The sequence below is a fragment of the Cellvibrio sp. OA-2007 genome (assembly GCF_000953825.1).
Lineage (GTDB): Bacteria > Pseudomonadota > Gammaproteobacteria > Pseudomonadales > Cellvibrionaceae > Cellvibrio.
In genome coordinates this window covers 229,916-287,586 of the sequence record NZ_BBUL01000096.1, presented here as the reverse complement: position 1 = coordinate 287,586, position 57,671 = coordinate 229,916, and the positions used below count along the sequence as shown (strand labels likewise).

General features: G+C 48.7%; 50 protein-coding genes and 1 pseudogene (2 of these 51 running past the window's edge). 34 read left to right on the top strand and 17 right to left on the bottom strand.

Going from position 1 to position 57,671, the window contains the following annotated elements; translation table 11 throughout:
- Window positions 1-264: the 5' end (the start) of a KpsF/GutQ family sugar-phosphate isomerase gene (locus AWU77_RS18070; RefSeq protein ID WP_062066706.1), read on the bottom strand. 705 nt of this gene lie to the left of the window's left edge; the window shows 264 of its 969 coding nt (coding positions 1-264); it begins with the start codon at window positions 262-264; its stop codon lies off the left edge, out of view.
- Window positions 265-632: 368 nt separating this feature from the next.
- On the opposite strand from AWU77_RS18070, the gene AWU77_RS18065 reads away from it, so the two are divergent.
- The 5 genes from AWU77_RS18065 to hisD all read left to right on the top strand — a co-directional run bounded on the left by AWU77_RS18065 (window position 633) and on the right by hisD (window position 5,122).
- Window positions 633-1,250 carry a phospholipid-binding protein MlaC gene (locus tag AWU77_RS18065; protein WP_238582521.1) on the top strand — a complete coding sequence of 206 codons (618 nt, stop codon included), beginning with the start codon at window positions 633-635 and terminating at the stop codon, window positions 1,248-1,250.
- Between the two features lie 212 nt (window positions 1,251-1,462).
- Window positions 1,463-1,717 carry a BolA family protein gene (locus tag AWU77_RS18060; RefSeq protein WP_062066700.1) on the top strand — a complete coding sequence of 85 codons (255 nt, stop codon included), beginning with the start codon at window positions 1,463-1,465 and terminating at the stop codon, window positions 1,715-1,717.
- Window positions 1,718-1,785: 68 nt separating this feature from the next.
- Window positions 1,786-3,051, top strand: a complete 1,266-nt coding sequence (gene murA / locus AWU77_RS18055; RefSeq protein ID WP_062066697.1) for a UDP-N-acetylglucosamine 1-carboxyvinyltransferase — start codon at window positions 1,786-1,788, stop codon at window positions 3,049-3,051.
- A 13-nt stretch (window positions 3,052-3,064) separates the two neighbouring features.
- Window positions 3,065-3,700, top strand: coding sequence for an ATP phosphoribosyltransferase (hisG, locus tag AWU77_RS18050; RefSeq protein ID WP_062066693.1), 636 nt, complete (start codon window positions 3,065-3,067; stop codon window positions 3,698-3,700).
- A 114-nt stretch (window positions 3,701-3,814) separates the two neighbouring features.
- Window positions 3,815-5,122 carry a histidinol dehydrogenase gene (gene hisD, locus AWU77_RS18045; RefSeq protein WP_062066690.1) on the top strand — a complete coding sequence of 436 codons (1,308 nt, stop codon included), beginning with the start codon at window positions 3,815-3,817 and terminating at the stop codon, window positions 5,120-5,122.
- Window positions 5,123-5,192: 70 nt separating this feature from the next.
- Here hisD and AWU77_RS18040 read toward each other — a convergent pair whose 3' ends face one another.
- The gene (locus AWU77_RS18040; protein ID WP_062066687.1) at window positions 5,193-6,323 is read right to left on the bottom strand and encodes a trypsin-like peptidase domain-containing protein; all 1,131 of its coding nucleotides are present in this window, start codon (window positions 6,321-6,323) and stop codon (window positions 5,193-5,195) included.
- A gap of 116 nt (window positions 6,324-6,439) precedes the next feature.
- On the bottom strand, window positions 6,440-6,946 hold the full coding sequence (locus AWU77_RS18035) for a YhcB family protein (protein ID WP_062066684.1): 507 nt from the start codon (window positions 6,944-6,946) through the stop codon (window positions 6,440-6,442).
- Window positions 6,947-7,091: 145 nt separating this feature from the next.
- Here AWU77_RS18035 and AWU77_RS18030 point away from each other — a divergent pair, with 145 nt between their 5' ends.
- The 16 genes from AWU77_RS18030 (at window position 7,092) to AWU77_RS17955 (ending at window position 24,909) form a co-directional block, all read left to right on the top strand.
- Window positions 7,092-7,754 (top strand): alpha/beta hydrolase, encoded by a 663-nt coding sequence (locus tag AWU77_RS18030; protein WP_062066680.1) that lies wholly within the window; start codon window positions 7,092-7,094, stop codon window positions 7,752-7,754.
- Between the two features lie 85 nt (window positions 7,755-7,839).
- A complete protein-coding gene (zapE, locus tag AWU77_RS18025; RefSeq protein WP_062066677.1) occupies window positions 7,840-8,973 on the top strand; it encodes a cell division protein ZapE in 1,134 nt (377 codons plus the stop codon).
- 122 nt (window positions 8,974-9,095) lie between these two features.
- Window positions 9,096-9,524 carry a 50S ribosomal protein L13 gene (gene rplM / locus AWU77_RS18020; RefSeq protein ID WP_062066674.1) on the top strand — a complete coding sequence of 143 codons (429 nt, stop codon included), beginning with the start codon at window positions 9,096-9,098 and terminating at the stop codon, window positions 9,522-9,524.
- A gap of 11 nt (window positions 9,525-9,535) precedes the next feature.
- A complete protein-coding gene (rpsI, locus tag AWU77_RS18015) occupies window positions 9,536-9,928 on the top strand; it encodes a 30S ribosomal protein S9 (protein ID WP_062066671.1) in 393 nt (130 codons plus the stop codon).
- Window positions 9,929-10,219: 291 nt separating this feature from the next.
- Window positions 10,220-10,819 carry a ubiquinol-cytochrome c reductase iron-sulfur subunit gene (gene petA, locus AWU77_RS18010; RefSeq protein ID WP_062066667.1) on the top strand — a complete coding sequence of 200 codons (600 nt, stop codon included), beginning with the start codon at window positions 10,220-10,222 and terminating at the stop codon, window positions 10,817-10,819.
- Window position 10,820: 1 nt separating this feature from the next.
- The gene (locus AWU77_RS18005) at window positions 10,821-13,055 is read left to right on the top strand and encodes a ubiquinol-cytochrome c reductase (RefSeq protein ID WP_062066664.1); all 2,235 of its coding nucleotides are present in this window, start codon (window positions 10,821-10,823) and stop codon (window positions 13,053-13,055) included.
- Window positions 13,056-13,170: 115 nt separating this feature from the next.
- Window positions 13,171-13,596: a ClpXP protease specificity-enhancing factor gene (locus AWU77_RS18000; protein ID WP_062066660.1), complete on the top strand. Its 426-nt coding sequence runs from the start codon at window positions 13,171-13,173 to the stop codon at window positions 13,594-13,596.
- Window positions 13,597-13,800: 204 nt separating this feature from the next.
- Complete coding sequence (locus tag AWU77_RS17995) at window positions 13,801-14,769, top strand: phosphate ABC transporter substrate-binding protein (protein WP_062066657.1); 969 nt, start codon at window positions 13,801-13,803, stop codon at window positions 14,767-14,769.
- Window positions 14,770-14,927: 158 nt separating this feature from the next.
- The gene (locus tag AWU77_RS17990; protein ID WP_062066654.1) at window positions 14,928-17,219 is read left to right on the top strand and encodes an ABC transporter permease subunit; all 2,292 of its coding nucleotides are present in this window, start codon (window positions 14,928-14,930) and stop codon (window positions 17,217-17,219) included.
- Between the two features lie 13 nt (window positions 17,220-17,232).
- Window positions 17,233-18,921 carry a phosphate ABC transporter permease PstA gene (pstA, locus tag AWU77_RS17985; protein ID WP_062066651.1) on the top strand — a complete coding sequence of 563 codons (1,689 nt, stop codon included), beginning with the start codon at window positions 17,233-17,235 and terminating at the stop codon, window positions 18,919-18,921.
- Between the two features lie 77 nt (window positions 18,922-18,998).
- Window positions 18,999-19,775, top strand: a complete 777-nt coding sequence (pstB, locus tag AWU77_RS17980; protein WP_062066648.1) for a phosphate ABC transporter ATP-binding protein PstB — start codon at window positions 18,999-19,001, stop codon at window positions 19,773-19,775.
- A gap of 20 nt (window positions 19,776-19,795) precedes the next feature.
- Entirely contained in the window at window positions 19,796-20,515 is a 720-nt protein-coding gene (gene phoU / locus AWU77_RS17975) for a phosphate signaling complex protein PhoU (RefSeq protein ID WP_152625398.1), read from the top strand.
- Window positions 20,516-20,731: 216 nt separating this feature from the next.
- Window positions 20,732-21,442 (top strand): FadR/GntR family transcriptional regulator, encoded by a 711-nt coding sequence (locus tag AWU77_RS17970; protein ID WP_062066642.1) that lies wholly within the window; start codon window positions 20,732-20,734, stop codon window positions 21,440-21,442.
- Between the two features lie 84 nt (window positions 21,443-21,526).
- On the top strand, window positions 21,527-22,312 hold the full coding sequence (locus tag AWU77_RS17965; RefSeq protein ID WP_062066639.1) for an SDR family NAD(P)-dependent oxidoreductase: 786 nt from the start codon (window positions 21,527-21,529) through the stop codon (window positions 22,310-22,312).
- Window positions 22,313-22,357: 45 nt separating this feature from the next.
- Window positions 22,358-23,923 (top strand): sodium/sugar symporter, encoded by a 1,566-nt coding sequence (locus tag AWU77_RS17960; RefSeq protein ID WP_062066635.1) that lies wholly within the window; start codon window positions 22,358-22,360, stop codon window positions 23,921-23,923.
- Window positions 23,924-24,027: 104 nt separating this feature from the next.
- A complete protein-coding gene (locus tag AWU77_RS17955; protein ID WP_062066632.1) occupies window positions 24,028-24,909 on the top strand; it encodes an SMP-30/gluconolactonase/LRE family protein in 882 nt (293 codons plus the stop codon).
- On the opposite strand, the gene AWU77_RS17950 is transcribed toward AWU77_RS17955, so the two are convergent.
- Complete coding sequence (locus AWU77_RS17950) at window positions 24,906-25,862, bottom strand: AEC family transporter (RefSeq protein ID WP_062066629.1); 957 nt, start codon at window positions 25,860-25,862, stop codon at window positions 24,906-24,908. The two genes, AWU77_RS17955 and AWU77_RS17950, sit on opposite strands and share 4 nt — an antisense overlap.
- An 84-nt stretch (window positions 25,863-25,946) precedes the next feature.
- Window positions 25,947-27,362 carry a glucuronate isomerase gene (uxaC, locus tag AWU77_RS17945; RefSeq protein WP_062066626.1) on the bottom strand — a complete coding sequence of 472 codons (1,416 nt, stop codon included), beginning with the start codon at window positions 27,360-27,362 and terminating at the stop codon, window positions 25,947-25,949.
- A gap of 486 nt (window positions 27,363-27,848) precedes the next feature.
- Between uxaC and AWU77_RS17940 the strand changes: the two genes are divergently transcribed.
- From AWU77_RS17940 to AWU77_RS17925, 4 genes are all read left to right on the top strand, one after another.
- Entirely contained in the window at window positions 27,849-28,199 is a 351-nt protein-coding gene (locus AWU77_RS17940) for a pentapeptide repeat-containing protein (RefSeq protein WP_062066623.1), read from the top strand.
- Window positions 28,200-28,219: 20 nt separating this feature from the next.
- Complete coding sequence (locus AWU77_RS17935) at window positions 28,220-29,545, top strand: glycosyl hydrolase (RefSeq protein ID WP_062066620.1); 1,326 nt, start codon at window positions 28,220-28,222, stop codon at window positions 29,543-29,545.
- Window positions 29,546-29,765: 220 nt separating this feature from the next.
- On the top strand, window positions 29,766-32,009 hold the full coding sequence (locus AWU77_RS17930) for a glycoside hydrolase family 3 C-terminal domain-containing protein (protein WP_062066617.1): 2,244 nt from the start codon (window positions 29,766-29,768) through the stop codon (window positions 32,007-32,009).
- Between the two features lie 166 nt (window positions 32,010-32,175).
- Entirely contained in the window at window positions 32,176-33,315 is a 1,140-nt protein-coding gene (locus tag AWU77_RS17925) for a serine hydrolase (protein WP_062066613.1), read from the top strand.
- Window positions 33,316-33,321: 6 nt separating this feature from the next.
- On the opposite strand, the gene dinB is transcribed toward AWU77_RS17925, so the two are convergent.
- Window positions 33,322-34,452: a DNA polymerase IV gene (dinB, locus tag AWU77_RS17920; RefSeq protein ID WP_062066944.1), complete on the bottom strand. Its 1,131-nt coding sequence runs from the start codon at window positions 34,450-34,452 to the stop codon at window positions 33,322-33,324.
- A 211-nt stretch (window positions 34,453-34,663) separates the two neighbouring features.
- Here dinB and AWU77_RS17915 point away from each other — a divergent pair, with 211 nt between their 5' ends.
- Window positions 34,664-36,217, top strand: coding sequence for an alpha-N-arabinofuranosidase (locus tag AWU77_RS17915; protein ID WP_062066610.1), 1,554 nt, complete (start codon window positions 34,664-34,666; stop codon window positions 36,215-36,217).
- A gap of 102 nt (window positions 36,218-36,319) precedes the next feature.
- Here the strand turns inward: AWU77_RS17915 and AWU77_RS17910 are convergent, their stop codons facing one another.
- The 8 genes and pseudogenes from AWU77_RS17910 to AWU77_RS17880 all read right to left on the bottom strand — a co-directional run bounded on the left by AWU77_RS17910 (window position 36,320) and on the right by AWU77_RS17880 (window position 44,700).
- Window positions 36,320-37,015 (bottom strand): mobilization protein, encoded by a 696-nt coding sequence (locus AWU77_RS17910; RefSeq protein ID WP_062066607.1) that lies wholly within the window; start codon window positions 37,013-37,015, stop codon window positions 36,320-36,322.
- A gap of 138 nt (window positions 37,016-37,153) precedes the next feature.
- Window positions 37,154-39,181, bottom strand: coding sequence for a TonB-dependent siderophore receptor (locus AWU77_RS17905; RefSeq protein WP_193747558.1), 2,028 nt, complete (start codon window positions 39,179-39,181; stop codon window positions 37,154-37,156).
- 213 nt (window positions 39,182-39,394) lie between these two features.
- Entirely contained in the window at window positions 39,395-40,306 is a 912-nt protein-coding gene (gene cysK / locus AWU77_RS17900; protein ID WP_062066601.1) for a cysteine synthase A, read from the bottom strand.
- Window positions 40,307-40,438: 132 nt separating this feature from the next.
- Window positions 40,439-41,443 (bottom strand): choice-of-anchor A family protein, encoded by a 1,005-nt coding sequence (locus AWU77_RS17895; RefSeq protein ID WP_062066598.1) that lies wholly within the window; start codon window positions 41,441-41,443, stop codon window positions 40,439-40,441.
- A 192-nt stretch (window positions 41,444-41,635) separates the two neighbouring features.
- Entirely contained in the window at window positions 41,636-42,745 is a 1,110-nt protein-coding gene (locus AWU77_RS17890) for an ABC transporter permease (protein WP_062066596.1), read from the bottom strand.
- A 28-nt stretch (window positions 42,746-42,773) separates the two neighbouring features.
- On the bottom strand, window positions 42,774-43,055 hold the full coding sequence (locus tag AWU77_RS21045) for a DUF4162 domain-containing protein (protein WP_375600843.1): 282 nt from the start codon (window positions 43,053-43,055) through the stop codon (window positions 42,774-42,776).
- Between the two features lie 144 nt (window positions 43,056-43,199).
- Window positions 43,200-43,691: pseudogene (locus tag AWU77_RS21040) on the bottom strand (ABC transporter ATP-binding protein); the annotation flags it as partial.
- A gap of 49 nt (window positions 43,692-43,740) precedes the next feature.
- A complete protein-coding gene (locus tag AWU77_RS17880) occupies window positions 43,741-44,700 on the bottom strand; it encodes an HlyD family secretion protein (RefSeq protein WP_062066590.1) in 960 nt (319 codons plus the stop codon).
- A 208-nt stretch (window positions 44,701-44,908) separates the two neighbouring features.
- Between AWU77_RS17880 and AWU77_RS17875 the strand changes: the two genes are divergently transcribed.
- The 8 genes from AWU77_RS17875 to AWU77_RS17840 all read left to right on the top strand — a co-directional run bounded on the left by AWU77_RS17875 (window position 44,909) and on the right by AWU77_RS17840 (window position 54,276).
- Window positions 44,909-45,322, top strand: a complete 414-nt coding sequence (locus AWU77_RS17875) for a DUF350 domain-containing protein (protein WP_062066587.1) — start codon at window positions 44,909-44,911, stop codon at window positions 45,320-45,322.
- Between the two features lie 22 nt (window positions 45,323-45,344).
- On the top strand, window positions 45,345-45,929 hold the full coding sequence (locus AWU77_RS17870) for a DUF1190 domain-containing protein (protein WP_062066584.1): 585 nt from the start codon (window positions 45,345-45,347) through the stop codon (window positions 45,927-45,929).
- A 3-nt stretch (window positions 45,930-45,932) separates the two neighbouring features.
- Window positions 45,933-47,120, top strand: coding sequence for a glutathionylspermidine synthase family protein (locus AWU77_RS17865; RefSeq protein WP_062066583.1), 1,188 nt, complete (start codon window positions 45,933-45,935; stop codon window positions 47,118-47,120).
- A 76-nt stretch (window positions 47,121-47,196) separates the two neighbouring features.
- Window positions 47,197-48,783, top strand: a complete 1,587-nt coding sequence (locus tag AWU77_RS17860) for a type I restriction-modification system subunit M (protein ID WP_062066941.1) — start codon at window positions 47,197-47,199, stop codon at window positions 48,781-48,783.
- Window positions 48,780-49,982 (top strand): restriction endonuclease subunit S, encoded by a 1,203-nt coding sequence (locus AWU77_RS17855; protein WP_062066582.1) that lies wholly within the window; start codon window positions 48,780-48,782, stop codon window positions 49,980-49,982. Before AWU77_RS17860 ends, AWU77_RS17855 begins: the two co-directional genes overlap by 4 nt.
- A 100-nt stretch (window positions 49,983-50,082) precedes the next feature.
- Window positions 50,083-50,361: a hypothetical protein gene (locus tag AWU77_RS17850; RefSeq protein ID WP_062066581.1), complete on the top strand. Its 279-nt coding sequence runs from the start codon at window positions 50,083-50,085 to the stop codon at window positions 50,359-50,361.
- Entirely contained in the window at window positions 50,345-51,178 is an 834-nt protein-coding gene (locus AWU77_RS17845) for a Bro-N domain-containing protein (RefSeq protein ID WP_062066580.1), read from the top strand. The genes AWU77_RS17850 and AWU77_RS17845 overlap by 17 nt, the downstream gene beginning before the upstream one ends.
- Window positions 51,178-54,276 (top strand): HsdR family type I site-specific deoxyribonuclease, encoded by a 3,099-nt coding sequence (locus AWU77_RS17840; protein WP_062066578.1) that lies wholly within the window; start codon window positions 51,178-51,180, stop codon window positions 54,274-54,276. The genes AWU77_RS17845 and AWU77_RS17840 overlap by 1 nt, the downstream gene beginning before the upstream one ends.
- Before the next feature lie 66 nt (window positions 54,277-54,342).
- On the opposite strand, the gene AWU77_RS17835 is transcribed toward AWU77_RS17840, so the two are convergent.
- The 3 genes in view from AWU77_RS17835 to AWU77_RS17825 are tightly spaced (at most 27 nt apart) and all read right to left on the bottom strand, a layout consistent with a single transcriptional unit that may run on beyond the window.
- Window positions 54,343-55,656, bottom strand: a complete 1,314-nt coding sequence (locus AWU77_RS17835; protein ID WP_062066576.1) for a sodium ion-translocating decarboxylase subunit beta — start codon at window positions 55,654-55,656, stop codon at window positions 54,343-54,345.
- 3 nt (window positions 55,657-55,659) lie between these two features.
- Complete coding sequence (gene oadA, locus AWU77_RS17830) at window positions 55,660-57,459, bottom strand: sodium-extruding oxaloacetate decarboxylase subunit alpha (protein ID WP_062066575.1); 1,800 nt, start codon at window positions 57,457-57,459, stop codon at window positions 55,660-55,662.
- Window positions 57,460-57,486: 27 nt separating this feature from the next.
- On the bottom strand, window positions 57,487-57,671 hold the 3' portion of the coding sequence (locus tag AWU77_RS17825) for an OadG family protein (RefSeq protein WP_062066572.1). The gene runs 73 nt beyond the window's last position; 185 of the gene's 258 nt are visible here — the last part of the coding sequence; its start codon lies beyond the right edge, outside the window; it ends in the stop codon at window positions 57,487-57,489.

Below are 57,671 nucleotides of genomic sequence, written 5' to 3'. Positions count from 1 at the left end.
GATCATGCCCAAGTCGCCATGGCTAGCTTCGCCCGGGTGAACAAAAAATGCCGGAGTGCCGGTGCTGGCGAGAGTAGCGGCGATTTTTTTGCCTATATGGCCGGATTTGCCCATGCCTGTGACAATCACGCGGCCGCTGCAATTGAGGATAAGTTCGCAGGCGGCGGTGAATTGGCCGTCTATACGTTCAGCTAACGCAGTCACCGCTTCCGCTTCGAGGCGGATGGTGCGCAGCGCAGAGCCAACATAATCGAAAGCGGTCATAGTATTGCGTTCCAAAGTGGTGGAGCCGGGATTTTAACGCCATCAGTCATAGCGCTGGTCATCTCCGGTTAATCATGGTCGGGCATTATAGCTTTCAGGGTTTGCATGGCGAGGGAAGTTTGCGTCTTTTTTCTGGCAAGTTTCTTATACCGGCAAAACGGGGGTGTTATAGTGCGCGCCGCAAGCCTGATCGCAGCGCCTTCGGTTTAATAAGCCGCCACATCCAATAAGTAACGCATAAAGAATGGCACCATAAGGAAGTCGCGCTGTCTGAGTTTTGGTTTTGCTGGCTGTTTTCAGCCAGCAAGCCCGGGCATAAGGCCATCTCTGACTTAATGACCACACATCAATTAATGGAAGGTTTTACGATGAAATATTTACTCACCAAAGTCTCTGGTGTTGTTTTTGGTTTAACGATGCTGTTTAGCTTGTCTGCTATGGCGCAAGCGCCTGCGGCAACGCAATCCCCCAAAGTGATTGTAGAGTCTGTTGCGCAACAATTGTTTGACTTGGTCAAGGCTAAAAATGCGGCTAAAACTGCCGATGATGTCTATTTCAAACAAGTAGAAGGTGCGCTTAATGATGTAGTGAATTTCCCCTTTATCGCCGCCTCGGTGATGGGTAAAGCCTACAAACAAGCGTCGCCTGCCCAGCGCCAAGAATTCCAGAAAGTATTTAAAGATGGCATGGTAAAGTCGCTCGCCAAAGGCGTGTTGGGTTATGCCGATAGCAAGGTGACTATTGCGGGTGTGAACGAGGTGAACCCGGCTCGGCATGTGGTGAAACAAGAAGTGGCAATTGAAGGTGCTACGCACAAGTTGGATTACACCATGCGCAAAGAAAAATCGGGCGAATGGAAACTGATTAACGTGGTGCTCAATGGCGTGAATCTGGGGCAATCGTTCAGTGGTCAGTTCAAGGCCAGCCTGAAGAAATACAACGGCGATATCGACAAGGTAATCGCCAACTGGCTTGCAGATGCCTAAAACGATCTAAGATCGGTTAGTTTGCAAAACCCCGGCCCAGCGCCGGGGTTTTGCGTTTTGGGGGGTGGCGTTTAGCGATTGTGTATTGCATCGGGGTTGTGGGTGCGATATGGGCGACATTCCGGTAAACTGCGCGCCTTATTTACTTATCGCTATATTATGTCCCGCTTTCCGCGCGGGCATAGCTGGCCTGACTCCCTATCGAGAAATCTATGCAATCTGAACAAATCAAAGCGCTGATTGAAAGCCAAATTCCCGAGTGCGATGTGAAATCTGTCGAAGTGATGGGCGATCACATTGGTCTGGTTGTGGTCAGCCCGGCATTTGCCGGTTTGACTCCCGTGAAAAAACAGCAGTTGGTGCTGTCTACCCTGAGCGCGCAATTTGCCGACCGCAGTATTCACGCGGTGGATTACATCAAGTCGTTTACGCCAGAGCAGTGGCAGCAAGCGCAACAGCAACAGTAATTCTTCTATCGCCAGTGCTTCTGTAAGGGGTGCTGGCATCTATTTTTCTTTTTGCTTTCAGGGTTGTGATGGATAAGTTTTTGATTGCGAGCGGCGGCCCGCTCACCGGTGAATTACGTATTTCCGGCTCTAAAAATGCGGGCTTGCCCTTGTTGGCGGCGACGATTTTGGCCGATAGCGAAGTGCGTTTAAGCAATGTTCCCCATTTAAAAGATATGACCACCATGGTGCAGTTGTTGCGCACCTTGGGCTTGACCATTGAGATTCAGGGCGAGCATGTGGTGGTAGTTGATCCAAACACCATCAGCTCTTATACCGCGTCCTACGAGCTGGTTAAAACCATGCGTGCATCGATTCTGGTGCTCGGCCCCTTGCTGGCACGTTACGGCGAAGCGAATGTATCCTTCCCCGGCGGTTGTGCAATCGGTTCGCGCCCGGTGGATATTCATTTGCGCGGCCTGGAAGCTATGGGTGCAACCATTGAAATCGACGGTGGTTATATTCGCGCGCGCTCCAATGGCCGTTTGAAAGGCTGTCACTTTTTGATGGATATGGTCACCGTCGGCGGCACTGAAAACTTGCTGATGGCGGCGGTCTTGGCCGAAGGCAAAACCGTACTGGAAAACGCCGCGCGCGAGCCGGAGATTGTTGACCTCGCCAATATGCTGGTTGCTATGGGCGCAAAAATTGAAGGCATAGGTACTTCCAGCCTGACGATTTATGGTGTCGATAAGCTCAATGGTTGCGAATACAGTGTGATGCCGGATCGCATCGAAACCGGCACCTACTTGGTGGCCGCGGCAGCCACACGCGGCAAGATCAAATTAACTAATACTCGCGCCGACATTCTCGAAGCAGTGTTGTTGAAGCTGCAAGAAGCAGGCGCGGATATTACCACCGGCGAAGATTGGATCGCACTGGATATGCACGGCAAACGCCCCAAAGCGGTGAGCCTGCGCACTGCGCCTTACCCGGCATTCCCAACCGATATGCAATCGCAATTTATGGCGATGAATGCAGTCGCCGAAGGCGTTAGCCATATTACCGAAACCATTTTTGAAAACCGTTTGGTGCAGGTTGCGGAATTGAACCGCATGGGCGCGCACATCGAATTGGAGCACAACACCGCCATTGTCACCGGGGTTGAGCGTTTGAAAGCCGCGCCGGTAATGGCATCGGATTTGCGCGCTTCAGCGAGTTTAGTGATCGCCGGTTTGGTGGCCGATGGCGAAACCCTAATCGACCGCATCTACCATATCGATCGCGGTTATGAAGCAATCGAACAAAAATTCCAAAGCCTGGGTGCCAGTGTGCGCCGTGTAAAAGGCGCGTAAGAAGGTAAATTCCATGAGTCACACGCTAACCATCGCACTCACCAAAGGGCGCATTCTGGAAGAGACTTTGCCATTGCTGGCGGCGGCCGGAATTGCGCCGCTGGAAGATATGGAAAAAAGCCGCAAGCTGGTATTTGATACCACCCAAGCCCATGTGCGTTTGTTGTTATTGCGCGGCGCCGATGTTCCCACTTACGTGCAGTTTGGCGCAGCGGACATGGGCATTTCCGGCAAAGATACGCTGATGGAAAACGGCGCGGAAGGTTTATATGAGCCGCTCGATTTAAATATCGCCCGCTGCCGTTTAATGACCGCCGGTGTCAAAGGTGAATCATTGCCGTCAGGTCGCATTCGTGTGGCGACCAAGTATGTGAATATCGCTAAACAATATTACGCATCACAAGGGCGCCAGACCGACATCATCAAACTCTACGGTGCGATGGAGCTTGCGCCCATCATGAATTTGGCTGATGAAATTGTGGATATTGTTGATACCGGCAATACCCTGCGCGCTAATGGTTTGGAAGAACGCGATTTTATCGCCGACATCAGTTCGCGTTTGATCGTGAATAAAGCCTCGATGAAAATGAAGCACGTGCAAATTCAAACCATTATCGACCATATCGCCAAGGCAGTTGCGGCGGAGTAATTCTTTATAGCGTCGCTTGCAAATGACCATTGATACAGACAATGTGCACTTGCAATCGGCAGCCTGCATGATCAACACCACGTCTTAATTTGTTTTTCGTTAAAAGAGAATTCCATGTCTGAATCAATCATCACCCGTTTGGATGCCAGCCAAAGCGATTTTAATCAGCAGTTGGATCAATTGCTTGCATGGGAATCGGTCAGCGATACCCGTGTTGCCGCCGTGGTTGATGATATTTTGCATCAAGTAAAAACACGCGGTGATGCAGCGGTAGTGGAATTCACTAATAAATTTGATCGCCGTTCTGCCAGCACAATTCATGACTTTGTAGTGACGCCAGCGGAATTGCAGCACGCGTTAACGCAAATCAGTGCCGAACAGCGCACCGCGTTGGAAATTGCGGCGGAGCGCATTCGCACTTATCACCAACATCAATTGCAAAGCTCATGGCGCTACACCGAAGCCGACGGCACTGTGCTCGGCCAACAAATTTCGGCAATGGAGCGCGTGGGTTTGTACGTACCAGGTGGTAAAGCGTCATATCCATCATCGGTATTGATGAATGCAATTCCGGCAAAAGTGGCCGGTGTTGATCAGCTGACAATGGTAGTGCCTGCACCGGATGGTGAAATCAGCCCGATGGTATTAGCTGCAGCGGCTATCGCCGGTGTGGATCGGGTGATTACTATTGGTGGTGCGCAGGCCGTTGCTGCACTTGCTTACGGTACTGAAACCATTACCAAGGTCGATAAAATTGTTGGACCCGGCAATATTTATGTGGCGACTGCCAAACGTGCGGTGTTTGGTCAGGTGGCGATTGATATGATCGCGGGGCCATCGGAAATTTTAGTGATTTGCGACGGTTTAACCGATCCGGATTGGATCGCCATGGATTTGTTTAGCCAAGCGGAACATGACGAGCAAGCCCAATCGATTTTATTGTGCCCCGATGCCGATTATTTAAATAAAGTGGAAGAGTCTATTGAGCGTTTGTTGCCGACACTTGCGCGTGAAGCTATCGCCAGTGTGTCGTTAAAAAATCGCGGAGCCTTAATTAAGGTGGCCGATATGGAGCAGGCAATTGCATTGAGCAACCGTATCGCTCCTGAGCATTTGGAATTATCGGTTGCCGACCCTGAAGCCTGGTTGCCAAAAGTGCGTCACGCCGGTGCCATTTTTATGGGGCGTTTTACACCTGAAGCATTAGGGGATTACTGCGCTGGCCCTAACCACGTATTGCCAACCTCGGGTACTGCGCGTTTTTCATCGCCGCTCGGGGTGTATGATTTCCAAAAACGCAGTTCGATCATTATGTGCTCGGCGGCAGGTGCGTCGACCTTATCAAAAACTGCTTCGGTATTGGCGCGTAGTGAATATCTTGAGGCCCATGCACGCTCGGCGGAATATCGCATTATCGATTAGCTTTTTCTGCCAAGAAAATAAAAACGGGCGCAGCAGGCGCCCGTTTTTTTGTCTGGAGTATTTGGTTTGATCAAGTTTTGGTGCGGCTGTTGGGCGGGAAATCGGCTATGGCTTTCAACTCTATTACGTTGCCGTCGCGAATAATGCGGAAGGTGATTTCCGCATTGGGTTGAATATTGCCGAGTGAGTTTCTGAGCGATTGTTCGGTGACCAGTGCGATGTTGTCGATATGGGTAATTACATCGTTCAGTTTGAACCCGGCTTTTTCGGCGGGGCTGTTCGGCTCAATTTCACTGACCAATAAACCGTTGGTTCCGAGTATTCGAATTTGTTCTGCGGACAAATAATTAATTCCCACACCTAACCAGCCGCGCCTTACTCCGCCAAATTCAACAATTTGTTTGAGTGAGTTCATCGCTTTATCGACTGGCACAGCAAAGCTAATACCAAACGATGCGCCGGTTTCATCCAGCATGGCGGTGTTGATGCCGATCAGGTTTCCATAAGCATCAATCAATGCCCCGCCAGAATTGCCCGGGTTGATCGCGGCATCGGTTTGAATAAAATTTTCGGTGCTATTAATGCCGAGATTCCAGCGCCCGGTTGCACTGACGATACCTTGGCTAACACTCTGCCCAACACCAAACGGATTGCCAATCGCCAATACCACATCACCAACACGAACATTGTCTGACACACCGAGGGTGATGGCAGAAATATTGTCCAGTTGGATTTTTAAAACCGCCAGATCATTTGCTTTATCAATTCCAATCAGTTCTGCGGCTGTCACGCGGCCATCGTAAAGCAATACCGCAATGCGGTCGGCACCATTGATAACGTGATTGTTGGTGAGAATTAAGCCAGCGCTATCAACAATCACACCCGACCCCAGCGTTTTTTGCATGCGCTCTTGTTGCGGTGTATTGGAGTTGTTGTAAAGGTGGCGAAAGAACGGGTTATTAGAGAGATTTTGGTTGCGTTGTACTACGCGCTTTTCGGTGTACACATTTACTACGGCGGGCGCAGCACGGCTTACTGCATCGGCATAAGAGACTGCGCCATAGCGCGCATTGTTTGCAGGGCTGCTAGTTTGCGGTTGTTGGCCACGTAACTGGGGGAACAATACTAGTGCGAGCAACCCAATGATAACGCCTGCGGTAATGGGCCAGCCAACAAACTGCAGCAAGCGTTGTAGGAACATGCGAAAGGTCTCCGTCGTTATTGTTATTAGCCAATAAAAACCCCGCAGTGCGGGGCTGTGCATTTATTTCGACGTCCTGTGCGCGATCTAACTGATAGAACGATATTGCGTATTAATTAATAGCGATTGGCTTTGCCATCAAAATCATAGTCATCGGCAGACTCGGTTGGCATGCGGGCGCTGTTGTGTGAGTCGTCGCGTAAATCGTAATCTTCACTTAGCGATCCTTTAGCACCCGGGGCTTTGGGCGCCCAATCGCGCGGTGGTTCAATGCGCTGTTCGGCGACGTAGGCTTTAGTGCCGCTGCCGAGATTGGTGTTGGCTGAATCCAGAATCTGGCGGCTAATTGCCGGTGTCGCCAATTTCAGTGCTCCATTTGCCAAATGCTCATGTACTTCGCGGTAGGCGTGGGTAAGGTTGTTGACCAGTTGTGAGGTTTGCGCAAAATGCTCGGCAACATCGCGCTGATAGCCCTGCAGCGAGCCTTCAGCTTCGTGCAAGCGCTGCTCAAGGTCGTGACCAAGAATTTTGGCGCGGAAGATAAAGGCGATTAAAACACCAAGACCTGCTCCTGCGAGCAAACAGATCAAACCGGTAATAACTACTGCACTGAATGAATACACAAAAAATCTCCTGCTGGGCATCGCTGTTACGCGAGCGATATACGACCAAGGTCATTGATAGTTCTATTATAAGTCCATTTTCTCATTAAAATGAGCAAAAATTCTCGGGCTTGTGCGTGTTTGCATTTTATTACAGAGGTAATTCATGAATTTTCCATTTGATAAAGAGCAGGCGCTTTTTATTTCTGGCCCTTGCGGTCAGTTACAGGTAGTGATTCATCAGGGCGATGACGCAGGGCACTTTGCTGCGCGCGACTTGTTGGTGGTTATTGCGCATCCGCATCCGGTGCATGGCGGCACCATGGATAATAAAGTGGTAACGACTTTGATGCGCACCTATCGCGACTTGGGCATTCATGTGGTGCGCTTTAATTTTCGCGGGGTGGGCAAGAGTGACGGAGTTTTTGATGATGCGATTGGCGAGCTGGATGACTTGCTCGCGATCATCACCTGGGCGAAGCAATCCTTGCCACATGCCTCTATATTACTGGCGGGCTTTTCGTTTGGCTCTGCTATAGCCGCACAGGCGAGTTATCAAGTGGGTGCGCTGCAGCATCTCACCTTGGTGGCGCCACCAGTGGAGCGTTATGCCTATGATCGCGAGGGTCAATTTCCCTGCGCGCTGGCGGTTATTCAGGGAGATAAAGACGAGCGTGTTGTTGCTGAAGGTGTGTATCAGTGGGTTTCCACCTTACACGGCGCCACTGAGCTTTTGCGTTACCCCGATGCAGGGCATTTTTTCCATGGTTACTTAACCCAGATGAAAAATGATTTGACTCAAACATTGCTTCGCCAGATCCCACTCTAAGCCCTGTTTTGTATGTGAATTTGATGGCGTCGCTACCGGCTTATCGCTAAAGTGGCGCCCATTGTTAGTGAGCCTTCCGGTATTTATGACGTCTTCTATTTCTCTCTCTCCCTTGGCGCGCTATGAGCGCGATCTCCTGCGCCCGGATTTTCGCCGCGATGCTGCGCAGGCTGCGGCAGTGGATCATCTGCAGCATCTTTATCAAGAATTGGTTCGCGTTTGGCAGGATGAGCAAGCGCAAAGTGGGTTAAGTGGTTTTTTCAGGCGCTTAACTGGCGCCAAGCCGCGTCAACTAGTGCGCGGTTTGTATTTTTGGGGTGGGGTAGGACGCGGTAAAACCTATCTGATGGATAATTTTTTTGAAAGCCTGCCCTTTGAGCAAAAACTGCGCGCGCACTTTCATCGGTTTATGCGGCGTGTGCACGCGGAGCTTAAAAAGCTGGATGGTCAGAAAAATCCGCTAAAAAAAGTGGCTGATATCATCGCCAATGAGGCGCGCGTCATTTGTTTCGATGAGTTTTTTGTGTCGGATATTACCGATGCGATGATTCTCGGCACCTTGATGGAGGAGTTGTTCGCTCGCGGCGTCACGCTGGTGGCTACCTCGAACATCGTGCCCGACGGTCTATATAAAGATGGTTTGCAGCGTGCGCGCTTTTTGCCTGCCATCGCCTTGCTGAATCAGCACACCTTGGTGGTGAATGTGGATGGTGGGGTAGATTATCGCCTGCGCGCCCTTGAGCAGGCTGAACTCTATCATTCCCCCTTGGATGCGGCAGCTGATCAGAGCCTAATGTGCAGTTTTAAAAGTCTGTTATCCGTCGCTGCCGAAGTCGATGAAAATCCTGAGCTTGAGGTGGAGGGGCGTTTGATTCGCGCCCGCTACTTGAGTGAAGGCATTGTCTGGTTTGATTTTGTTGAGTTGTGCGACGGTCCTCGCTCACAAAATGACTACATCGAGCTGGCGCGCGAGTATCACTCGGTGATTTTGAGCAATGTGCCGGGTTTGGGGCGCGCTAATGACGATCAGGCGCGGCGCTTTGTGAATCTGGTGGATGAATTTTATGATCGGCAGGTCAAGCTGGTCATTTCAGCCGAGCGCCCTTTGGCCGAGATCTATTCTACCGGCAAGTTGGATTTTGAGTTTCAGCGCACCGTGAGCCGACTGTTGGAAATGCAAAGTCATGAGTATCTGGCGCGTCCACATCGACCTGAATAGCAATTCAACCGCAAATTATGATTGAAAATCAAACATTGGCTGTGTAGTATGCCGCCTCCCTATTTTAGGGGTTGTTTTATTCATTTAGATATTAGTTCCACATCCAATTAGGCAGGAATAACATGAAGACCTATATTGCCAAAGCTGAATCTGTCGTTAATGACTGGTTCGTCGTGGATGCGGCGGGAAAAACACTCGGCCGTTTATCTGCGGAAATCGCCTCGCGTTTGCGTGGCAAGCACAAGCCAGAATTCACTCCACACGTTGATACCGGCGATTACATTGTTGTAATCAATGCCGCTCAAGTGCGCGTGACTGGCCGTAAAGCAACTGACAAGATTTATTACTCTCACACCGGTTTCGTGGGCGGCATTAAATCTATCAGCTTCCAGAAGTTGATTGAAAAAGCTCCAGAGCGCACCATCGAAACTGCCGTTAAAGGTATGTTGCCGAAGGGTCCGCTGGGTCGCGCTATGTTCAAAAAACTGAAAGTTTATGCAGGTAATGAGCATCCACATGCTGCTCAGCAACCTAAAGAACTGAACATCTAAGGGGAGCTGACATGTCTGCTACACAATTTTACGGCACTGGCCGTCGCAAAACCTCTACCGCGCGTGTGTTCATCACTGCAGGTACTGGTACTATCACCGTAAATGACCGTCCGTTGGACCAGTATTTCGGTCGTCCAGTTGCGCGCATGGTTGTTCGTCAACCATTGGAACTGGTTGGTTTGGTAGAAAAATTTGACGTTAATGTTACTGTCGCCGGTGGCGGTAGTTTCGGTCAGGCGGGCGCTATTCGCCATGGTTTGACCCGTGCGCTGATGGAATATGATGAGTCTCTGCGTAGCGATTTACGCAAAGCCGGTTACGTTACTCGCGATTCACGCGAAGTTGAGCGTAAGAAGGTTGGTCTGCGTAAAGCACGTAAGAAGCCGCAATTCTCCAAGCGTTAATGGTTTTCTCCAGCTGGTTTTATGCTGGCTGGTTGATGATCATCAAAAAAACGCCCAAGTCTTTACTGGCTTGGGCGTTTTTTTACGTCTAAAATTACCGGCTTATAACCCACTGTTTATGTGTGGTTATTCTTGTAAGCAGTGCGTTAATTCATTAACATTGCCCGCCTTTTCTTGAGTCACCCAATATTCCTTTTTTCGCCGGACTTCGTATCAGTAATCTGTAACAAGTCTTGCGGCGATTTTAGGCAATTTGCTAGCCGTTAAAGCTGTTTAGGGGAGAAAATCGTCATGAGTAATGACGCAGTAAATCAAACGCGCCGCCGCGTATTAATCGGAGCCACTTGTGCAGTGGGTGCGGTTGGTGTTGTGGGTGCCGCAGTTCCATTCGTGGGTTCATGGAATCCTAGCGCCAAAGCGAAAGCTGCTGGCGCGCCAGTGAAGTACAACATCAGCAAAATCGAACCGGGTGCTATGGTTACGGTTGAGTGGCGCGGCAAGCCAGTCTTTATCGTGCGTCGTACCCAAGCCGCTTTGGATAGCTTGAAGAAAGTGGAGGAGCAAGGGGTGTTATTGGACGCCAACTCCGATGAGCCTCAACAGCCTGACTATGCCAAAAATGCCGAGCGTGCAATTAACAAAGAGTTCGCCATTTTGTTAGGGGTTTGTACGCACTTGGGTTGTGCCCCTGCATTTCGCCCGGACGTAGGCGCGGCAGATTTGGGTGGTGCAAAGTGGCAGGGTGGATTCTTTTGTCCATGCCATGGTTCCAAATACGATCTTGCCGGTCGTGTATATGTCGCTGTACCCGCACCGTTGAATCTGGAAGTTCCTCCTCATCGTTATGAGAGCGAGTCCATAGTTGTGATTGGCGAAGATCAAGGGGCTTGATATGAATTGGTTAGTTGATTTGTGGCAGTGGGTTGATAAGCGTCTTCCGGTGCAGCGCGCATGGGATACGCACATGGCCAAGTACTATGCGCCCAAGAATTTTAACTTCTGGTATTTTTTTGGCGTACTTTCGCTGCTGGTATTGGTAAACCAATTGGTTACCGGTATCTGGTTGACTATGAGTTATAACCCGTCCGCTGAAGGTGCGTTTGCTTCGGTTGAATACATTATGCGCGATGTGGATTACGGTTGGCTGTTGCGCTACATGCACTCCACCGGCGCCTCTGCTTTCTTTATTGTGGTGTATCTCCACATGTTCCGCGGCATGATGTACGGCTCTTATAAAGCCCCGCGCGAGCTGGTGTGGATTTTCGGCATGACTATTTATTTGGTGCTGATGGCCGAAGCCTTTATGGGCTACGTATTGCCTTGGGGTCAGATGTCATACTGGGGCGCACAGGTAATCGTATCCTTGTTTGGCGCTATTCCTGGTATAGGCGATGACTTGGTGCAGTGGATTCGCGGTGATTATCTTATCTCTGGCATTACCCTTAACCGCTTTTTCGCCCTGCACGTGGTTGCTTTGCCAATTGTATTATTGGCGTTGGTGGTGATGCACATTCTGGCATTGCACGAAGTGGGTTCTAACAACCCAGATGGTGTGGAGATCAAAAAGAACAAAGATGAAAATGGCATTCCGCGCGATGGTGTTCCTTTCCATCCGTTCTACACAGTGCACGATCTGGTTGGTATCACAGTGTTCCTGTTTGCCTTCTGCTTCATTATGTTCTTTATGCCGGAGATGGGTGGTTTCTTCCTTGAGTACGCTAACTTTGAAGAAGCTAACAACCTGAAAACCCCGCTGCATATTGCTCCAGTTTGGTATTTCACCCCGTTCTATGCGGTGCTGCGTGCAGTGACCATGCCAATCGAAATTGGCCCGCTGGTATTGACTGCAAAATTGCTCGGCTTTGCGGCTATGGGCGCAGCAATTGCGCTGCTGTTTGTATTGCCTTGGCTGGATCGCAGTAAGGTGAAGTCCATGCGTTATCGCGGCCATATTCCGCGCATTATGCTAATCGCTTTTGCGGCGATGTTTGTGGTGTTGGGTTACTTGGGTGTTAAAGCGCCGACAGAGGGCAGAACCCTGTTGTCGCAAATTGCTACCGCGTTTTACTTCGCCTATTTCCTGACTATGCCGGTGTGGACAACCACTAGCCCGGAAAAAGCGAAATCCAAAATTTCCTGGGTTCTGTGTGGTGTGTTTGTTGTGGTCTTTACCTGGATGGGCTTCGAATACATTGGTGGCGATGTTCCGGTATTGTTATTGATCCTCTGCTTCCTGTTGGCGGCGATTTTTGCGGTGCTGCCAATTCTGGCTGCGCGCGATAAGGATCTGGTTGAGCCAACCCGTACCCAGTCGAAAGGTTTGCCAGCATTGGTTGTGCTTGCCGGTTTGGCGTTATTTATCATTCTTGCCGTGGTGCCTATCAAAGCGGTTGCTAGCGAAGGTGCGTTCAACTGCGGCGCGATTCCCTGTGATCACATGGAGCCAGACCTGAATGACAAAGAGTCTTTACAGCGCGGTGCAAAATATTTCGCCAACTACTGCATGGGTTGTCACTCGGCCAAGTATTCACGCTATGAGCGTGTTGCTGATGACTTGGGTATCCCACACAACTTGATGGAGCAAAACCTGATTTTTGGCGATCAGCGTATCGGCCAATTGATGGAAATTGCGATGAAACCACAGCAAGCAAAAGTATGGTTTGGTGTGGTTCCACCCGATCTGACACTGGTGGCGCGCGCGCGTTCACCTGAGTGGTTGTATACCTATCTGCGAAACTTCTACAAGGATGAAACTCGTCCTTGGGGGGTTAACAATCGCGTATTCCCCAATGTGGGCATGCCCCATGTATTGATTGGCCCACAAGGTTTGCTTGAGTGCGGAGCTGGCCCAAAACTTAATCACCATGGTGGCGCTTTGCGCAATGATGTTGGTCAAATTGAAATGGATGAACATTGCGGTGCGCTGAAGGAAGGCAAAATCAAAGGGAGCATGTCTGCTGCTGAATTTGATGAGGCGGTTTACGATGTAGTTAACTTCCTTGAGTATGTGGCTGAGCCTGTCGCAGTGAAGCGTCAATCGATGGGTTATTACGTCCTGGGCTTCTTGTTGATACTGTTTGTCTTTGTGTACTTCCTGAATCGCGAATTCTGGAGAGATATTCACTGATAACAAAACGGGCGACTTAGGTCGCCCGTTTTGTTTGCGGTACAGCTTATTGAGCCTCGGAGAAAAAACCTGTAGTTTGTTGCCGTTTTTCACTCGATCTGTAAAGGAAACTTTTATGTCCATGACATCCAGCCGTCCATATTTTTTGCGCGCTATCTATGAATGGATACTGGATAATAATTGCACTCCGCACATTTTGGTTGATGCGCATGTGCAAGGTACTCAGGTGCCGCAGCAGCATGTCAACAAAGATGGGCAAATTATTTTGAATATATCCCCCACGGCGATCAAAGATTTTTTTATGGATAATACCGCCGTCTCGTTCAATGCGCGTTTTAGTGGTGTAGTGAACAACATTTATGTTCCCTGTGGTGCGATTCTGGGTATTTACGCCCGTGAAAACGGCCAAGGTATGATGTTTGAGCCAGAACAAAACCCACAGCCGCCGGCGCCGACATCTCCGCCAAACTCTCCTGCGCCAGAGCCCATATCGCCCTCAGGTGCTGCACCTAAACGGCCCGGTTTACGAGTTGTAAAATAGCTTTATCAGCACCCGCTTCGGCGGGTGTTTTTATTTTGATGGAATAAAAAAGATATGACGATTTTGCGACATATTTGTGACAAAAATTCCCGTTGGTCATATTACTGTCATATTTGCTGGATAAAGTGGTCGCCAATGAAGAGGCAAACCTCTTCATCAACAAGCATGAATTCATTATTCACGAATGACTAAACGGAGCGCTCTATGAACGCTATGAAAATTATTAAAGGGTTGGCATTGGCCGGCTCTATGGTATGTGCAGCAGCGCTGCAAGCGGCAGTTGACCCTAAGTTACCTGAGTACAAGGTGGTGACTGGTGTATCAGGCAATGTGAACTCAATTGGTTCAGATACACTCAACAACCTGATGACACTCTGGGCTGAAGATTTCAAAAAATCCTATCCTAACGTCAATATTCAAATTCAAGGCGCTGGTTCTTCAACTGCACCACCAGCCTTGACTGAAGGTACCGCTAATTTCGGCCCTATGAGCCGGATGATGAAAACCGAAGAGATTCAGGCGTTTGAAGCTAAGCACGGCTACAAGCCAACAGCTGTTCCTGTAGCTATTGATGTGTTGGCGGTTTATGTCAACAAAGATAATCCGATCAAGGGTTTAAGTATCCCTCAAGTTGATGCCATTTTCTCTGCTACCCGTAAATGTGGTGGCGCTAAGGACATCACTAGTTGGGGTGAGGTTGGTTTGACTGATGCGTGGGCAAAGCGTGATTTTGCGATCTACAGCCGCAATGCAGTGTCAGGTACCTATGGTTACTTTAAAGATGAAGCTCTGTGTAAAGGTGACTATAAGGCTAATATTCTTGAGCAACCAGGTTCTGCTTCAGTAGTGCAGGGTGTTTCTGAATCAATTAACGGTATTGGTTACTCAGGTATTGGTTACATCACCTCGGGTGTTAAAGCAGTTCCTTTGTCCAAGAAAGACGGTCAGCCGTTTGTAACTGCTGAGGCATCGCATGCATTGGATGGTTCTTACCCGCTGTCACGTGTACTTTACATGTACATCAACAAGCACCCGAACCGCCCGTTAGATTCGATCCAGTTGGAGTTCATCAAAATGATTCTCTCCAAGCAAGGTCAAGAAACTGTAGTGCGCGATGGCTACATCCCGCTGCCTGCAACCATGGTGACCAAGGCTCTTGCTGAGTTGAAGTAATTATCCAGGTTGTGTGAAAAACGCCGACTAGTTCGGCGTTTTTTTATGGGTGCAAATAAAAAGATGACACTTATGTGACAGTGCCTGGGTGATTGTAACAAAAGTGTCATTTTTGCCTGTTAGCATTTACACGCCAGACAATTCCAGGTGAGTAGACCATGTCCGAACCAGTCCTAGTGGCCAAACCAATGCCAAGCCTGATGCCAACAACCGAGCAGCGCAGTCGTTTGCGTCGTATCCGTCAATTCAAAGACAATCTATCGCGCTATGGCGTAATGTCAGCCGGTCTGGCGGTAGTATTTTCCTTGGGTTTAATTTTCTTTTACCTGTTTTCTGAAATTGCGCCGCTGTTTCGCGGTGCATCTGTGGATATCACCCATCGTTTTACGCCTGTGCAGTTGCAGCAGGTCGAGTCAGATCCAACTGAGTATTTGTTGCTAGAGCGCTATGAAGAGATAGGCGCCAATTTTAAACGAAGTGGAGCAGTAAACTTTTTCGCGGTTAATGATGGCAGCCCAGTGTTAAATGCACAGGTGCCGCGCGCAGAAGGTGCCGTTTTTACCCGCTTGGCGACCAGTACGCCAGATCAAGGTTTGATTGCTTATGGCTACGACAATGGTCAAGTTGCGTTGACCAAAGTGAACTATGCACTGAGCTACCCGCAGGACAAGCGTCAGATAGTGCCAAGCTTGGTATACCCCTTGGGCGATGCGCCATTGCAGTTAGATGAACAGGGCGCGGCGATTACCCAGCTAGCGGTACAGGAGACCTCCAGCGGCATTTTGATGGGGGCGCTTACGGCAGATAAGCGGTTGTTATTGGGTATCTTCAGCAGTAATACCAACATGATTACCGGCGAAGAAACACTGAGTCAGGAAGTGTTTCCCCTGCCTGCTTTGCCGGAGGGCGTAACACCTATAGCAATCCAGGTGGATGAAAGTGCGCAGCATCTGATTATTGCTGACGATAATGCCCAGTTGTGGTTGTACAACATCATCAATCCCAGCACACCTGTACGTCAGGCGCCAGTTGCGGTTCCCGGCGGCAAGATTACCGCAATGGAGTTTTTGGTGGGTACCGCATCGCTCGTGATAGGTACTGACCAAGGGCAAGTGAGCCAGTGGTTTTTGGTGCGCAATAGCGACAATGTCTACGAGGTTAAATTTGTTCGCGCATTTGATTCACTTGCCGGTGCCGTTATTCGGGTAGTGCCTGAACATGCGCGGCGCGGTTTTTGGGCGAGCGACGATAAAGGCAATATCGGCATCTATTACGGCACCTCAGAGCGCACGCTATTCCTCGACTCGCTGGCGGATAAACCTATCACCCAGATTGCGGTGTCGCCTATCCATCATCGCGCACTCTTACTCGATGTGAGCAATGAGCTAGCGGTGGCCGATGTCTGGAATAAACACCCGGAAGTATCGTTCAGTTCTCTATGGCAAAAAGTGTGGTACGAGGGGCGTGAGTCGCCGGAGTACATTTGGCAGGCATCCTCCGGTAGCGATAATTTTGAAGCCAAAATGAGTTTTGTGCCGCTTTCAATAGGCACCTTAAAAGCCGCCTTTTTTGCGATGTTATTTGCAATTCCTTTGGGGGTTGCGGGTGCCATTTACACCGCATACTTTATGACTCCCAAGCTGCGTGGCCTGGTAAAGCCGACCATCGAAATTATGGAGGCATTGCCCACGGTGATCCTCGGCTTTCTGGCGGGCTTGTGGTTGGCGCCCTTTGTGGAAAACCATCTTCCTGCGGTGTTTGCGATCTTGATTGCCCTGCCCATCGTCATGCTAATAACCGGCTATCTATGGAGTCGCTGCCCTGAATCCTTGCGCACACGGGTTCCCGAGGGCTGGGAGGCAGCAATGTTGATAGTGCCAATTATCATCACTGTATGGTTTTGTATTGTTGCCAGCCCTTTTACCGAGATCTGGTTGTTTGGCGGCAGCATGCCGCAGTGGTTTACTGAAAATGGTATCGACTACAGTCAGCGCAACGCCTTGGTTGTTGGCATAGTGATGGGCTTTGCAGTAATCCCCACTATTTTTTCCATCGCTGAAGATGCGGTCTTTAGTGTGCCGCGCCATCTAACTCAAGGTTCTCTGGCGCTCGGCGCCACCCGCTGGCAGACAGTGGTGGGCGTGGTGTTGCCTACGGCGAGTCCCGGCATTTTCTCTGCAATGATGATGGGTTTTGGTCGTGCCGTGGGCGAGACCATGATTGTACTCATGGCTACCGGTAACAGCCCCATTGTGAACTTCAATATTTTTGAGGGTATGCGTACTTTCTCCGCCAATATCGCGGTGGAGTTGCCAGAAACGGCGGTCGCCAGTACCCATTTCCGTGTGCTTTTCCTTGCAGCTCTAGTGCTGTTGGCGCTGACTTTTGTGGTGAATACGCTGGCGGAAGTCATTCGTCAACGGCTCCGCAAACGTTACAGCAATCTGTAATGGGTGATGTGTGATGAAAAAATTATCGAGTAAGCAGACTTCTTGGTTTCAAAGCGGATCGCCTTGGGTTTGGCTCAATGGCGGCGCTGTTACGCTGTGCATGATTATGGTAATTGGCCTGCTTGGGTTGATTGCGGTGCGTGGTTTTGGTCATTTTTGGCCTGCCGACATATTGCAAACATCAATTACCGATCGCGCGGGACAAAAACAGATAGTGATGGGTGAGTTTGTCCGCGACGAAATTATTACCGCAGCGGTGGCGCGCGATGGTGGCTATGAAGTGCCAGCTGATACGGAAGTCATTACGCGTCATTTATTCAAGCTTGGCAATCGCGATATTAGTGGCCGCGACTTTGTCTGGTTTTTGGATATGGGCATGGATGAGTGGCAGTACCCTGCCGATGCTATTGCCATTGAGCGCCGTGAGTGGGGTAATTTCTACGGTTTTCCTGTAGCAGTTCAAGAAGGTGGCGCGGTAGTGTCAAAATTGGGCGATGAGGGCTTTTGGCAGGAATTAGACAGCCGTTTACGTCGTGCGCTTGAATTGCATCAACAGGTGAGTCGTATCGAAAGGGTAGACATAGGACGCATCAATAAGCACATGGACGACCTGCGTCTTGAGCGCCGCCGCTTGGAACTGGATGGCATCAAAGGCGAAGCAATGGCGCTGGCCGATGCTGATATGAGTGAGCGCCGCGCGGCACTGGAGGCGGAGTACGCTATTATCAAAACGCGCCGCGACGACATTCTTGCGCAAGCCACCCGCGACAAGCTGCAGGTACGTACGGGTAGTGGTAAAGAAGCGGTGATTGGTTTTGATCACATAGTGCGAATTACTCGCCCAAATGAAATGAGCGTGCTGGATAAATTGGTGCAGTACGGCGATCGTTTTTGGGAGTTCCTAACCGACGAACCCCGCGAAGCCAATACCGAAGGCGGTATTTTTCCGGCTATTTTCGGCACAGTGACAATGGTGATTGTGATGTCAATCATGGTGACACCACTCGGTGTATTGGCGGCGATTTATCTGCGTGAATACGCTAAGCAAGGCACCATATTGAAGATAATTCGCATCTCGGTGTACAACCTGGCGGGCGTTCCTTCAATTGTTTACGGCGTATTTGGTTTAGGGTTTTTTGTGTACATCCTCGGTGGCAGTATCGACCAGCTGTTTTATCCTGAATCCCTGCCGTCACCTACCTTCGGGACCCCTGGGTTGTTCTGGGCATCGCTCACGCTGGCGCTCATGACCTTACCGGTTGTGATTGTGTCTACCGAAGAAGGGCTGTCGCGCATACCAAGTACAATCCGTCAGGGCAGTCTCGCATTGGGTGCGACCAAGGCAGAAACCTTATGGAAAGTGGTGGTACCCTTGGCAACTCCAGCGATGATGACCGGTTTGATTTTGGCGATTGCACGCGCCGCCGGTGAAGTGGCGCCGCTGATGTTGGTGGGGGTGGTGAAATTGGCTCCTGCACTTCCAGTCGATGGTAATTATCCTTATTTGCATCTCGATCAAAAAATTATGCACCTCGGCTTTCATATTTACGATGTGGGTTTTCAAAGCCCCAACGTCGAAGCTGCACGCCCATTGGTTTACGCAACCTCGTTAATTCTGGTGTTGCTGATTATTGTATTAAATATTGCCGCGATCAAAATTCGCAATAATTTGCGCGAGAAATATCGTGGTGCATCGGATTAAACCGCTGCAACAAAATTGTCATTAAATTGAAATAATTCAGCGAATTTACTTTTGATTTTTTAAAACAGGCACAACATATGAGTCCGACAGCATTGGTGGAACCGATCAAGCTTGAAGTAGATAATCTCAATTTGTACTACGATCAAAAGCGCGCATTAAATAATGTGAGCTTGAAAATACCAGAGAAAAAAGTAACCGCCTTTATCGGCCCATCTGGCTGCGGTAAATCAACGCTGCTGCGCTGCTTCAACCGGATGAATGACCTGGTCGATTTGTGCCGTGTAGAAGGAAAAATTTTACTTGATGGCCAAAATATCTACGACAAAAGTGTCGATGTAGCAGAATTGCGTCGCCAGGTTGGGATGGTGTTCCAAAAACCCAATCCATTTCCAAAATCGATTTATGAAAACGTAGCTTATGGTCTACGCTTACAAGGTGTTAAATCCAAACGTGTATTGGATGAAGTAGTAGAAAGATCATTAAAAGGTGCCGCGCTCTGGGATGAAGTAAAAGATCGTCTGCACGAAAATGCGTTTGGTTTATCGGGCGGGCAGCAACAGCGTTTGGTGATAGCGCGTGCAATTGCGATTGAACCAGAGGTGATTTTGTTGGATGAGCCTGCATCAGCACTTGATCCAATTTCTACCTTAAAAATTGAAGAGCTCATCAACGAGCTGAAGCACCAGTACACCATTGTGATCGTAACGCACAGTATGCAACAGGCCGCCCGCGTTTCGGATTACACCGCGTTTATGTATATGGGGGATTTGATCGAGCACGGTTTAACTGACACGCTCTTTACTAATCCCAGCAAAAAACAAACTGAAGATTACATCACCGGCCGTTACGGTTAATGCGGAGGCGCACCATGGTTATGGATATTACAAGTCACACTCACCACATTTCGCAGCAATATAATATTGAGCTTGAGGCGATCCGCACGCACTTATCCGAAATGGGCGGCATGGCGCAGCGCCAGGTTAATGATGCCATTCAAGCCTTGATCGATGCCGATGTGGAGCGTGCAGAACAAGTCGTGCGCGCAGATTTAAAAGTAAATTCAATGGAAATGGCAATCGATGAAGAGTGTATTCGCATTCTTGCGCGTCGGCAGCCAGCCGCCAGCGATTTACGTTTGGTGATTGCTGTCACCAAAGCCATTACAGATTTGGAGCGTATTGGCGATGAGGCAACAAAAATTGCCCGTCAGGCGATTGCGATGAATAAAGATGGTCTGGCGCCGCGCGGTTATATAGAAGTGCGTCACATCGGCGGCAATGTCACGCGCATGTTACAAGATGCTCTCGACGCTTTTGCGCGTCTCGATATGGATTTAGCCTTGACCGTAGTGCAGACCGATAAACAAGTTGATATGGAATACAGCACAGCGATGCGCGAGCTAGTGACCTTTATGATTGAAGATCCGCGCAGTATTACGCGGGTGCTCAATATTATGTGGTCGTTGCGTGCGCTAGAGCGCATTGGCGACCATGCGCGCAATTTGGCGCAATACGTGATTTATCTGGTCAACGGTGAAGATGTTCGCCACTCCAATCTCGAAGAGATCGCTGAAAACGTCAATAACAAAGAATAGGCCGGCGATTTTCCCGGTTGCGTATTTTTTGCGTGACTAAAGCGACATCCTCTTGTTAAATAACCCGCGCCTGTTAGCAGGCGCGGGTTTTTTCGTTTTCAGGTCAAACACCAGTGGTATCCGTTATCCTCCCACGGCTTGAGCAGATGACAGCGACGACAAATTAAGTCTTGTCGGATACCTCATAAATATATAATATAAATAGGCTAAATAACTATGCTGGATACAGGGCGTAACCTTACTCACCAGTTAACCCATCAATTGGGTGCGGCAATTGTTCAGGGTCAATATGCGATTGATAAATCCTTCCCTACCGAGGCGGAGTTATCACAACAATTTAATATCAGCCGCAGCGTGACCCGCGAAGCGGTAAAGATGCTAACGGCAAAAGGGCTGATTGCCTCGCGCCCGCGGCAGGGTATCCGGGTGATGCCCAGTACCCATTGGAATATGTTTGACGCCGATGTGCTCAGTTGGACACTCAATGCCCGCCCTTCGTTGGAGCTGTTGCGTGAGTTCACTCAATTGCGTATGGCGATAGAGCCAGAAGCCGCGGTACTGGCGGCAGAAAACAATCAAGATAAAGCCAAAATCAAGCTGATTGGCGATGCCTTGGCGCGGATGAAACGCGCAGATGAAGGGTTGGATGATCCTCTCTCCGCTGACATAGAGTTTCACTGCGCGATCTTGGCGGCGAGCAACAACCGGTTCTTCTTTCAGCTGCGCGAGTTTATTCAGGTGGCGCTGCGCGTCAGTATCGCCAGCACCAATCAGCTAAAAGGCGTGCTCACTGCAGATTATGACGATCACAAGCGAATTTATGATGCGATCTGTGCGGGCGATCAAGAGGAAGCGAGTAAAGCAGTAAAAACATTGCTGCAAGAAGTGATGCAGTTGATCAATGTGTCTCTGGTTAAACCTAAATAGCAAGTGCAGGTCTCAAACTGCTGCCTATGCTTAAAGGTGCCTATGTGTATAACGAATGGCGTATAAACCCAGAGAGAACTCAACATGTATAGCTACTCAGCCCATTCCGGGTATACCCGCTACCCGAGCTTGCAGGATCGCAGTGTGTTTATCACCGGCGGCGCTACCGGTATAGGTGCTGCCTTGGTGGAGGCCTTTGCCGCACAGGGCGCCAAGGTAGCCTTTGTCGATATAGATGAGCCGGGCGCTCAGGCGTTATGCGAAGAGTTAATGGCAAAAGGTTATGTCCGGCCTTGGTTCAAAGTGTGTGATGTGAGCGATATAAGTGCATTGCAGCGCAGTATTGTGGAAGCGCAACAAGCCCAAGGCGATATTCAGGTGCTGATCAATAATGCCGCTAACGACCAGCGCTTTGATACCCAAAGCGTTACCGAGGCGGACTGGCACCGCGGTTTGGCGGTTAACTTACATCCGGTGTTTTTTGCTGCACAAGCCGTGCAGCCGATGATGGCCGCGCAAGGTGGTGGATCGATCATTAATATCAGTTCGATCAATGTGCAATTTGGTCCACCGCGGCTGGCTAGTTATATCACCGCCAAAGCCGGTATTTTGGGTATTTCCAAAGCGTTGGCGACGGATTATGGCCCGGATAATATTCGCGTGAACTCTATTCTTCCCGGTTGGGTGGCCACACCCAAACAATTGGAAAAATGGTTGAGTGAGGATGAAGAAAAAGAATTGATGAAGCGCGTATGCCTCAAAAAACGTTTGGGCGCACACGATGTCGCCAATCTGGCGTTATTTTTGGCCGCAGATGATTCAGCCATGATTACCTCCCAAGAATTCATTGTCGATGGTGGAAGAATTTAATAACAAAGTGCGTTCACCATACGCACTACTACATAGAGGTCAATCATGATTTTAAACGGACTCGATATGGGGGTATTGGTTGCATACACCCTGATTTTGCTATTTGTTGCTTACTGGGTGTCGCGCGACGAAAAAGGTCACGAAAAAAATGCCAACGATTATTTTCTCGCCAGTAAATCTCTACCTTGGTGGGCGATAGGCGCTTCATTAATTGCCGCCAATATTTCCGCTGAACAGATTATTGGTATGTCAGGCTCTGGTTATGTGATTGGCATGGGTATCGCCGCCTATGAGCTGATGGCTGCCATCACCTTGATTGTAATCGCCAAATATTTTCTGCCAATTTTTCTCGCCAAAGGCATCTACACCATGCCGCAATTTTTAGAGAATCGTTACGACGGGCGCGTGCGCACCATCATGGCGATTTTTTGGCTCGCACTTTACACCTTCGTAAACCTCACCTCGGTCTTGTATTTGGGTTCGTTGGCGATCTCCCAATTTTTGGGTATCGACATGTTGTACGGCATGATCTTTTTGGTGATGTTCTCTATGGCTTACTCGGTTTATGGCGGTTTGAAAGCTGTAGCTATGACCGACATCATTCAGGTTATTTTATTGGTCTTGGGTGGTCTGTTTGTGAGTTATCTCGCGCTCAACCAAATCTCTGGCGATACCGGGGTGATCTCTGGTTTTGCAACGCTTATGGAAAAAGCGCCAGAAAAATTCGATATGATTTTGGCGCAAGATAATCCTAACTACATTAGTCTGCCGGGCATATCCGTCTTGATTGGTGGTTTGTGGATTATGAATATCAGCTACTGGGGTTTTAACCAATATATTATTCAGCGCGCGCTCGCAGCAAAAAGTTTGCAAGAGGCGCAAAAAGGCATGGCGTTTGCGGCTTACGTAAAATTATTTGTTCCTATCATTGTAGTGCTGCCAGGTATTTGCGCGGTGGTACTGGTGCCAGACTTAAGCAAGCCAGACCAAGCCTATCCAGAAATGATGAAATTATTGCCGCACGGTTTGCTCGGCATTGCCTTTGCCGCCTTAGTTGCCGCAATTGCATCGTCACTCAGTTCTATGAGCAATAGCATTTCCACCATTTTTACGATGGATGTTTATAAAAAATTGATTAACCCAAATGCAACTGAGCACAAGTTAGTATTTGTTGGTCGCTCAACTGCCTTAATTGCGATGGTGATTGCAATATTATTGGCCAAACCTCTGGTCGGTCAGTCACAGCAAGCTTTCCAGTTTATTCAGGAATTCACCGGCTTCTTTACCCCCGGCATTGTGGTGATTTTCCTGTTTGGTTTCTTCTGGAAAAAAGCCTCGGCCAACTCCGCGTTGGCGGCTGCAATTGCATCAGTTTTGTTTTCGGCAATGTTCTACAAGTTTTTGCCTGAATTCCCCTTTATGGATCGCGTGGGCGTGGTGTTTATACTGTGCTGTGTCTTAGCCGCGGTAGTAACCTTGCTGGGCGGTGCGAAAGAGCAAGCCAACGCTATTCATTTGGATGATGTGAGCTTTAAAACTACCTCAGGGTTTAATATTGCATCAGTGGGTGTAATTCTGATCCTCGTCGCCATCTACGCCACCTGGTGGTAAGCTGCGCAGTCTCTGACGCTGATTTAAAAATGCTTCTGTTTAGAGGCATTTTTTTTCACTGTTACAATCCGTTTTATGTTGTTCAATAACAAAAAGTAAATCCCATGAATGCACTGACTCTTATCGATATAGTTCCCTGTGCCAATTTGCTCGGCGAAGGCGTGCAGTGGAATCATCAGGATGGCTGTTTTTGGTGGACCGATATTCATGCTGCAAAACTCTATCGTTATTGCATCAGCGATAAACAATTAAGTCACTGGGATTTGCCCGAGCGCCTCGGTTGTTTTGCCTTTGCAAAAAATGATGCGCGGATGCTCGCGGCATTTGAATCAGGTTTTGCCTGGTTTGATATCACCACCGGCGCAGTTGAGTGGATTGCAAAACCGGAAGTTGATGTAATTGGCAATCGCGCCAACGATGGCCGCTGTGATCGGCAGGGGCGTTTTTGGATGGGCACAGTTGTCGAGCAAAAAAACTCACCGGAGCAAAGCGCTGCGCTCTATTGTTTGGATCACAAGCTTACGCTGAGCAAACATTTTAGTGGCTTGATGATTTCCAATTCACTCTGCTGGAGCCCAGATTCGCGCAAGTTGTATCACGCTGATTCGCCAACCCACAGCATTCGCGTTTATGATTTTGACGCGCACACGGGCGAGTTATCCAATCCGGAAATTTTTGCGCACACAGAAATTGGCGTGGAGCCCGATGGTGCATGTGTCGATGCGCAAGGCTATGTGTGGAATGCCCAGTGGGGCGGTAGCCGAGTAGTGCGCTATGCGCCCGACGGCACTAAAGATTTGGTGTGGGATATGCCGGTATCGCAACCAACCTGCGTGGCATTTGGCGGCAATGATTTTAATTTATTGGCGGTCACTAGCGCGCGTGTGGGGTTGAGCCATGACGCGCTTGCCCAGCAACCAGACGCGGGCAATCTGTTTATTTTTAAAACCACTGCTACCGGTTTGCCAGAAGTTTGGTTTGGTTAAACCACCTTCAGTATTTGCAGCACCCATAAACCCAAGGTCACGGTGATAAGCGACCAAAGGGTGGTTTGAGCCACTATATTGGCCGCCAATTCACTATTGCCTTTCATGGCTTGCACCATCACAAAACTGATGGTTGCTGTGGGCGATGCAGCCAATAAAAATAACACGGCCAAGGCATCGCCATTGAGCCCCAAGCTAATCGCGATAGCACAGGCGATAATCGGCGAAAGAATTAATTTCCATAGGCATGCGCTTAAGGTCGTAGCGTCTATGCGTGCCAGTCGGGATAAGCTCAGCGAGCCACCGATACAAATCAGCGCCAGCGGCAGCACCATTTGGCTCAAATATTTTCCGCTATCCATAATCACATTGGGCAGTTGCAGGCCAATTCCATTTACCGCGAAGCCAGAAAATATAGCGAGAATTAAAGGGTTTTTCACAATGCCCAGCAGTGTCGGCACAAGTGAGTTATTGGCATGGTGCAAACTGCGATTCAACACGTAAACCGATAATACGTTGTACAACACTACCGTCATAGCAACGGGTAGCGAGGCCAGCGCCAAACCTTTTTCGCCGTAGGCATTGGCACAAAATGCCAACCCCAGAATAACCAAATTGCCACGAAAGGCGCCTTGCACCAATACGCCTTCATCGCGCGGATCTTTGCAGTGCCAATGCGCTGTCATCAAGCTGCCAATAAAAACCAAGCCAGTCATAAGGCCGAAGGCAATCAATAAATTCCAATCGCTGATATGGGAGGTGTCGGTAGTGGCGCTGGTGATAAATAACATCACTGGCAAACCAATGTTGTACACCAGTTGCGATGCGGTTTTAATAAAGTCGTCACTAATCATGTTGCGCTTTTTCAGCCAGATACCGAGAAAGAGCATCACAAAAATAGGTGCAGTGATATTAAAAGCAAACTGAAACGTAGCGAGAGCGTTTTGTAGCAAAGTGGGTGTCCAAAAAGAGGCGCGAAATATAAGGGGGCACAAAAAAGCCCGGCGAACCGGGCTTATTTTAACTTACTCGGGCTGTTATTCGGGTACTACAAACGGGAAATAGTTTTTCGCATTGTTGAAGCTAATATCCTGAATCATCTTGCCGACCATTTTAGGGTCGTTAGGAACTAAACCTTTGGCCATATCGCGCCCTAAAATTCCACACAATATACGGCGGAAATATTCATGGCGTGAATAGCTGAGGAAGCTGCGGCTGTCAGTGAGCATGCCTACAAAGCGGCTCAGCAAGCCCAGCTGGCTCAGTGCTTCAATCTGGCGAGTCATGCCTTCCATTTGATCGAGGAACCACCAGCCGCTGCCGAATTGGATTTTGCCTGCGGCTGAACCGTCCTGGAAGTTACCGATCATGGTGCCGATCATTTCGTTATCGCGCGGGTTCAAATTGTAAATAATGGTTTTGGCGAGTTTGTTCTGATCGTCCAAACGGCCTAAAAACTTGGCCAGCGGTTTGGCGTAGTTGTGGTCCCCAATCGAATCAAAACCTGTATCTGGCCCCAGAGTGCGGAACAGGCGTGGGTTATTGTTGCGAATCGCACCTATGTGGAATTGCTGCACCCAGCCTTTGGCGTGATCTTGCAGGGCAAACTCAACCATCATCGCCGATTGGAATTTTTCAATTTCCACTGCATCCAGATCTTTATGACCGCGAATTTTCAGGAAAATAGTTTTGATTTCTTCTTGCGTGTAATCGGCTGCATAGACAGTTTCCAAGCCGTGGTCCGACAAGCGGCAGCCATTTGCGTGGAAATAGTCGTGGCGAATATTCAGCGCTTTCATCAAATCATCAAAAGAATTGATATTCACATCGGCCGCAATTGCCAAACGATCGAGATACTTATTATAAGACTCAGTGTTTTCTACCATCATGGCGCGGTCGGGGCGCCAGGTGGGCAGCATCGCCGATTTAAAGGATTTATCTGCTGCAACGGTTTTATGGTGGGCGAGATCGTGAATTGGATCATCGGTGGTGCACACCATTTTCACATTGGCCTGGGTCATCAAACCGCGCGCGCTGAATTCGGGCGTTGCAAGCAGCTCGTTACATTCATCCCACGTGCGCTTGGCGTTGCTGCTGTCGAGCAGGCGGTCGGTGATACCAAATGGTTTGCGCAGTTCCAGATGCGTCCAGTGGTAGAGCGGGTTGCGCAAGGTGTTGGGCACAGTGGCGCACCACTGCTCGAATTTTTCCCAATCGCTCGCATCACCCGTACAGAAACGTTCATTTACGCCGTTGGAGCGCATCGCGCGCCATTTGTAGTGATCGCCGGCCAGCCAAACTTCAGTAAGGTTTTTGAATTGCTTATTCTGACCTACTTGTTCAGGGGGAAGGTGGCAGTGGTAATCAATGATGGGCATGTGCTTGGCATACTCATGAAAGAGTATTTTCGCCTGCTCAGTGTCGAGCAAAAAGTCGTCGTGGATAAAGCTCATTCTCACAATTCCTCAATAATGCCGAAGCGACAGCGAACCCGCGTGAGGCTGTGCGATGGCAAGATAATTTTTTACGCTCAACGCATGTCTTTAGCATAGCTCGCAATATGAGTAGCTAAACCTTCTGAAAGGGAGACTGGCTGAAGATTGTTATTCCAACAGGCACTATGCCGGTGGGAATAAGTTTGACCGAGGATTGCCTGCCCAAAGGCTAGATTGATAAACAACAATAACCAAGTGAATTGGGCGTGCCGCTATGTTGCAGCTTGTACGCAAGTGTAACCTGCGCGACTCAAAATACCAACCGGGCAAACAAAGCTTTTAACGCGCTAATTACACTTCTTAAACCCGAATGTAACCGTTTACAGTATAATGTTGGTGGCACTGAAATCGGTTAAGCAAAACCCCATTGCTGGGCTATAGTCAAAACACATATCCCTTAGTGAATGTTGTTGAAATCACCTAGCCAGCCAAATGGAGCCAGCCATGACTAAACCTATTGTGCATCACAATCCTTATTACGATTTATTGCGTGCTGAGCGCGTGGTTGAATTCAATCAGCGTAAAGCCGGCGGTGAGGTAAAAGTGGATGTTTTGCGTGGTGGCGATTTTCGCGGTTTGGATTTGCGTGAGTTGGATGCGAGTGGTTTGGATTTGCGTGATGCCTATTTTCGCGGTGCCGATTTGCGTGGTATTGATTTCCGCACTGCCCAGTTGGAAGGCGCGAGTTTTTGTCAGGCCCATATTTCCGGTTGCTTTTTCCCCCGCGAAATAACGGCTGATGAGCTGCGTCTCTCCTTCGATTTGGGAATTCGGGTGCGATACCAAAATAATTAGACGTCTTCCCGAGGGTCACTATGAGCATCAATTTCATCCCGGCATCAATTCCGGTACTTGCACGCAGTTCAATTTTGGCGGTGATTATCGTTGCAATAACCGTGGCAATGACTGGTTGTAATAAATCCAATGAGAGTGCATCAACGTCATCTTTCGCCGCCGTTTTGCCGGTTGCCAGTCACGCCAGCGTCGAACGCACTACGGCTGTTGTCGATATCAATATTGTCGATAAAAAGGCCACCGCTGAAACCCGTTCACTTTTCGCGTTTATGCAGCAAGAGCGCAAAGAGTCGATTATGTTTGGCCATCAGCATGAAACGACACAGGGTTTAACCATTACCAGCACCGATGGTACACAATCTGATACGTTTAATGCGGTAGGTGATTTTGCTGCGGTATATGGCTGGGACACCTTATCTATTGTTGCCCCCAAATTAGAGGGCGATGTAGTCGCACAAATTAAAAAAGCCTATGCGCGCGGTGGCATCATCACTGTGAGTTCGCATTTTGATAATCCCCTTACGGATAAACAAAAAGGTGTGTGGCCGGTTGGCACTTCGTGGGATACCACACCTGCCGTAGTAGCTGCCTTGCCCGGTGGTGAAGCTAATGCGGTCTACAATGCTTACCTGGATCAACTCGCAGATTGGGCGAATAATCTTAAAGATGACAAGGGCACATTAATCCCCGTTATTTTCCGTATTCTTCATGAAAATACCGGCAGCTGGTTTTGGTGGGGCGATAAACAATCCGCTCCAGAAGAGTACAAGCAGTTATACCAATACACTGTTGAATATTTGCGCGATACCAAAGGGGTGCACAATTTTTTATATGCCTATTCGCCCAATAATTTTTGGGAGGTAACAGAGGCAAATTATTTGGAGCGCTATCCTGGTGATGCCTATGTGGATGTGTTGGGTTTTGATACTTACGGCGAAGTAGAAAACAACGGAAACTGGTTTAAAAATGTGGTCGCCAATGCTGCGTTGGTTGCACGTATGGCGGATGAGCGCGGCAAAATTCCGGTGATTTCCGAGATTGGTATTCGCGCGCCGGATATTGAAGCAGGTAAATACGATAATCAGTGGTATCGCAAGCTGATTGCTGCGTTAAAAGCCGATGCCGATGCGCGCACCATCGCTTTTTTACTGACCTGGCGCAATGCACCAGAAGGCGTTCCCGGCCCCGAGGGTAAAAATGTCCCGCATTACTGGGTTCCTGCCAACCGTGAAGAAAATATCAGCAATGGCACATTGGATGATTTTCGCGCGTTTTATAGTGACGATTTCACCGCGTTTAATCGCGATATTTCTGGTGTATATAACATCGAAACCAGCATTAAATAAATAATGGTTTTTCAATAGTAAAAACGGCTTTGGCTCAAGGCCGTTTATTAATTTAACTAAGGTAAATATCCGTTAAGTTAGCGCCTTCTCCAATCCATCTGGTTAGTATTCTCGCCCGTTGCTGATGATCTTTTCTGCAGCAATACAAAATTGCCACTAGGCTATTTACATAACAATTAGAAACACTCTCTCCAAATAAACAACAGCAAGAGGCTCCACGATGATATTTTCCAAAAAACTCAGTGCTATAGCGGTTGCTTGCGCTTTATATGGCGCCCCGTTTAGCAATGCACAGGATGCCAATACAAAGGCTCAGCCATGGATGAATACCGGCCTAAGCGCGACAGAGCGCACGCAATTAGTATTAAAAGAAATGACGATGGATGAAAAATTATCTCTGTTGGTGGGGTACTTTGGCACCGACGCACCGTGGAAAAATTTCACTCGTCCAGTTGAGTCCCATCCGCAATCTGCCGGTTTTATCTATGGAGTTCCACGCTTGGGAATTCCACATATTTGGCAGGCGGACGCCGGAATTGGTGTTGCATCGCAAGGTGGCCCCAATGTGCGTGAGCGCACTGCATTGCCTTCGGGCATGACTACGGCCGCGACCTGGAATCCACAAGTGGGTTTTGAGGGCGGCGCAATGATTGGTTCAGAGGCGCGCACCTCCGGGTTTAATGTGTTGCTTGCAGGTGGCGTCAATCTTGTGCGCGAGCCGCGCAATGGCCGCAATTTTGAATACGGTGGCGAAGACCCGCTGCTTGCCGGTGTCATGGTGGGCGCACAAATTAAAGGTGTGCAATCAAATAACATTGTTTCTACATTAAAACATTTTGCTTACAACGATCAGGAATCTGGCCGCTTTCATTTGAACGTTACTATCGATGAAGCAGCTGGGCGTATGTCCGATTTGCTCGCGTTACAATTTGCCTACGAAATTGGCAACCCGGGTTCAGTGATGTGCTCATACAACCGTGTGTATGGTGTGTATGGCTGTGAGAGTGAATATTTATTAAATGAAGTATTGAAAAAAGATTGGGGTTTCAAAGGTTGGGTAATGTCGGATTGGGGTGCAACTCACAGTACAGTTCCCGCCGCCAATAATGGTTTGGATCAACAGTCGGGCTTGCCCTTTGATCATGCAGCTTATTTTAAAGAGCCGTTAAAAGAAGCGGTGACTAATGGGTGGGTGACTCAGGCGCGCCTGGATGATATGGCCGGGCGGGTATTGCACGCCCTGTTTGAACACGGCGTGATGGATAACCCGGTGCCGCAAGCAAGCAATAATATCGATTTCAAAAAACACGGTTTGATTTCGCAAAAAGATGCGGAAGAGGGCATGGTGTTGTTGCGCAATGAAAAAGTAAATGGCGCAACATTATTGCCGCTGGCTAAAGAGTTGAAAAAAATTGCCATCATCGGTTCACATGCAAATGTGGGTGTGCTGTCAGGCGGCGGCTCATCACAGGTTTATCCAGTGGGTGGAATGGCAATTAAAGGCCTCGGTCCAAAAGTATTCCCAGGCCCAATGGTCTATTACCCCTCATCACCCATGAAAGCCCTTGCAGCGCGCTATCCAAATGCACGTATTAGTTTTGACGAGGGTACCAACCCACAAGCAGCGGCAAAATTGGCTGCGGAAAGTGATGTGGTTATTGTGTTCGCTAATCAGTGGACGGCAGAATCAGTCGATGTACCTAACTTGTCATTGCCAGACAATCAAGATGCGCTTATCGCCAGCGTTGCCAAAGCCAATACAAAAACGGTAGTGGTGTTACAAACTGGCGGCGCGGTGCTAATGCCATGGTTGAAGGATGTCGGCGCTGTAGTGGAGGCATGGTACCCCGGCACCAATGGCGGTGAAGCGATTACGCGAGTATTGTCCGGCGAGGTCAATCCATCGGGCCATTTACCGATTACATTCCCTGCTGCAGAAAGCCAGTTGCCTCGCGCCATAGTAGACGGCAGTCTCGAAAAACCTGAAACGCGGTTTGAAGTAGATTATTTCGAAGGCGCCGCTGTGGGTTATAAGTGGTTCGAATTAAAAAATCATCAGCCGCTCTTTCCATTTGGCTTCGGTTTGTCGTACACCGATTTCGCCTACAGTGATTTAAAAACCGCAGTCAAAAATGGCCAATTAAGTGTGAGCTTCAGCGTTAAAAATACCGGCGCTGTTGCAGGTAAAGATGTAGCACAGGTTTACGTAGCGCCAAAAAGTGCGAAGTGGGAAGCGCCTAAACGTTTGGGTGCTTTTCATAAGGTGGATTTAAAACCGGGCGAATCGACTAGTGTGACCGTTAATATTGATCCACGTTTGTTGGCGATGTATCAGAGCAAAGACAAAACCTGGAAAATCGCCAAAGGTGAATACGAGGTTATCCTCGCAAAATCTACTGCTGAATCGCAAACCAGCGTAAAAGTGAAGTTGCCCGCCCGCACATTGGATGTGAATGGAAAATAGTTTTCCGGTGGTATTAGCAATAATCAAGTAAGGCGGCCATAAGCCGCCTTACTTTTTTATTTTCAAGCTCATATTATTGTATAGCGTTTGTTTACGTTATTTTTATTATGTTAACTAGTGGATGGTGATCAAATATGTGGGCTAATTACAACCATAGGATCGGGTTATGAAAATAAATACAGTAAAAAAATGTTCGCCGGTTATTGTTGCTTTAATCGCATCCCTTGCGGCATTTCTCGCGTCTTGTACTAGTCATAAAAATAATTCTGTGGCGAGTGAAAATATAAAGAATCAATACCATGCGGCGGAGGTGGAGAAATACCTGGGGACTTTATCAAGCAAGAAGATGCCTGGGTTTGCCTACTTGATTTCAAAGGATGGAAAAATAGTCGCGAAAGGTGGTGTTGGTCTCGCCAATATAGAAAGCAATACTCCCAATGATACGCAAACCGTTTTTAGGGCGGCCTCTATTACCAAACAATTTACTGCGGTATCTATATTGCTATTGGTTGAGCAGGGGAGGTTATCGCTAGATGATAAGTTAAATAATTATTTCCCGGCCTTGCCTAATGCCGAGAAAATTACCATAAGAAGTTTACTTGATCACACATCCGGAATGTGGGAGCAGGAAAAAGACGAAGATTTTCCTTTCCCTGTTGATCAAGAAGTTCCCGCCAATGCCCACCTTTCCTATATACAAAAAAATAAACCCTATTTTGAACCGGGTGAGAAATGGAATTATTGTAATAACGGCTATTTTGTATTGGGGCTTATTGTAGAAAAAATCGCTGGTATGCCGCTTGAGTCATACATGCAAAAACACCTATTTTCTCCCTTGGGAATGAAAAACTCTGGGCTCTATGGCAACAATGCTCAATATAAATATGGCGCTACTGGTTATGGCATAAGGGATGAAAAACCGTATCAAGAAATTGATACAAATATGTTTACCTACAAAGGTGCAGCTGCATTGTATTCAACGGTTGAGGATTTGTTGCTGTGGAGCGAGGCGTTACATAATGGAAAAATTATCAGTAGCGAGTCTTATCAGCAGCTCATCACACCACATAAATTTACCAATGGTTTTGTGCCTTTTGTTGGCTATGGTTTTGGTGTAGGTATAGAGGATGTCGGAGGGCGCCATACCATCGGGCACCCTGGCCGAATGTACGGCTTCCAGTTAGATATGTTGCGTATTCCTGAAGATAATATAAACGTTATATTTCTCGCTAATGTAAATAGCGGTCAACTGAAAGCAGAAGGCAGGGTTGCCGCAACAATAATCGAAACTTTGTATAGGAATTAATAAAACCTAAGAATCTGGAGCGAAATAAATAGGTGAGGCGGGTTGAAAACGAGATTGTGGAATAGGGTGTTGGTTTCCTCCGCCGAATAGCTCTAACTGAAAATAGCTATTCGTCTCCCGCAAATCAATAAACCTCACTCCTACACCGATCAATCGCACAGACAAGTTTTTTCGCTGGTAAGCTTCTGCACATAAACTTTGTAATTCTAATAACAACACCGCACTGGCGCTGCGCTCTATGGTAGTGATGCTGAAATCTGCAAATTTAAGTTTTACAAAAAGTTTTACTACTTTGTAATCATCATCCACGCGGCGCAAGCGTATCGCTAATTGTTGGCTTAGTGGCGGCAGCTCGTGCAGGCAGTTTTCCAGGCTGGGTAGATCTTGCGAGAAGGTGTTTTCCACGCTCAAGGATTTGCGGCGTCGGTCTACTGTGAGTTCCCGTTCATCAATGCCGCGGCTCAGCTTGAAAAGCCGTGAACCCATTTGGCCGTAGCGCTGCGATAATTCAAAGATCGAGAATTTTTGCAAATCACTACAGGTGAAAATATTCGCTTCTGCCAGTTTGTTCGCCATCGCCTTGCCGACGCCATAAATTTTTTTTACGGGCAATTGCGCAACAAATGCGGAAACCTGATTGGGCGGAATAACAAATTGCCCATTGGGTTTATGCCAGTCGCTAGCGATCTTAGCGAGGAACTTATTGGGTGCGATACCGGCAGACACAGTAATACCGATTTCATCTTTAATGCGTTGGCGGATTTCCTGTGCAATGAATGTTGCGCTACCGCGATGAATTTTTGCATCGCTCACATCTAAAAAAGCTTCATCCAATGGGAGCGGCTCGATCAGTTCGGTGTATTCGTAAAAAATAGCGCGCATCTTATCCGATGCTTCGCGATAGGCTTCCATGCGATGCGGCAATATCAGTAGATCCGGGCACAGACGTTTTGCTGTGCTGGAGGGCATAGCCGAGTGGACGCCGTAGCGTCGTGCCTCGTAATTGCACGTTGATATAACTCCGCGCCGATCGCTACTGCCGCCCACTGCAATCGGGCGATTGACGAGGCTGGGATCGTCGCGCATCTCAACTGCAGCGAAAAAACAATCTGCATCACAGTGGATAATTTTACGCATAGAGGTTGGTGATTGGTGGTTGATACTGTATTTAAACACAGTGTTGCGTAAAGCGCAGCAGTGTCCTGATTAATTCAATCACTGAGCTGACAGAGGTTGTCAGCTCGCTAGTTAAATAAGGTTAACTTGTATGACAATATGATCTAGCATGGGCTAGTATTAGATTTTCACCGATCAATCACTACTCCATAACAACAAATAGGAGACATCCATGCGAGTCATCAAGCCGCTTATTGCCGCCCTTGGCCTAAGCATTAGTTTCACGGCCTTGGCCGACACCCAGATCAGTGTTGATACCACCAAGCCTGGTCCCGTCATCAACAAAAATATCTATGGCCAATTTGCCGAGCATTTGGGGCGCGGTATTTACGAAGGTATTTGGGTTGGCCCCAAGTCCAAGATCCCCAATACCAAAGGTTGGCGCAATGATGTAGTCGGCGCGCTGAAAGAATTGCAAGTGCCGCTGGTGCGTTGGCCGGGTGGCTGTTTTGCCGATGAATATCATTGGCGTGAAGGCATTGGTCCGCGCGGTAAGCGCCCGGCGCGAGTGAATACCAATTGGGGTGGCGTGATCGAAGATAACGCAGTAGGAACCCACGAATTTTTTGATTTGGTGGAAATGCTTGGCGCTGAGGCCTATGTAAACGGCAATTTGGGCACCGGCACCCCGCAGGAGATGGCGGAGTGGTTGGAGTACATGACCTCGGATAGCAAATCGACCCTGGCTGAATTGCGCCGCAAAAATGGCCGCGATAAACCGTTCCGTGTGCATTATTTTGCGATTGGTAATGAAGCTTGGGGCTGCGGTGGCAACATGACTCCCGAGTTCTACACCCATCTCTACAAGCAGTACGCCAGTTTCCTTAAAACACCAAAAGACAATACCCCTGTTTTAATTGCCAGCGGCGGCCACACCGAGGACACCGAATGGGCGGATTATCTCACTGCCAACGTAAAGCCCAATTGGAGTTTGCGCATGGATGCGGTGAGCTTCCACTATTACACCTTGCCTAAAGGTGATTGGTCAGTAAAAGGCGCGGCGCTGAAATTCCCTGAGGCAGAGTGGATGTCTACTATGGTTAATACGTTGAAAATGGATCAATTCATTATCAACAATAAAAAAGTAATGGATAAAAATGATCCCGAGAAAAAAGTCGGCTTCTATGTTGATGAGTGGGGCACATGGTACGACGTAACTGGCGATGATGATCCGGGCTTCCTCTATCAGCAAAACAGTTTGCGCGATGCGGTTGTTGCTGCATTGAATTTGAATATTTTCCACAAACACGCCGACCGCGTGCACATGAGTATTATTGCGCAAATGGTTAACGTACTTCAGGCGATGATCTTGACGGAAAAAGACAAAATGGTTCTGACGCCGACTTATCACGTATTTAAAATGTATGTACCGTTCCAAGATGCCACATCGCTACCGCTGGAACTAAACAATGTTCCGCAATACACACTGGGCGATGCATCAATTCCTGCGATCAGTGCGACCGCTGCACGCGCCAAAGATGGAAAAATTTATCTGGCGCTGGTGAATGCAAACCCTCACAAAGCGGAAACGGTGGATATTAATTTAGCCGGGGTAAAAATTACGGGTGTTAGCGGGCAAGTATTAACGGCATCAGCGATGGACGCACACAATACCTTTGCTGCCCCCGAGACTATTAAGCCTGCTCCATACACTGCAAAAGCCATCAACGGTAAACTGGCTCTGGAAATTCCAGCTAAAGCGGTGGTGGTGGTTGCGGTAGAGTAGCTGTTGTTGGAGTACCACTTAATAAAAGGGCGCGATCAATCGCGCCCCTACAATGCCAACAATATATTTATTCCGTAGGGGCGCAATTGATTGCGCCCTTTTTTATGCTGGTTCTTGTTCCAACTTATCAAACTGCAAATAATTATTTTTCAGCCACACACGCACACGTGAACGCTCAATAATATTCATCACGTCGGTATTGTTGGCGGCGGCCCAAAAGCTGGTGTTGGCGAAGTCGATACGCGCAGCTAATTGTGGTTGCAGTTTTGCCAAAGTGATAAAAATAGCATCGCGCTCTTTGGCTTTTTGGTAGGTGGTTGATTGCTCAAAATGCTCAAAACATTCGCCGCGGCCTAAATTATTCACTACCACAAATGTAATAAAATCCTGCGGGTAGCGATTTAATAAACCGTTTAACAAGTTGACCGAATCTGCACCGTCATCCATTACATGCCATAAGTAAACCTGGCTGCCTAATTCTTGAAACAGCGCGAGGGCATCGCTTTCGTCGATCCATTTGCCGAGACGTGTTGAGGTTTGTGCGGCTAAATCAATAATTAAATCGCTCTCGGGATTTTCTTGCGTAAGAATAACTAATTGATCGAGGCTGTCGTAATCGTCAATGATTAACGGGTGGGCAAACTCACTGTAAAAGCGTGAAAAAGTACCGTGGGATTGGTCCGAGTCCAAGCCAATAAATGGCTTGCCTGCGTCGATTAAATACTGTGCTAACAAACGCGAGGTCATGGATTTGCCCACACCGCCTTTTTCGCCACCGATAAAATGGATATTGTTCATGGTTAATTCCTTAAAAATAGGGGGATGGCGGGACTCTAGCATATTTGCGATGACATTTCTGTGGCGCCCCAAAACAGCGCTTAAGCGTCCTTTTTGGGCTTTTTCTGGCGGAGGGAATTTTGTTTGGTGTTTGGCAAATCAATAATGCCACTGAATGCCCAGCGCCAATTCCCGCTCCCGGTTGGGTATGGGCAATGAGAAAGAAGAGCCTTGTGGCGGTGTATCAAACGCTGTACCGAACACATTTTTTGCGGTCAGATTGATTTCGTAATCTTTGCTGATGAGGTAGCGATATTTAATGTTCAGATTAGTATTGGGGTTAATGTCTGTATAGGTTCCGGTGGGAGTTAAAAATTGTTTGGAATCATGATAAATGCCGGAAAAATTAAGGTTCCAGTGTGGTGCGCTGTAATTTAAGGTAACCGATGCAACATTGCTTGCTTCGTGGTACTGACCTTTTAACAAGGAAAAAATATGGGTGAAGTTTGCATTTAATAACCAATTTTCCGAAAGGCCATATTTCAATTCCAACTCGGCGCCGTTGGTAGTTTCACTGGCAGTATTGAGATAGGTTCTAAGCTCATTTTGTGTCACTGTTTCAATCGGGTTTTTATAGCGATGCTGAAAAAAATCCACCGAGAAACTGCTGTTGTCGCCAGTAAGCAACCAAATAGCATCAATCGATTTAACTACCTCGTAATTCAATTCGGCATTGCCCAATAGAACAGGGTTGTTAATTAAACCCTGCTCACTGAGCGAGGGCGCTCTGTAGGCTTCACCATAAAGTAATTTGAATGTGTGGTTTGTATTGAATTGGTGAACTATGCCGAGCCGTGGGCTTATATGGCTGCCTACATTTTCATAATCATCAAACCTTAACCCCAGGGTTAAATTGGTGTTATGAATGTTGCGCAGGTATTGGGTGTAAATACCCAATGCCTCTTGTGACTGTTCGGTGCCCACGGGGGTGATCTGGGTAAAGTCACCATAGTAAGTGATTGGGAATTGCTGGTTGTAGAGTTGCAATAAATCAAAATTATTTTTTACATACGCATCTGTTTCATTATTTTTATGCCAGTCCAAACCAAACTGCACACTGTCTAATTCACTTAACCACAGGTCGTGATCCGTATTGATACGATAGGTAGACCCCGCAAATTTCACCTTAATGATAAAACTGTCATCGCTTGCAGGTGAGCTAATACTTTGAAATGCGCCCTCGGGTGCGATGGGAAACGATGTGTCCTGAGTGATATCCAGATAGCTGATAGATAGCGAGGACTTTAAATTCTCAGCCAACGAAAGCTGTTGCGTCACACTGATTTGGCGCAAGGTTTGAATATATTCGTTGACGTCATTATCGATAGTGCCGCCCACGTAAAAGTCTTCCGAGTCGGCAGTGTGAAACGCTACACGCACTTGGGTGTTGTGATAGCGCCAGGCACCGTCTATATCGTAAGTTTGTCGCGGATCTTGCGTTGCAACTTGGGTGGCTGTGAACGGATCTTCTACTGAATACTGCTGCCCGGAATCTTGATAAAACCGTGCCAGTAAATTTGCATCGCCCGATTCAAATGTAGTTGAAGCTGCTGCGGAAACCATGACTCTATTTTCTGAGCCCACTTGCAGAGCCACACTGTTTTCTTTACTGCGGGTGATGACATTAATAACGCCATTTAATGCGTTGGAACCGTAGAGTGCGGAACCTGGGCCGCGCAAAATTTCTACCCGCTCGATTTGGTCTACGGGAAACAGTGGTAGCGAGCCGTCTGCGCCACCGGTGCGCGGGTCGGAAAAGACGCGGCCATCCACTAACAGCAAGATTTCTCGCGCCTCGGAACTGATTCGGCGCCCACGTGAACTCATGGTATAACCCGAAGGGCTATCGGCATTGCGGTTGAATTGATAGCCGGGCACCAGATTGATTAATTCGTAGAGGTAATCAACGCCCAAATTATCTATTTCTTTGCGTTCAAATACGGTGACTGGTGAGGGAACGGTTTTGTAGGATTCGTTTTTTAATGTCGAGCCGGTGATCTGCACCTGTAATAACTCATCCAGACTCAGATCAAAATAATTGGCTGAAAATACGCTGGTGGAAAAACCTATTATCGGCACCATGCATAGGGTGGAGAAATATGGCTGTATGTTTTTGCAAACCCGCATTTTTTCACCTTTAAAAGCGATCATTCCATTGATGCAAAAAGAAAATCTTTGAATGCTGTAGCGACTGAATTTGGCACTTTTTACCTGATCTAGTCCATAACCATAGCGCAATAAACCATCTTTGTAGCAATTCTTATCGGGTGTTTGTGCGGGCAAGCCATACAGAGGGCAGCTTATCGCCTCTGTATGTACTTGGTATAGCTGCAGGGTTACTTAAAACAAATCTTCAATCGACAAGTAGCGCTCGCCGGTATCGTAACTAAAGATAATAACGCGGCTGCCGGAGGGCATATCAGCTTGTTTTTGTGCAACGGCGGCAAGCGTCGCACCAGACGAAATACCAACAAAAATACCTTCCTTGAGTGCGCATTGACGAGCCATTTCAAACGCGTCGGCTTCGCTCACCAGAATAGTGCCGTCGAGGGTTTCTTTGTTTAAGACTTGCGGAATAAAACCGGCGCCGATTCCTTGTAGGCGATGTAAACCTTTTTCGCCGCCGCTGATCACTGGCGATTTTTCTGGCTCTACGGCAAAGGTTTGAAAGTTGGGGTAGGCCTGCTTAAGAATTTCGCTGCAGCCGGTGATGTGCCCGCCGGTGCCTACGCCGGTAATCATATAGTCCAGTCCATCGGGAAAGTCGGCGAGAATTTCGCGCGCGGTAGTATTGCGATGCACTTCCACGTTAGCTGCATTGTTAAATTGTTGTGGCATCCAGCTGTTGGCGTTTTCCGCGAGCAGCTCATTGGCCTTGGCGATACAGCCGCCCATACCGAGCTCTTTTGGCGTGAGTACCAATTCTGCGCCCAGTGCTTTCATGTTTTTGCGGCGCTCGACCGACATGGATTCCGGCATGGTGAGAATCAGGCGATAGCCCTTTACGGCGCACACCAGCGCCAGGCCAATACCGGTATTACCTGAGGTGGGTTCGATAATCACGGTATCTGGATTGATCAGACCCTTGGCTTCGGCATCTTCAATCATCGCCAACGCAATGCGATCTTTGATGCTGCTGCCGGGGTTGAAGCGCTCGACTTTCATCCAGACTTCGATATCGCTGCGGAATAAATGGTTGATGCGAACGTGGGGGGTGTTGCCAATGGTTTGTAGAATATTATCGACTTTCATATGAATCCCTATTCGGTGTGGCCTGCGACTGCAAGCGTTGATAGACGATCCACAGTGTAGCGAATACTCATAATAAAAAAAGCCGCTACCAAGCAGTGTTGATAGCAGCTTTGAGATTGTTATGGAATCAGCTTATGCGCGTTTGCGGCGGATTAGCACCAACGCGAATAGTCCTGCCAAAAGCAAAAGTACGGCGGAGGGCTCGGGCACGCTGACTTGCGGTGGTGTAGCGGGTGGTGGGATATCGACCGGTGGAACAAAAAAGCCATCCCATAAATTTGCTTGGGCTCCCCAGCCACCGGTCCAGGATTTAGCGATTACCTGACCGCTTAAATCGCCTTGCAGAAAGGTGAAGTTCGCGTTGGGCGCGAGGATATTGCCTTTGATTCCGCCACTAAAGGTGATGTTCTCTGCTTCAAAAAAGTTATACAAAATATGGCTGGCCGACATATCCAGTGCGGCAAAAGATTCACGCCTGCCGTAATTGAGCGAGTCGAAATTAATATTTTTGCCACTGACGTTAATTACCAGCGTATCGTTTTTATCTAGCCCCGGTGCGGTCAGATCGGTTGCGTTAGCGAGCATTTGGCCGGTGATACTGGTGAAGTAAACATCGTTATTGGCGCTGCCATCCAGCATCAGCCAGTTATTGTATTTAAACTCCAGCCCACCGGTATTGCTTTGGCCTGCAAGCGCTTGCGAGAGTAGATTAAATTGGTCAAAGGCAGCATTGAAGTCAATCGGGGTAGCTTTGGTGGTGGTGCCCAGTACGGCATTTTTGCTAGACCCAGCGGTGAGCTGACCGCCCAGAACCAGATTGCCCTTGATATTTCCCCAAGCCCACTGAGTGGTGGTCAGGTTACCGCCCACGACAAGTACATCAGAATATTTGCCCGGCTCAGTCCAAAACTGCAAACCATCGCGCTTGGTGCCCGGCTCATAGTTCACACCTACATCGTATTGGCCGATATTGGCGTTGCCACCAATCGCGATTTTGCCTTGCGAGTCAGCCCCCGGCTGGCTGAAGTTCTCTTTAATAAAGAGGTTGTAGCCGGTGGCCGGGCCTAAATCGATGCTAATCGCGCCAGCTTGGGCGGAAACTATCAGCGCTAAAACGGCAGAAACGTGCTTGAGCATAAGTGCGAACCAGTTCACATAATTGATGTTGTGCAGTCTAGGTTGATTTATGTGCAATCACAAGGTGTCAGCTATAAAAGAGTTAATTTTTACTTTGAATTGCTATATCCAAAAAGTGAATTTGGTGCCAAAACTGATCTGTTTAGCTATATGCCTTATTAATTCAGGCGATATGTTGGTCCACGCGATCTGTCAGTCCAGCCGTTTTTTGAATCGACTTGCTGCAGCAATGACCCCAATTACGGTAAAGCCGATTAACCACCACAAATCTGGCTGTAAATCTTCCAGCGTTGCACCGCGCAGCACAATGGCGCGCACCATGCGGATAAAGTGCGTTGCCGGCAATGCCTCGGCAATCCACTGCGCTGCTTCGGGCATACCCTCGTAGGGGAACATAAAACCGGAGAGCAGGATGGAGGGAATTAGCAGAAACACGGTGAGCTGCATTGCCTGCAATTGGGTTTTGGCGATAGTGGATACCAACAAACCGAGGGTCAGACTGGCGCTGATAAAAGCAAATACACCGAGCACCAGCTGGTCGAGGCGGCCATTAATCGGCACAGCAAAAATCACATGGCCGAGGCCGAGAATAATCGTCATTTGAATCAGCCCGACAAATACATAGGGCACAATTTTGCCGATCATAATCTCGCTGGAGCGTACCGGCGTGGTGATGAGCAGTTCCAAATTGCCGCGCTCCCGTTCACGCACCAGCGCTGCCGAGGTGAACATCACCATAGTCATAGTGAGCACAATCGCCACCAGCCCCGGCACAATATTGATTGCCGAGCGCCGCTCGGGGTTAAAAAACAGCGCCACTTCAAAGGTGTTTTTGCGGCTGCTGGGCTGGGCTTCAAACCCGCTGGCGAAGGGCATTTGCTGGAGCGCGAGTAGCGCATTGCCGACCATGGTATCGGAGCCGTCAATTAGCCATTGGGCGATGGCACGCTGGTCTTGCAGGCGCTGGCCGAAATCTTCAGGGATGACTAAAACTGCATGCACATGGCCGCGCCGTATCGCCTCTTCGGCCAACGCCGGGGTTTGATAGGTTTGGGTGAAGCGCACCACTTGGGTGGCGCCAAGGTCGCTCACCAAGGCGCGCGCGGTTTGGGTATGGCTCAAGTCCACTAGCCCCACGGGTAAATCGCGCACATTGGTATTGATGGCAAAACCAAACAGCAATAGCTGGATCAGCGGCACCATCACCACCATGCCAAAGGTAGGGCGGTCGCGGATCAGTTGGCGCAGTTCTTTAAAGATAATCGCGCCGATGCGCTGCAAGCTTTGGCTTAGCGCATTCATTGCCACTTTCCTTCCATTAAAAGTGCATTCATTGACGAGCACCCCCGCTGCTGGCGTGGCTGCCGGTGCAGTGCACAAAAACATCTTCAAGGCTGGGGCGCACGGCGTGGATTTGACGGTCGTGCACCAGTTGCGGGTGCACCTCACGCAGCCAGCGCTCGGGGTCTTCGATTGATTCTTTAATCAGCACACGCAGATGGGTGCCCTGTTGTGCTGTGGAGACTACTTCCGGCAGCTCGCCCAATTGTTGTTTGAGCAGGCGCAAATTCTCGCCGTCGATTTCTACCACGCGAGCGCCCAGCTCGCGCATCAGTTGCGCGGGTGCGCCATCGGCGCGTTTCACTCCGCTCTCCATAATCGCCAAGCCATGGCAGCGCTCGGCTTCGTCCATATAGTGGGTGGAGACCAAAATGGTGGTGCCGCCATCGCACAGGTCGAACAGTTTTTCCCAAAAGTCGCGCCGGTTTTCCGGATCTACCGCTGAAGTTGGCTCATCCAGAATCAATAATTCCGGTTGATGCAAGGTCGCCGCCGCGAGTGCCAAACGCTGGCGCTGGCCGCCGCTGAGTGAACCGGCCAGGCGGGTTTTGCGCTCGTTGAGTTGATAGCGGCTGAGCTGGCTGTCGATCAGTTGTTTGACGCTGCGGCTGTCAAGGTTGTAGATCTGCGCCATAAAACGCAGGTTTTCCTGCACGGTTAAATCATCGTAGAGGGAAAACTTTTGTGTCATATAGCCGAGGCGACGGCGCAGCAGTTCTGCCTGCGCCGGAATCTCCATGCCCAAGACACGAATGTCGCCCGCGCTCGGGGTGAGCAGGCCGGTAATTAAACGCATGCTGGTGGATTTGCCACAGCCATTGGGGCCCAGAAAGCCGTAAATGGTTTTATAGGGGATGCATAAATCCAGCTGATCGACCGCGACAAAATCGCCAAAGCGGCGGCTCATACCACGGGTTTCTATCGCCCACTGATTTGCGGTATCACGCATTGCCGGATCAGTCATGGGGCAGCTCAACCTGTACGGGTAAACCGCTGGGTAAGTTAGCGGCTGAGTCGGGTAACTGCACCTCTGCCAAATACACCAAGCGGGCGCGATCGCTGGAGTTCAGCGCAAAGTAGGGCGTAAACGCAGCATCTTGGGAGATCCAGCGCAGCTTGCCGGTTTGCGGCTGCTCGAGACCATCCACATGCACAACCAATTCCTGCCCGGAACTGAGCGTCAGGCGATGAGTCTCCGGCACATAGATCCGCGCGTAGGGTGTTTTGTCGGCCAGTAGTGTGGCCACCGCTTCGCCGATGCTGGTGCGTTCGCCCAGGTGTTTGGGCAGATGATCCAGCCGCGCCGCGCCAGTGGCGCGAATACTCAGCTCGCCTAAATTGTACTGTTCCAATTCCAGTGCGGCTTGCGCCAGCGCCACTTGCGCTTCGGCCTGCTGTAAATCTTCCTCACGGGTGCCGTTGGTGAGCAGTAATAAATTGTCGCGGGATTTATCCAAACTGGCCTGCGCCGAATCCCGTTTGGCGCGGGCACTATCCAGCTCAGCGGCGCCGACGAGTTTTCTGCTCACCAGAGTTTCCGAACGGGCAAAGGTTTTTTGCGCTTCAACTAATTGCGCTTCCGCGCCTTTTACCTGCGCGCGGGCGGCGGCGATATCTTCCGGCCGTGCGCCGTTTTGCAATTTAGTGAGATTGGCCTGGGCGCTGGCGAGATTGGCAGCGGCCTTGGCGACTAACGCCTGTTGGCGGCGATCATCGAGCTGTAGCAATAAATCCCCCGCGTGCACCTCGCTGCCTTCGCTAATGGGTAGTTGGGTGATGATCTCGGCGGCAGTTGCTTTGAGCACAATGCGGTCGCGCTCCAGCGTGCCCAAGGCGAGATTGGTAGGTTTGTCGCTGCAGCCGCTAAGTTGTGCAGCCAGCACTAGCGCGAGGCCGCAACACAGAAATAATTTCATACAAGCCCCTGAGCTTTTAATATCAGCCAACAATTCCACTTGGCGAGTGTGCCAGAAATGGTTGTTAAAAAATTGTTAAAAATCGCTGGGTTTTTTGATCGAGGGCAACAGTAGGTCAACAAGATAGAGCCACTACCAGTTTTGTGTCAGAATCCGCCTCAGTTTTGAAACTTTGAACGCTCCACTTTACTCACTGAAGGACATCTCCATGCTTGCAACTACGCTGTCATCCTTAAACGGCATTCCACCTTTTCTCGCCTATTTTGCGGTGGCGATGGTATTAGTGCTGATTTTTGTACGTATTTACACCTGGGTCACGCCGCAAGATGAGTTGGCTTTAATTAAAGCTAACAATGCTGCCGCTGCACTTGCCTTTGGTGGCGCACTGATTGGTTTTGCTTTGCCGCTCTCCAGTGCGATTACTAACTCACTGTCACTGCTCGATTGCGCGGTTTGGGGCGCGGTGGCATTGATCGTACAAGTGCTGACTTTTGTGGTGTTGCGCATTGCGATCAGACAATTGCCCGAGCGTATTAATCAAGGTGAAATCGCCACCGGTACTTTTTCGGCAGCGGCTGCAATTGCCGTTGGTTTGATTAACGCCGCGTGCATGAGTTATTAATTTTTTTACAGGAAACAACACAATGAAACGCAGTAAAAAAACCGCTTTGGTATTAATGGTTCCTGTCGCCACCCTGTTGCTTGCCGGTTGCGGTGAAGAAAGCCAACAGGCGCTGGTATTTAGTGACCCGAGTGAATGCAGCGCTGCTGGTTTAAATGACACAGCGCAATGCAATGCGGAGTTTGCAGCGGCAAAAGCCTTGCACCCACAAGTTGCGCCAAAATATTTGGATAAAGCTGAATGCGAAGTCGATTTTGGCGCGGGCAATTGCGAAACCGCGCCGCAGCAAACCACCTCGGGCGGCAGTGTATTTATGCCGATGATGATGGGCTACATGATGGGGCAAATGATGAATCGCGGCGGCAGTAATTTCCAACAGCCCGCAGCAGCAGGTGCCGGTGCCGCAGGATCAAAAGTTCCAACCCAACCGTTGTACAAATCGCGCGACGATCGCGGCACCTTCCGCACTGCTACCAACAAACCCGTCGCCGGTGGTATTGGCCCCATCACCCTCAAGCCATCGCAAGTTAAACCGCAAGTGGGGCAAGTGGTAAGTCGCGGCGGTTTTGGCCAGCAAGCAGCTGCGCGCAATAGTTTTGGTGGTTAATGAATGAAACGTATCAGTGTTGCCGAGCGCGCTAATTGGCGCGCTTATGCCGAAGAAGTGGGCTTTCATTTTCACACCTTCGACGGCGAACCCTATTGGGATGAAACCGCTTACTATCAATTTAATTTGCATCAAATCGAAAATGATTTAGAAGCGCCCACCGAAGAATTACATCAAATGACCATGGACATGGTCGGCGATATCACCCGCAGTGAAGAGATGCTTACGCTGCTGAATATTCCGCGCGAATTCTGGAGTTATATTTGGAATTCCTGGAACAAAGGTGAACCGCATTTGTATGGCCGTATGGATTTAGTCTACAACGGCCTCGGCCCCGCCAAATTACTCGAATTAAATTACGACACACCCACCTCATTATTTGAAACCGGTTTTTTTCAATGGGTATGGCTGGAAGATCAAATTAAAAACGGCGTATTGCCTGAACATGCCGACCAATTTAATTCCCTGCACGACAAAATCGACGCCGCCTTTGCGCAACTCAATTTGCCGCAACCCTTTTATTTTTCCAGCGTGCGCGAAAGCATAGAAGACAAAGGCACCGTCGATTATTTAATGGATATAGCCGCGCAAGCCGGTGTAGATGTGCGTTATATCGCGCTGGAAGATATTGGTGTAATCACGGATGCGCAGGGCAGCGAACAGTTTGTGGATTTGGACGATCAAGCGATCAAGGGTTTATTCAAACTCTACCCTTGGGAACATATGGTGCAGGAAGAGTTTGCCAAAGCCATCACCGCCGCCAATACCCAAATGATCGAGCCCGCGTGGAAAATGTTGTTATCCAACAAAGGCATTTTGCCACTGCTCTGGCAGCGCTACCCCAATCACTCGAATTTACTGCCCGCGTTTTTTGAGACAGCATCAAGCGAACCGCTAGCGGCAGGCTGGGTGCGCAAACCGTTATTTTCACGCGAGGGAGCTAATGTCGATTTAGTGACTGCCAATGGTGAAAAAATTTCCGCAGCCGGCCCCTACAACGATGGCCGCTACATTCGCCAAGCGTTTCAGGCTTTACCAAAATTCCGCGACGAATATCGCAACGCTGACACCTACACCATGCTCGGCAGTTGGGTGGTCGGCGACAGCGCTGCGGGCATTTGCATCCGCGAAGATGAATCACTCATCACCAAAGATACCTCGCGTTTTTTACCGCATATTATTTTGGAGTGATGCGGTTTGAGCGCAACCAAAAAAGATGCAGATTTATTGTGTGACTAGCGATAAAACCAATTTAATAGGAAATAAAATGACAAGTTCCCAACCCAATTCAAGTCAACAACGCGCCGCCTTGCAGCGCCAGATTTGGTCGATTGCCAACGATGTACGCGGCGCAGTCGATGGCTGGGATTTTAAGCAATACGTACTCGGCACCTTGTTTTACCGCTTTATCAGCGAAAACTTTGCTATCTACATTGAAGCGGGTGATGACAGCATCACTTACGCCGAGCTGCCCGACAGCGTGATTACGCCAGACATTAAAGACGATGCCATTAAAACCAAGGGCTACTTTATTTACCCGAGCCAGTTGTTTGCCAATGTGGTCAAAACGGCCAACACCAATGAGAGCCTGAATACCGATCTGGCAGCCATTTTTTCGGCAATTGAATCGTCTGCTAACGGTTATCCTTCTGAGCAAGATATCAAAGGCCTGTTTGCCGATTTTGATACCACCAGTAATCGCCTCGGCAATACGGTAAAAGATAAAAATCTGCGTTTAGCGGCAGTGCTCAAAGGCGTAGCAGGTTTGGATTTTGGCCATAATTTTTATGAAAAGGCGGATGCATCCCATATCGACCTGTTTGGCGATGCCTACGAATTTCTAATTTCCAACTACGCAGCTAATGCAGGCAAATCCGGCGGTGAATTTTTTACCCCGCAGCACGTCTCCAAACTGATCGCCCAGCTCGCTATGCATGGCCAAACCAGTGTGAATAAAATTTACGACCCAGCTTGTGGTTCCGGTTCACTGCTCTTGCAAGCCAAAAAGCATTTTGATGCGCACATTATTGATGAAGGTTTTTACGGGCAAGAGTTAAACCACACTACCTACAACCTTGCGCGTATGAATATGTTTTTGCATAACATTAACTACGACAAGTTTAATATCCAACTGGGCGACACTTTGCGCAGCCCACATTTTGGCGATGACAAACCCTTTGATGCGATTGTCTCTAACCCACCATACTCAGTGAAATGGATTGGCAGCGACGACCCAACCCTAATTAATGATGACCGCTTTGCGCCAGCCGGTGTACTCGCACCAAAATCCAAAGCAGACTTTGCGTTTGTGTTGCATGCACTCAGTTATTTATCCAGCAGAGGCCGTGCGGCGATTGTTTGCTTCCCCGGTATTTTTTACCGTGGCGGCGCAGAACAAAAAATTCGCCAATATTTGGTGGATAACAATTACGTGGAAACGGTAATTTCGCTTGCGCCAAATTTGTTTTTTGGCACCACCATTGCCGTTACCATTTTGGTGCTCTCCAAACACAAAACCGATACCAACACCCAGTTCATTGATGCCAGTGGTTTATTTAAAAAAGAAACCAATAACAATATTCTGACCGATGCGCACATTGAACAAATCATGGCGGTGTTTGATAGCAAAGAAAATATCGACCACCTTGCCAAATCAATACCCTATGAGCAGGTAGCGGCCAACGATTACAACCTGTCAGTCAGCAGTTATGTAGAAGCGAAAGATAACCGCGAAGTTGTGGATATTGCCCAGCTCAATGCCGAACTCAAAATAACCGTTTCCAAAATCGATCAGCTGCGCAAAGAGATTGATGCGATTGTGGCGGAGATTGAAGGTGAGGAGCTGGAGGCATGAGTAGCTTGAACTACTTGGAAAAGCTGTTGGACGGCGTTGATGTAGAGTGGATGGCTATTGGGGAGGTCGTATTACCCACAAACAACATAAAGTGGAGAGATACAGATCGAACCTATCGTTATATTGATCTCACTTCCCTGGACATTGAAACAAAAACAATAATTGAAACTTCTGTAATTTCATCTAGTAATGCACCAAGCCGAGCACAAAAGCTTGTAGAAAAGGATGACGTTATTTTTGCCACAACTCGCCCTACACAAATGCGGTACTGCTTAATTCCTGAAGTCTATTCAGGCGAAATTGCGAGTACAGGATACTGTGTATTGCGAACCAATAGAGGCAGAGCTTTGCCTAAGTGGATTTTGCATTGGGTATCTTCAACTGAATTCAAAAAATATCTCGAAGAAAATCAGAGTGGTTCGGCCTACCCTGCAATTTCTGACGCTAAGGTTAAGGATTTTCAAATCCCCATCCCCTGCCCACAAAACCCCAAAAAATCCCTCGAAATCCAAGCTGAAATCGTCCGCATTTTGGACGCATTTACCGCCCATACCGCCGAGCTTACCGCCGAGCTTACCGCCCGCAAAAAGCAATACAACTACTATCGCGATAGGTTGTTGAGTTTTGAAGAGGGGGAAGTGGAGTGGCCAACCTTGGATAAGCTTGCAGAGAACCTTGATTCAATGCGCAAGCCGGTGACTAGCGGCTTACGTGAGACTGGAGATATTCCATATTACGGTGCGTCTGGAATTGTTGACTATGTGAAGGACTATATTTTTGATGGTGATTTTTTATTGGTATCTGAAGATGGCGCCAATTTGGTGGCAAGGAATACACCGATAGCCTTTAGTATTAGTGGAAAAAGTTGGGTTAATAATCATGCCCATGTACTAAAATTTGAAACTTATGCTGAGCGAAGATATGTTGAATACTATTTAAATAGTATTGATCTAACGCCCTATATTTCAGGTGCTGCTCAGCCAAAATTAAATCAAAAGAATTTAAACAGCATAAAAATTCCAAATCCTTCCCCAGAAGCAAAAAAACGCATCGTCGAGATGTTGGATAAATTTCACTCACTAACCAGCTCTATCACCGAAGGCTTACCCCGTGAAATCGAATTGCGCCAAAAACAATACGAGTATTACCGCGATTTGCTGTTGAGTTTTCCAAGATTAGATAAGGAGGTGGCGGCGTGAGTGAAGACAAAATTAAATTGTTTGAATCCACTACAGTCTGTAGTCAGTTGGTTAGTGAGACTAACCAATTGAAATTGATGGCATATAAGGAAGTTAAGTAATGGACAAATATCTAAGCCTACAAGACCAAACCACAGAATTCTTGCTCTACACTGCACCCAATGGCGCCATAAAGGTGGAGGTGTTGCTGAGTAACGAGAGCATTTGGCTAACCCAAAAGCGTATGGCCGAACTGTTTGGTGTTGGCGTGCCTGCCATTTCCAAACATTTAAAAAACATCTTTGAAAGCGGTGAACTACAAGAAGAAGTGGTTATTTCCATTTTGGAAACAACCACTGAACACGGCGCAAAGGAGAGCCAGCATGACCGAACCCACTAAGATGGTGCTGTTCAATGACAAAGCGATCCGCAGCCATTGGGATGACGAACAGGAAGATTGGTTTTTCTCGGTAGTGGATGTGGTAGCAGCACTCACCGACAGTGCTAACCCTACGGACTACTTGAAGAAGCTGCGTAAGCGAGATGAGCAACTCGGTACCTACATAGGGACAAATTGTCCCCAGGTAGCCATGCCGACTGAAAGCGGTAAACTGAGGAAAACCTTGGCGGCAAGCACTCAGCAATTGCTGCGTATTATCCAATCCATTCCCTCCAAAAAGGCCGAACCCTTCAAACTCTGGTTAGCAGAAGTAGCAAATCAGCGCCTGAATCAACTGCAAGCTCCTGAGCTTTCCATCGAGCAAGCCATGCTGGATTACAAGCGCTTGGGCTATTCGGATAACTGGATTAACCAACGCTTAAAAAGTATCGAGATTCGAAAAGAGTTAACCGATGAGTGGAAGAAACACGGCTTGCAGGAAGGTGCAGAGTTCGCGTTTTTAACGGACGTGATTTACCAAACCTGGGCTGGCAAAACAGCCAAACAGTACAAGCAATACAAAGGGCTGAAAAAAGAAAGCCTCCGTGACAACATGACTAATAAAGAACTTGTAATGAACATGCTGGCCGAGTTATCCACCAAAGAAATCTCTGAAGCCGTTAACCCTCAATCGATGGATGAACATGAAGATGTGGCAAAACGTGGCGGCGGTGTGGCCAAGGAGGCCAGAATCAAGCTGGAAGCAGAAACCGGCAAAAAAGTGGTGAGCGAACAAAGTGCCAAGCAGTTGCAACTGAAAAAAAAGGATACTGAATAATGGCCGACTACAAAACTATCGCCGAATCCAACAACTTTATTGTTCTGGATAAATACAAGCGAGAATGGGAAGTTAAAGAAAGCTACCAGAGCGAAGGCGATTTAGAACGTGAGTTTATTCAAGACTTGCAAAACCAAGGCTATGAATACGTGCCCGGTCTAAATACCAATAAAGCCCTGCTGGAAAATGTGCGCACACAACTGCAAACCCTGAATAACGTCGAGTTTACCGATGGTGAGTGGCTGCGTTTTTTAGAAACCTATTTAGATAAGCCTAGCGACAGCATTGTCGATAAAACCCGTAAAATTCACGATGACTATATTCACGATTTTGTGTTTGACGATGGCCGCATCAAAAATATTTATCTGCTAGACAAGAAAAATATCGCCCGCAACAAAGTACAGGTGATCAAGCAGTTTGAACAAACGGGTAGCCATGCCAACCGTTACGATGTAACCATTTTGGTGAATGGGTTGCCCTTGGTTCAAGTCGAACTGAAAAAACGCGGCGTAGCCATTCGTGAAGCGTTTAACCAAGTACACCGCTACAGCAAGGAGAGCTTTAATAGCGACCAATCGTTATTCAAGTATTTACAGTTGTTTGTAATCTCCAACGGCACTTATACCCGTTACTTTGCCAATACCACCAAACGCAACAAAAACAGTTTCGATTTCACGATGGAGTGGGCGAAGGCCGATAATAGTCGGATTCAAGACTTAAAAGACTTTACCGCGACTTTCTTCCAGAAGCTCACATTGCTTAATGTGCTGTTGAACTACTCGGTATTCGACGTAAGCGATACTTTGCTTGTAATGCGCCCCTACCAGATCGCTGCCACCGAGCGCATTATGTGGAAAATCAAAAGTTCTTTTGAAGCGAAAAATTGGAGCAAGCCTGATAGCGGCGGCTTCATCTGGCATACCACAGGGTCAGGCAAAACTCTCACTAGTTTTAAAGCTGCACGGTTAGCTACTGAGCTGGAGTTTATCGATAAAGTGTTTTTTGTGGTGGACAGGAAAGATCTGGATTACCAAACCATGAAGGAATACCAACGCTTTTCGCCCGACAGTGTGAATGGTTCTGAGAACACTGCAAAGCTAAAGGAAAATTTGAATAAAGATGATAACAAAATCATCGTTACCACTATTCAAAAGCTCAACAACCTGATGAAAAGCGAAAGCGACTTGCCCATTTACAACAAGCAAGTGGTGTTTATCTTCGATGAATGTCATCGCAGCCAATTTGGTGAAGCACAGAAAAACCTGAATAAAAAATTTAAACGCTTTTATCAATTCGGCTTTACTGGCACGCCCATTTTCCCGCAAAACGCACTGGGCGCCGAAACTACCGCTAGCGTGTTTGGTCGAGAACTACATTCTTATGTGATTACCGACGCAATACGGGATGAAAAAGTGCTCAAGTTCAAAGTGGACTACAACGATGTGCGCCCTAAATTTAAGGCCATCGAAACCGAGCAAGACGAGAAAAAGCTTTCTGCCGCTGAAAACAAGGAAGCGCTATTACACCCCGAGCGTATCAAAGAGATTTCTCAGTACATTCTGAATAACTACCGCCAGAAAACTCATCGTTTACAGGCGAATGCCAAGGGTTTTAACGCCATGTTTGCCGTAAGCAGTGTGGATGCAGCCAAGCTCTATTATGAGTCGCTGAATCAACTGCAAGCGCAAAGCGATAAAAAGCTGAAAATTGCTACTATCTTCTCTTTCGCGGCCAATGAAGAGCAGGAAGCAGTAGGCGATATTCTGGATGAAAGTTTTGATGTCTCGGCGATGAACACTAGCGCTAAAGAGTTTTTAAGCGCAGCAATTTCTGACTACAACGCTTTTTTTAAAACCAATTTCAGTGTTGATAGTAACGGTTTTCAAAACTACTACCGCGATTTAGCTCAACGAGTTAAAGCGAAAGAAATTGATTTGTTGATTGTAGTCGGAATGTTCCTTACCGGTTTTGATGCACCAACACTCAATACGTTATTTGTTGATAAAAACCTGCGTTTCCACGGTTTGATGCAAGCCTATTCGCGCACCAACCGCATTTACGACGCTACCAAGACCTTCGGTAATATCGTTACCTTCCGCGATTTAGAAAAAGCAACCGTGGATGCAATCACGCTCTTTGGTGACAAGAACACCAAAAACGTGGTGCTGGAAAAGAGCTACAAAGAATATATGGAAGGCTTTACCGATGCGATGACCGGTGAGGCGCGACGCGGCTTTATGGATGTAGTAAGTGAGCTGGAGCAGCGCTTTCCTGACCCGGCCAATATCGAAAAAGAGTCCGATAAAAAAGACTTTGCGAAACTCTTTGGCGAATACTTACGCGTAGAAAGCGTGCTGCAAAACTACGACGAATTTGCCAGCCTCAAGGCCCTACAAAAACTGGATATAAACGACCCAGAAGCAGTCGAGACATTTAAAGCTGAACATTATTTGGATGATGCAAAACTGGCGGAGCTGCAAACCATACGACTTCCAGCAGAGCGTAAAGTCCAGGATTATCGCTCCACCTACAACGACATCCGCGATTGGCAGCGTCGCCAAAAAGATGCCTCCGAAAAAGAAAAATCCACCATCGACTGGGATGATGTGGTGTTTGAAGTGGATCTGTTGAAATCGCAAGAGATCAATCTGGATTACATTCTTGAATTAATTTTCGAGCACAACAAAAAGACCAAAAATAAAGCCGACCTAGTTGAAGAAGTGCGCCGTGTAATTCGCGCCAGCATCGGCAACAGAGCCAAAGAAAGTTTGGTGGTAGATTTCATCAATCAAACTGACATCGACCAGATTGGTGATAAAGCCAGCGTTATAGAAGCCTTCTTCTCTTTTGCTCAAGCAGAGCAACAACGTGAAGCAGAAGAACTGATTAGTAGCGAGAACCTGAATCAAGACGCTGCCAGACGTTATATAACAACCTCCCTTAAACGGGAGTACGCCAGCGACGCAGGCACAGAGCTTAACGCTATTCTGCCCAAGATGAGCCCATTAAATCCCCAGTACCTGACTAAGAAACAAAGTGTATTTCAAAAGATCGCAGCGTTTGTGGAGAAGTTTAAAGGGGTGGGTGGTGTGATTTAGGTCAATCAGAGAAAAAAGGGGCTGCAAACGCATGTTTGCAGCCCCTTTTTTTGCGCACTAATTCAATCAACCCGCCGGTAAGTTCGACACAATAGTAATCATCACACCCGCTGCAATCGCCGAGCCGATTACACCGGCAACGTTGGGCCCCATGGCATGCATCAACAAATAATTTTGTGGGTTGGCTTGCAGGCCGAGTTTGTTGGATACGCGCGCGGCCATAGGTACGGCGGATACACCGGCGGAGCCGATGAGTGGGTTCACTTTGTGTTTGCTGAATACATTCATCAGCTTGGCCATTAATACACCCGCTGCCGTGCCTATACCGAAGGCGACAATACCGAGGGCGAGAATGCCGAGGGTTTTGGGGTCGAGGAATTTGTCGGCAGCGAGTTTGGAGCCGACCGATAAACCCAGGAAGATGGTGGTGATATTGATCAGCGCGTTTTGTGCCGTATCGGATAAACGATCCACCACGCCGCATTCGCGCATCAAATTACCCAAACAAAATGCACCCAGCAGCGGTGTTGCATCGGGCAGGATCAAACCTACCAGCGCCAACATCACAATCGGGAAGACGATTTTTTCGCGCTTGCTTACGGTGCGCAATTGCTGCATCACAATGCCGCGCTCGGCTTTGGTGGTGAGCAAACGCATGATTGGCGGTTGGATTAGCGGCACTAGCGCCATGTAGCTGTAAGCGGCAACGGCGATGGCACCGAGTAAGTCAGGGGCTAGTTTACTGGCAACGTAAATCGCGGTAGGGCCATCGGCACCGCCGATAATCCCGATGGCAGCGGCATCGGCGATGGAGAAATCCATCCCGAAATAACTTAAACCAATGGCACCCATCACCGTGGCAAAAATACCAAATTGCGCCGCCGCGCCGAGCAATAGGGTTTTGGGATTGGCGAGCAGCGGGCCAAAGTCGGTCATAGCACCTACGCCGATAAAAATAATCAGTGGCGCTACACCACTGGCGATGGAGACTTTGTAAAAGGTGTAGAGCATGCCATCGTTGTAGCCTGCCACCTGTGCCATGTGCACGGCGGTTTGGTACAGCGCTGGCTCACTGGCATAGAGTGTTTTATAAATCAGCGAGTCTGGGTCAGTTGGGCTTAAACCTGCCAGTTGTGCCAGCGCTGCGCCGATTTCCGGTGTGCCGTTCATGAGCGCTTGCTCGACGGCCGAATATGCCAAGCCAGCCGACGGCAGGTTGGCGAGCAATCCACCAAAGCCAATCGGCACCAGCAGCAGGGGTTCAAAACCTTTGCGGATGGCGAGGAATAATAAACCCAGACAAATGCCGAGCATAATCAGTTGGCCGGACTCTATGTGGTAGATGCCGGTGGAGTACCAAAGGTTGAGCAGGGTATCCATCAATTATTCCCCCGCTGGCACAATAGAAAGCAATTGCTTGCCCACCGGGACTGAATCGCCGGTTTTGACATCAATACTACTGACGGTGCCGGAGCAGGGCGCGCTGATTTGAGTTTCCATTTTCATGGCTTCGAGCAGCATGATCACATCGCCTTCTTTGACTTCATCACCCACATTCACAAACACCTTGATGATGTTGCCTGCCAGTGGTGCCGGTAAATTGCGCGCTTCCGCATTAGCGGCTGGTTTGGCGCTCGCACTGCTGCCGCCTGCGGCTTGCAGCGGTTTGATGCCGGTAATATCGCCACCGTTGGATACAGTCACGGTGAACTTTTTACCTTCCACTTCAACGGTATAAATTTCTTCACCGGCTTCGCTGGTGACTACTGTGCTTTCTTTGCCGGTTGGTGCTGGCTCAAACGCGGTGGGGTTGTTGCGGTTTTCCAAAAAGCGCAAACCAATTTGCGGGAATAGGGCGTAGGTGAGTACGTCATCCAATTCCTGCTCGTGAATGCGCAGCGTGATGTTGCGCAGCGCCGCTTCTTTTTCCAGCTCGGTGCGCAGTTGCTCAAGCTCGGGTGCGATATTGTCGGCTGGGCGGCAAGTGATGGGCTGCTCGCCATCTTGCAATACGGTGGCTTGCAGTTCGGCATTCATCGGTGCCGGAGTTGCACCGTATTCGCCGCGCAAAACACCTGCGGTTTCTTTGGATACGTTTTTGTAGCGCTCGCCGCTCAGTACATTGAGTACCGCTTGGGTGCCGACAATTTGCGAGGTGGGGGTAACCAAAGGAATGAACCCTAAATCTTCACGCACGCGGGGGATTTCTTTTAATACTTCATCAAAGCGATCCAATGCGCCTTGCTCGCGCAATTGGCTTTCCATATTGGTGAGCATGCCGCCGGGCACTTGCGCGATCAGGATGCGCCCATCAACGCCGGTCAGTGAGCCTTCAAATTTTGCGTACTTTTTGCGCACTTCACGGAAGTAAGCGGCGATCTCTTCCAACAGCACCAAATTCAAACCGGTATCGCGGTTGGTGCCTTCCAAGGTCGCGACCAGGGTTTCGGTTGGGCTGTGGCCATAGGTCATGGACATAGACGAAATCGCGGTATCCACATTATCGATGCCCGCTTCCACACATTTCAAAATGGTGGCGTGGGCAAGGCCGGTGGTGGCGTGGCACTGCATATGAATCGGAATATCGCACTCTTCTTTCAAGCGCTTAACCAGTTTAAAACCCTCGTAGGGTTTCAGCAGGCCGGCCATATCCTTAATACAGATAGAGTCTGCGCCCATATCTTCAATTTGTTTTGCCTGTGCGATCCAGCCATCCAGATTGTGTACCGGGCTGATGGTGTACGAGAGGGTGCCCTGTGCGTGTTTGCCTTGGCGCTTTACCGCTTTCATGGCGATTTCGATATTGCGCATATCGTTCATCGCATCAAATACACGGAATACATCCACACCGCTAACCGCAGCGCGCTCAACAAAAGCTTCTACTACATCATCGGCATAGTGGCGATAGCCCAACAGGTTCTGGCCGCGCAACAGCATTTGCTGCGGGGTTTTGGGCATGGCTTTTTTCAGCTCGCGAATGCGATCCCAAGGGTCTTCGCCCAAATAGCGAATACAGGCATCAAAGGTTGCGCCGCCCCAAGATTCAAGCGACCAGAAGCCGACGCTGTCCAGTTTTGCTGCAATGGGCAGCATATCGTCCAGACGCATACGGGTGGCAAACAGGGATTGGTGCGCATCGCGCAAGACTACATCGGTAACACCGAGCGGATTATTGTTAGACATTGATAAACTCCAGAATTAGGCGCGCGGCTAGTTGTTACTATTTTGGCGGTCGCGATGTTGACGAATAGCCGCTTGGATTACAGCGAGGGTAGTGTTATCTAATTCGCCGGTAACCGGCTTGGCTGGCGCTCGAGTGGCCTCGGGCACTATAGCTTCAGGGAAAAAAGTTCCGACAAAGCGCGACATCAGGTTGATTGCAATTACCAAAATCG

Bases quoted from the DNA above. Each gene is read 5' to 3' on its own strand.
- AWU77_RS18065 (WP_238582521.1), top strand. From the start codon at position 633: ATGAAATATTTACTCACCAAAGTCTCTGGTGTTGTTTTTGGTTTAACG.
- AWU77_RS18060 (WP_062066700.1), top strand. From the start codon at position 1,463: ATGCAATCTGAACAAATCAAAGCGCTGATTGAAAGCCAAATTCCCGAG.
- murA (WP_062066697.1), top strand. From the start codon at position 1,786: ATGGATAAGTTTTTGATTGCGAGCGGCGGCCCGCTCACCGGTGAATTA.
- hisG (WP_062066693.1), top strand. From the start codon at position 3,065: ATGAGTCACACGCTAACCATCGCACTCACCAAAGGGCGCATTCTGGAA.
- hisD (WP_062066690.1), top strand. From the start codon at position 3,815: ATGTCTGAATCAATCATCACCCGTTTGGATGCCAGCCAAAGCGATTTT.
- AWU77_RS18040 (WP_062066687.1), bottom strand. From the start codon at position 6,323: ATGTTCCTACAACGCTTGCTGCAGTTTGTTGGCTGGCCCATTACCGCA.
- AWU77_RS18030 (WP_062066680.1), top strand. From the start codon at position 7,092: ATGAATTTTCCATTTGATAAAGAGCAGGCGCTTTTTATTTCTGGCCCT.
- zapE (WP_062066677.1), top strand. From the start codon at position 7,840: ATGACGTCTTCTATTTCTCTCTCTCCCTTGGCGCGCTATGAGCGCGAT.
- rplM (WP_062066674.1), top strand. From the start codon at position 9,096: ATGAAGACCTATATTGCCAAAGCTGAATCTGTCGTTAATGACTGGTTC.
- rpsI (WP_062066671.1), top strand. From the start codon at position 9,536: ATGTCTGCTACACAATTTTACGGCACTGGCCGTCGCAAAACCTCTACC.
- petA (WP_062066667.1), top strand. From the start codon at position 10,220: ATGAGTAATGACGCAGTAAATCAAACGCGCCGCCGCGTATTAATCGGA.
- AWU77_RS18005 (WP_062066664.1), top strand. From the start codon at position 10,821: ATGAATTGGTTAGTTGATTTGTGGCAGTGGGTTGATAAGCGTCTTCCG.
- AWU77_RS18000 (WP_062066660.1), top strand. From the start codon at position 13,171: ATGTCCATGACATCCAGCCGTCCATATTTTTTGCGCGCTATCTATGAA.
- AWU77_RS17995 (WP_062066657.1), top strand. From the start codon at position 13,801: ATGAACGCTATGAAAATTATTAAAGGGTTGGCATTGGCCGGCTCTATG.
- AWU77_RS17990 (WP_062066654.1), top strand. From the start codon at position 14,928: ATGTCCGAACCAGTCCTAGTGGCCAAACCAATGCCAAGCCTGATGCCA.
- pstA (WP_062066651.1), top strand. From the start codon at position 17,233: ATGAAAAAATTATCGAGTAAGCAGACTTCTTGGTTTCAAAGCGGATCG.
- pstB (WP_062066648.1), top strand. From the start codon at position 18,999: ATGAGTCCGACAGCATTGGTGGAACCGATCAAGCTTGAAGTAGATAAT.
- phoU (WP_152625398.1), top strand. From the start codon at position 19,796: ATGGATATTACAAGTCACACTCACCACATTTCGCAGCAATATAATATT.
- AWU77_RS17970 (WP_062066642.1), top strand. From the start codon at position 20,732: ATGCTGGATACAGGGCGTAACCTTACTCACCAGTTAACCCATCAATTG.
- AWU77_RS17965 (WP_062066639.1), top strand. From the start codon at position 21,527: ATGTATAGCTACTCAGCCCATTCCGGGTATACCCGCTACCCGAGCTTG.
- AWU77_RS17960 (WP_062066635.1), top strand. From the start codon at position 22,358: ATGATTTTAAACGGACTCGATATGGGGGTATTGGTTGCATACACCCTG.
- AWU77_RS17955 (WP_062066632.1), top strand. From the start codon at position 24,028: ATGAATGCACTGACTCTTATCGATATAGTTCCCTGTGCCAATTTGCTC.
- uxaC (WP_062066626.1), bottom strand. From the start codon at position 27,362: ATGAGCTTTATCCACGACGACTTTTTGCTCGACACTGAGCAGGCGAAA.
- AWU77_RS17940 (WP_062066623.1), top strand. From the start codon at position 27,849: ATGACTAAACCTATTGTGCATCACAATCCTTATTACGATTTATTGCGT.
- AWU77_RS17935 (WP_062066620.1), top strand. From the start codon at position 28,220: ATGAGCATCAATTTCATCCCGGCATCAATTCCGGTACTTGCACGCAGT.
- AWU77_RS17930 (WP_062066617.1), top strand. From the start codon at position 29,766: ATGATATTTTCCAAAAAACTCAGTGCTATAGCGGTTGCTTGCGCTTTA.
- AWU77_RS17925 (WP_062066613.1), top strand. From the start codon at position 32,176: ATGAAAATAAATACAGTAAAAAAATGTTCGCCGGTTATTGTTGCTTTA.
- dinB (WP_062066944.1), bottom strand. From the start codon at position 34,452: ATGCGTAAAATTATCCACTGTGATGCAGATTGTTTTTTCGCTGCAGTT.
- AWU77_RS17915 (WP_062066610.1), top strand. From the start codon at position 34,664: ATGCGAGTCATCAAGCCGCTTATTGCCGCCCTTGGCCTAAGCATTAGT.
- AWU77_RS17910 (WP_062066607.1), bottom strand. From the start codon at position 37,015: ATGAACAATATCCATTTTATCGGTGGCGAAAAAGGCGGTGTGGGCAAA.
- AWU77_RS17905 (WP_193747558.1), bottom strand. From the start codon at position 39,181: ATGCGGGTTTGCAAAAACATACAGCCATATTTCTCCACCCTATGCATG.
- cysK (WP_062066601.1), bottom strand. From the start codon at position 40,306: ATGAAAGTCGATAATATTCTACAAACCATTGGCAACACCCCCCACGTT.
- AWU77_RS17895 (WP_062066598.1), bottom strand. From the start codon at position 41,443: ATGCTCAAGCACGTTTCTGCCGTTTTAGCGCTGATAGTTTCCGCCCAA.
- AWU77_RS17890 (WP_062066596.1), bottom strand. From the start codon at position 42,745: ATGAATGCGCTAAGCCAAAGCTTGCAGCGCATCGGCGCGATTATCTTT.
- AWU77_RS21045 (WP_375600843.1), bottom strand. From the start codon at position 43,055: ATGCGCGAGCTGGGCGCTCGCGTGGTAGAAATCGACGGCGAGAATTTG.
- AWU77_RS17880 (WP_062066590.1), bottom strand. From the start codon at position 44,700: ATGAAATTATTTCTGTGTTGCGGCCTCGCGCTAGTGCTGGCTGCACAA.
- AWU77_RS17875 (WP_062066587.1), top strand. From the start codon at position 44,909: ATGCTTGCAACTACGCTGTCATCCTTAAACGGCATTCCACCTTTTCTC.
- AWU77_RS17870 (WP_062066584.1), top strand. From the start codon at position 45,345: ATGAAACGCAGTAAAAAAACCGCTTTGGTATTAATGGTTCCTGTCGCC.
- AWU77_RS17865 (WP_062066583.1), top strand. From the start codon at position 45,933: ATGAAACGTATCAGTGTTGCCGAGCGCGCTAATTGGCGCGCTTATGCC.
- AWU77_RS17860 (WP_062066941.1), top strand. From the start codon at position 47,197: ATGACAAGTTCCCAACCCAATTCAAGTCAACAACGCGCCGCCTTGCAG.
- AWU77_RS17855 (WP_062066582.1), top strand. From the start codon at position 48,780: ATGAGTAGCTTGAACTACTTGGAAAAGCTGTTGGACGGCGTTGATGTA.
- AWU77_RS17850 (WP_062066581.1), top strand. From the start codon at position 50,083: ATGGACAAATATCTAAGCCTACAAGACCAAACCACAGAATTCTTGCTC.
- AWU77_RS17845 (WP_062066580.1), top strand. From the start codon at position 50,345: ATGACCGAACCCACTAAGATGGTGCTGTTCAATGACAAAGCGATCCGC.
- AWU77_RS17840 (WP_062066578.1), top strand. From the start codon at position 51,178: ATGGCCGACTACAAAACTATCGCCGAATCCAACAACTTTATTGTTCTG.
- AWU77_RS17835 (WP_062066576.1), bottom strand. From the start codon at position 55,656: ATGGATACCCTGCTCAACCTTTGGTACTCCACCGGCATCTACCACATA.
- oadA (WP_062066575.1), bottom strand. From the start codon at position 57,459: ATGTCTAACAATAATCCGCTCGGTGTTACCGATGTAGTCTTGCGCGAT.